The 56711-nt window shown below is 58.8% G+C and carries 50 protein-coding genes and 1 tRNA gene (2 of these 51 running past the window's edge); 25 read left to right on the top strand and 26 right to left on the bottom strand.

Annotated elements, in window-relative coordinates; translation table 11 throughout:
- Positions 1-1765, bottom strand: the 5' portion of a protein-coding gene (locus tag AC5S27_RS19465) for an MBG domain-containing protein (protein ID WP_493936223.1). 1244 nt of this gene lie to the left of the window's left edge; only the first 1765 of its 3009 coding nucleotides appear in the window; its start codon is at positions 1763-1765; its stop codon lies off the left edge, out of view.
- 131 nt (positions 1766-1896) lie between these two features.
- Positions 1897-4167 carry a hypothetical protein gene (locus AC5S27_RS19460; protein WP_493936222.1) on the bottom strand — a complete coding sequence of 757 codons (2271 nt, stop codon included), beginning with the start codon at positions 4165-4167 and terminating at the stop codon, positions 1897-1899.
- 272 nt (positions 4168-4439) lie between these two features.
- Here AC5S27_RS19460 and poxB point away from each other — a divergent pair, with 272 nt between their 5' ends.
- Positions 4440-6164 carry a ubiquinone-dependent pyruvate dehydrogenase gene (gene poxB, locus AC5S27_RS19455; RefSeq protein WP_493936221.1) on the top strand — a complete coding sequence of 575 codons (1725 nt, stop codon included), beginning with the start codon at positions 4440-4442 and terminating at the stop codon, positions 6162-6164.
- Positions 6165-6308: 144 nt separating this feature from the next.
- On the opposite strand, the gene AC5S27_RS19450 is transcribed toward poxB, so the two are convergent.
- From AC5S27_RS19450 to AC5S27_RS19435, 4 genes are all read right to left on the bottom strand, one after another.
- Entirely contained in the window at positions 6309-6797 is a 489-nt protein-coding gene (locus tag AC5S27_RS19450; RefSeq protein ID WP_493936220.1) for a DinB family protein, read from the bottom strand.
- A gap of 52 nt (positions 6798-6849) precedes the next feature.
- Positions 6850-7362, bottom strand: a complete 513-nt coding sequence (locus tag AC5S27_RS19445; RefSeq protein WP_493936219.1) for a DUF1697 domain-containing protein — start codon at positions 7360-7362, stop codon at positions 6850-6852.
- Between the two features lie 75 nt (positions 7363-7437).
- A complete protein-coding gene (locus AC5S27_RS19440; RefSeq protein WP_493936218.1) occupies positions 7438-10794 on the bottom strand; it encodes an outer membrane beta-barrel protein in 3357 nt (1118 codons plus the stop codon).
- A 243-nt stretch (positions 10795-11037) separates the two neighbouring features.
- On the bottom strand, positions 11038-11463 hold the full coding sequence (locus AC5S27_RS19435; protein WP_493936217.1) for a TOBE domain-containing protein: 426 nt from the start codon (positions 11461-11463) through the stop codon (positions 11038-11040).
- Positions 11464-11787: 324 nt separating this feature from the next.
- On the opposite strand from AC5S27_RS19435, the gene AC5S27_RS19430 reads away from it, so the two are divergent.
- Entirely contained in the window at positions 11788-13278 is a 1491-nt protein-coding gene (locus tag AC5S27_RS19430; protein ID WP_493936216.1) for a two-component system sensor histidine kinase NtrB, read from the top strand.
- A gap of 18 nt (positions 13279-13296) precedes the next feature.
- Here AC5S27_RS19430 and AC5S27_RS19425 read toward each other — a convergent pair whose 3' ends face one another.
- Entirely contained in the window at positions 13297-14007 is a 711-nt protein-coding gene (locus tag AC5S27_RS19425) for an esterase family protein (RefSeq protein ID WP_493936215.1), read from the bottom strand.
- 152 nt (positions 14008-14159) lie between these two features.
- Here AC5S27_RS19425 and AC5S27_RS19420 point away from each other — a divergent pair, with 152 nt between their 5' ends.
- Positions 14160-15065 carry an alpha/beta hydrolase gene (locus tag AC5S27_RS19420; RefSeq protein ID WP_493936214.1) on the top strand — a complete coding sequence of 302 codons (906 nt, stop codon included), beginning with the start codon at positions 14160-14162 and terminating at the stop codon, positions 15063-15065.
- Positions 15066-15256: 191 nt separating this feature from the next.
- Positions 15257-15781: an Imm42 family immunity protein gene (locus AC5S27_RS19415; RefSeq protein WP_493937337.1), complete on the top strand. Its 525-nt coding sequence runs from the start codon at positions 15257-15259 to the stop codon at positions 15779-15781.
- Between the two features lie 609 nt (positions 15782-16390).
- Here the strand turns inward: AC5S27_RS19415 and lepB are convergent.
- Both lepB and AC5S27_RS19405 read right to left on the bottom strand, forming a co-directional pair.
- Positions 16391-17218: a signal peptidase I gene (gene lepB / locus AC5S27_RS19410; protein WP_493936213.1), complete on the bottom strand. Its 828-nt coding sequence runs from the start codon at positions 17216-17218 to the stop codon at positions 16391-16393.
- Positions 17219-17383: 165 nt separating this feature from the next.
- Positions 17384-18457 (bottom strand): Rieske 2Fe-2S domain-containing protein, encoded by a 1074-nt coding sequence (locus AC5S27_RS19405; RefSeq protein WP_493936212.1) that lies wholly within the window; start codon positions 18455-18457, stop codon positions 17384-17386.
- Between the two features lie 114 nt (positions 18458-18571).
- Between AC5S27_RS19405 and AC5S27_RS19400 the strand changes: the two genes are divergently transcribed.
- From AC5S27_RS19400 to rimM, 6 genes are all read left to right on the top strand, one after another.
- On the top strand, positions 18572-19357 hold the full coding sequence (locus tag AC5S27_RS19400) for an ABC transporter ATP-binding protein (protein ID WP_493936211.1): 786 nt from the start codon (positions 18572-18574) through the stop codon (positions 19355-19357).
- Between the two features lie 31 nt (positions 19358-19388).
- Entirely contained in the window at positions 19389-20147 is a 759-nt protein-coding gene (locus tag AC5S27_RS19395) for an ABC transporter permease (RefSeq protein WP_493936210.1), read from the top strand.
- Between the two features lie 66 nt (positions 20148-20213).
- Positions 20214-20819 (top strand): TetR/AcrR family transcriptional regulator, encoded by a 606-nt coding sequence (locus tag AC5S27_RS19390; protein ID WP_493936209.1) that lies wholly within the window; start codon positions 20214-20216, stop codon positions 20817-20819.
- A gap of 175 nt (positions 20820-20994) precedes the next feature.
- On the top strand, positions 20995-21249 hold the full coding sequence (gene rpsP, locus AC5S27_RS19385; protein ID WP_493936208.1) for a 30S ribosomal protein S16: 255 nt from the start codon (positions 20995-20997) through the stop codon (positions 21247-21249).
- Positions 21250-21433: 184 nt separating this feature from the next.
- Complete coding sequence (locus AC5S27_RS19380) at positions 21434-21700, top strand: KH domain-containing protein (RefSeq protein ID WP_493936207.1); 267 nt, start codon at positions 21434-21436, stop codon at positions 21698-21700.
- Between the two features lie 59 nt (positions 21701-21759).
- A complete protein-coding gene (gene rimM, locus AC5S27_RS19375) occupies positions 21760-22344 on the top strand; it encodes a ribosome maturation factor RimM (protein WP_493936206.1) in 585 nt (194 codons plus the stop codon).
- Here the strand turns inward: rimM and AC5S27_RS19370 are convergent.
- The 3 genes from AC5S27_RS19370 to AC5S27_RS19360 form a co-directional block, all read right to left on the bottom strand.
- Positions 22331-22900, bottom strand: a complete 570-nt coding sequence (locus AC5S27_RS19370; RefSeq protein ID WP_493936205.1) for a hypothetical protein — start codon at positions 22898-22900, stop codon at positions 22331-22333. The genes rimM and AC5S27_RS19370 overlap by 14 nt on opposite strands.
- The gene (locus tag AC5S27_RS19365; RefSeq protein ID WP_493936204.1) at positions 22897-24072 is read right to left on the bottom strand and encodes a DUF2157 domain-containing protein; all 1176 of its coding nucleotides are present in this window, start codon (positions 24070-24072) and stop codon (positions 22897-22899) included. The genes AC5S27_RS19370 and AC5S27_RS19365 overlap by 4 nt, the downstream gene beginning before the upstream one ends.
- A 110-nt stretch (positions 24073-24182) precedes the next feature.
- Complete coding sequence (locus AC5S27_RS19360; protein ID WP_493936203.1) at positions 24183-24584, bottom strand: hypothetical protein; 402 nt, start codon at positions 24582-24584, stop codon at positions 24183-24185.
- A 98-nt stretch (positions 24585-24682) separates the two neighbouring features.
- On the opposite strand from AC5S27_RS19360, the gene trmD reads away from it, so the two are divergent.
- From trmD to AC5S27_RS19340, 4 genes are all read left to right on the top strand, one after another.
- The gene (trmD, locus tag AC5S27_RS19355; protein ID WP_493936202.1) at positions 24683-25504 is read left to right on the top strand and encodes a tRNA (guanosine(37)-N1)-methyltransferase TrmD; all 822 of its coding nucleotides are present in this window, start codon (positions 24683-24685) and stop codon (positions 25502-25504) included.
- 74 nt (positions 25505-25578) lie between these two features.
- Positions 25579-25938: a 50S ribosomal protein L19 gene (rplS, locus tag AC5S27_RS19350; protein ID WP_493936201.1), complete on the top strand. Its 360-nt coding sequence runs from the start codon at positions 25579-25581 to the stop codon at positions 25936-25938.
- Between the two features lie 146 nt (positions 25939-26084).
- The gene (rnhB, locus tag AC5S27_RS19345) at positions 26085-26945 is read left to right on the top strand and encodes a ribonuclease HII (RefSeq protein WP_493936200.1); all 861 of its coding nucleotides are present in this window, start codon (positions 26085-26087) and stop codon (positions 26943-26945) included.
- Positions 26945-28165, top strand: coding sequence for a hypothetical protein (locus AC5S27_RS19340; RefSeq protein WP_493936199.1), 1221 nt, complete (start codon positions 26945-26947; stop codon positions 28163-28165). The genes rnhB and AC5S27_RS19340 overlap by 1 nt, the downstream gene beginning before the upstream one ends.
- Positions 28166-28183: 18 nt before the next feature.
- On the opposite strand, the gene msrQ is transcribed toward AC5S27_RS19340, so the two are convergent.
- From msrQ to AC5S27_RS19320, 4 genes are all read right to left on the bottom strand, one after another.
- Positions 28184-28816, bottom strand: a complete 633-nt coding sequence (msrQ, locus tag AC5S27_RS19335; protein WP_493936198.1) for a protein-methionine-sulfoxide reductase heme-binding subunit MsrQ — start codon at positions 28814-28816, stop codon at positions 28184-28186.
- 102 nt (positions 28817-28918) lie between these two features.
- A complete protein-coding gene (msrP, locus tag AC5S27_RS19330; protein WP_493936197.1) occupies positions 28919-29917 on the bottom strand; it encodes a protein-methionine-sulfoxide reductase catalytic subunit MsrP in 999 nt (332 codons plus the stop codon).
- Between the two features lie 418 nt (positions 29918-30335).
- The gene (gene msrP / locus AC5S27_RS19325) at positions 30336-31319 is read right to left on the bottom strand and encodes a protein-methionine-sulfoxide reductase catalytic subunit MsrP (protein WP_493936196.1); all 984 of its coding nucleotides are present in this window, start codon (positions 31317-31319) and stop codon (positions 30336-30338) included.
- A 185-nt stretch (positions 31320-31504) separates the two neighbouring features.
- On the bottom strand, positions 31505-32575 hold the full coding sequence (locus AC5S27_RS19320; RefSeq protein ID WP_493936195.1) for an AAA-type ATPase lid domain-containing protein: 1071 nt from the start codon (positions 32573-32575) through the stop codon (positions 31505-31507).
- Between the two features lie 149 nt (positions 32576-32724).
- Between AC5S27_RS19320 and AC5S27_RS19315 the strand changes: the two genes are divergently transcribed.
- Both AC5S27_RS19315 and AC5S27_RS19310 read left to right on the top strand, forming a co-directional pair.
- On the top strand, positions 32725-33690 hold the full coding sequence (locus tag AC5S27_RS19315) for a GntR family transcriptional regulator (RefSeq protein ID WP_493936194.1): 966 nt from the start codon (positions 32725-32727) through the stop codon (positions 33688-33690).
- 80 nt (positions 33691-33770) lie between these two features.
- Positions 33771-34337, top strand: a complete 567-nt coding sequence (locus tag AC5S27_RS19310; RefSeq protein ID WP_493936193.1) for a hypothetical protein — start codon at positions 33771-33773, stop codon at positions 34335-34337.
- Positions 34338-34377: 40 nt separating this feature from the next.
- Here the strand turns inward: AC5S27_RS19310 and AC5S27_RS19305 are convergent, their stop codons facing one another.
- Together AC5S27_RS19305 and AC5S27_RS19300 are read right to left on the bottom strand one after the other, a co-directional pair.
- On the bottom strand, positions 34378-35127 hold the full coding sequence (locus AC5S27_RS19305) for an ABC transporter ATP-binding protein (protein ID WP_493936192.1): 750 nt from the start codon (positions 35125-35127) through the stop codon (positions 34378-34380).
- Between the two features lie 134 nt (positions 35128-35261).
- Complete coding sequence (locus tag AC5S27_RS19300) at positions 35262-36638, bottom strand: efflux RND transporter periplasmic adaptor subunit (RefSeq protein WP_493936191.1); 1377 nt, start codon at positions 36636-36638, stop codon at positions 35262-35264.
- Positions 36639-36837: 199 nt separating this feature from the next.
- On the opposite strand from AC5S27_RS19300, the gene AC5S27_RS19295 reads away from it, so the two are divergent.
- Together AC5S27_RS19295 and AC5S27_RS19290 are read left to right on the top strand one after the other, a co-directional pair.
- Positions 36838-38685, top strand: a complete 1848-nt coding sequence (locus AC5S27_RS19295; protein ID WP_493936190.1) for a GWxTD domain-containing protein — start codon at positions 36838-36840, stop codon at positions 38683-38685.
- A gap of 108 nt (positions 38686-38793) precedes the next feature.
- A complete protein-coding gene (locus AC5S27_RS19290) occupies positions 38794-40569 on the top strand; it encodes a carboxypeptidase-like regulatory domain-containing protein (protein ID WP_493936189.1) in 1776 nt (591 codons plus the stop codon).
- A gap of 21 nt (positions 40570-40590) precedes the next feature.
- Here the strand turns inward: AC5S27_RS19290 and AC5S27_RS19285 are convergent, their stop codons facing one another.
- Together AC5S27_RS19285 and AC5S27_RS19280 are read right to left on the bottom strand one after the other, a co-directional pair.
- A complete protein-coding gene (locus tag AC5S27_RS19285) occupies positions 40591-42108 on the bottom strand; it encodes a glycosyltransferase family 39 protein (protein ID WP_493936188.1) in 1518 nt (505 codons plus the stop codon).
- Positions 42109-42180: 72 nt separating this feature from the next.
- Positions 42181-42729, bottom strand: a complete 549-nt coding sequence (locus tag AC5S27_RS19280) for a hypothetical protein (RefSeq protein ID WP_493936187.1) — start codon at positions 42727-42729, stop codon at positions 42181-42183.
- A gap of 255 nt (positions 42730-42984) precedes the next feature.
- On the opposite strand from AC5S27_RS19280, the gene AC5S27_RS19275 reads away from it, so the two are divergent.
- Positions 42985-43060 (top strand) — tRNA-Lys (locus AC5S27_RS19275).
- A 102-nt stretch (positions 43061-43162) separates the two neighbouring features.
- On the opposite strand, the gene AC5S27_RS19270 is transcribed toward AC5S27_RS19275, so the two are convergent.
- Genes AC5S27_RS19270 through AC5S27_RS19255 form a run of 4 tightly spaced genes read right to left on the bottom strand, consistent with a single transcriptional unit; the run spans position 43163 to position 46337 of the window.
- Positions 43163-44374 carry a BT3233 family polysaccharide utilization protein gene (locus tag AC5S27_RS19270; protein WP_493936186.1) on the bottom strand — a complete coding sequence of 404 codons (1212 nt, stop codon included), beginning with the start codon at positions 44372-44374 and terminating at the stop codon, positions 43163-43165.
- Positions 44375-44431: 57 nt separating this feature from the next.
- Positions 44432-44911 carry a cupin domain-containing protein gene (locus AC5S27_RS19265; RefSeq protein WP_493936185.1) on the bottom strand — a complete coding sequence of 160 codons (480 nt, stop codon included), beginning with the start codon at positions 44909-44911 and terminating at the stop codon, positions 44432-44434.
- Positions 44912-44933: 22 nt separating this feature from the next.
- On the bottom strand, positions 44934-45764 hold the full coding sequence (kduI, locus tag AC5S27_RS19260; RefSeq protein WP_493936184.1) for a 5-dehydro-4-deoxy-D-glucuronate isomerase: 831 nt from the start codon (positions 45762-45764) through the stop codon (positions 44934-44936).
- 12 nt (positions 45765-45776) lie between these two features.
- A complete protein-coding gene (locus AC5S27_RS19255) occupies positions 45777-46337 on the bottom strand; it encodes a glutathione peroxidase (RefSeq protein ID WP_493936183.1) in 561 nt (186 codons plus the stop codon).
- A gap of 195 nt (positions 46338-46532) precedes the next feature.
- Here AC5S27_RS19255 and AC5S27_RS19250 point away from each other — a divergent pair, with 195 nt between their 5' ends.
- The 4 genes from AC5S27_RS19250 (at position 46533) to rfbD (ending at position 49634) form a co-directional block, all read left to right on the top strand.
- A complete protein-coding gene (locus AC5S27_RS19250) occupies positions 46533-47021 on the top strand; it encodes a MogA/MoaB family molybdenum cofactor biosynthesis protein (protein ID WP_493936182.1) in 489 nt (162 codons plus the stop codon).
- A gap of 293 nt (positions 47022-47314) precedes the next feature.
- Positions 47315-48208, top strand: a complete 894-nt coding sequence (gene rfbA, locus AC5S27_RS19245; RefSeq protein ID WP_493936181.1) for a glucose-1-phosphate thymidylyltransferase RfbA — start codon at positions 47315-47317, stop codon at positions 48206-48208.
- Positions 48205-48750, top strand: a complete 546-nt coding sequence (gene rfbC / locus AC5S27_RS19240) for a dTDP-4-dehydrorhamnose 3,5-epimerase (protein WP_493936180.1) — start codon at positions 48205-48207, stop codon at positions 48748-48750. Before rfbA ends, rfbC begins: the two co-directional genes overlap by 4 nt.
- Positions 48750-49634, top strand: coding sequence for a dTDP-4-dehydrorhamnose reductase (gene rfbD / locus AC5S27_RS19235; RefSeq protein ID WP_493936179.1), 885 nt, complete (start codon positions 48750-48752; stop codon positions 49632-49634). The genes rfbC and rfbD overlap by 1 nt, the downstream gene beginning before the upstream one ends.
- Positions 49635-49700: 66 nt before the next feature.
- Here rfbD and AC5S27_RS19230 read toward each other — a convergent pair whose 3' ends face one another.
- The gene (locus AC5S27_RS19230; protein WP_493936178.1) at positions 49701-51131 is read right to left on the bottom strand and encodes a hypothetical protein; all 1431 of its coding nucleotides are present in this window, start codon (positions 51129-51131) and stop codon (positions 49701-49703) included.
- 62 nt (positions 51132-51193) lie between these two features.
- Between AC5S27_RS19230 and AC5S27_RS19225 the strand changes: the two genes are divergently transcribed.
- Complete coding sequence (locus AC5S27_RS19225; protein ID WP_493936177.1) at positions 51194-51739, top strand: DUF8692 domain-containing protein; 546 nt, start codon at positions 51194-51196, stop codon at positions 51737-51739.
- Between the two features lie 71 nt (positions 51740-51810).
- On the opposite strand, the gene AC5S27_RS19220 is transcribed toward AC5S27_RS19225, so the two are convergent.
- Positions 51811-52818: a glycosyltransferase family 2 protein gene (locus AC5S27_RS19220; RefSeq protein WP_493936176.1), complete on the bottom strand. Its 1008-nt coding sequence runs from the start codon at positions 52816-52818 to the stop codon at positions 51811-51813.
- An 850-nt stretch (positions 52819-53668) separates the two neighbouring features.
- Here AC5S27_RS19220 and AC5S27_RS19215 point away from each other — a divergent pair.
- On the top strand, positions 53669-56711 hold the 5' portion of the coding sequence (locus AC5S27_RS19215; RefSeq protein ID WP_493936175.1) for a chitobiase/beta-hexosaminidase C-terminal domain-containing protein. The gene runs 1436 nt beyond the window's last position; only the first 3043 of its 4479 coding nucleotides appear in the window; the start codon lies at positions 53669-53671; its stop codon lies beyond the right edge, outside the window.

Here is a 56711-nt window from a genome sequence, read left to right as displayed (position 1 = left end):
TCACGTTGACCGACCCCGTCGGCACGGCGCTTTCATCCCCTGCAACATGAACACTCACCGTCAGCGTCTGCGCATCCGTCACGGTCGTAGCGGACACGCTCAGCGTGACTGTTGCAGCTCCGGAAGCCGCGCCCGTCAGAGAAATCGTCTGCGTTCCAGCGGCTGCCGTCTGGGCATTCAGATTGTTGTCCGTAACCAGCATCGAAGCCGTCGGCGGCGTGCTTTCTGTCGGCGTAAAACTGACAGCCCAGTAGCAATTCCATGCCGGTAACACTTGCCCAGCCGAGGAAGCAGTGGAATTCACCACGGGGCAACTGCCGGGATAGGAGGAATTGACCGTATAACCCTCCGGCACAGAGGGATTCGCACCGCTCGAAGGCACATTCAGCAGCAGCGGAGCATTGCCGACATTCTCAAGATTGACATCGCGAGGGCTGTCCGCGCTCGTGTGTCCTATCGCCGTCTTCTCGAAGTTGAGTGACGGCGTGCTCCAGTAGTTCTCCTTCAGCACCCGGTGATTGTATGTATCGGAGATATAGAGATTGCCCCTTGCATCCACCGCCAGCCCCCACGGCCAGTAGACGGAACTGGTAGTCACGACAGTCTGGTAGGTTCCATCCGGGCGAATCACCAACTGGTTGGCCTGATTGTTGAGCGTGTCGGCGATAAACAGGATCCCAGTGCTGCTCGACACAATATCCGAAGGCCAGACAAGACCTCCGCCAATCTGGCTCTGTTCGTAGCTGCCTCCGTTCGGCGTTAGTTTGAGGACCGTGTTGCTGTTATACGAAGTCACAAACAGATTCCCGCTGGGATCGGACGCAACTGACGATGGGCAGCTCTGCCCTCCCACGGTGCCGCAGTCGAGTATGTCTGTCTGCGTGTACGTCCCGTCCACATTTGGAGCTTCCTTGAGCACACGTCCGTTGTAAGCGTCCGCTATGAAGACATTCCCGGCCGGATCGATCGTAATCCCGTTGGGGTTGTACATCCCCGAACCAATCAACTGATCCGTATGGGACGAGCCGTAAAACGAGTATTTGTGAAGATAACCATCGCTTTCGGCAGCGAATAGATTCCCCGCTCCGTCGACAGCCAGTCCTCCGATGGCAACCGGCAGGCTGAGCAGGATGCTTTGCGTATATGAGTTGCCGGAGGGAGTTTCCTTAATGATGTTGTTGCTATCGACGACATAGACATTGCCGCTACCATCGACGGCAATGTTGGCCGGCGCCGACCAGCCGCTGCCGATCGAAGTCTCCGTGCCAGGCAGATAGTTGATCATCGGCCCGTTGCCGGTTCCAATCACCAGGGCACTGGCAAGCGGCGCGCCCGAGCCATCCTTGAGCACTGCTCCGCCATGCCGCAGCCCCGCCAGCGTGGGCTTGAAGTTCACCGCAACGGTGCAGCTATCCCCGGAATGGTACACATGGCCCGAGCCATTCGTGGTGCAGCTTCCCGTCCCCGCATCGGTAAAGTCGAGACTCGCCGCCCCATCCGTCAGCACCGCCACAGATCCGATCGAGCCAGTGCCGCTGAAGGTGAACGTGACTGTTTTCACCGCGGCAGCGGTTCCGATCCCTGTCGCGCCAAAGGCAGTCACCGTTCCCGGTCCTGAGACGATCTTGGCCTGGGCGTGTGCTCCGACGCAGGCTGCGAAGGCAAGCACAGCGATAACTGCACGACGGCTGATTCGGAGTTTGTAAGTTAAGGCTAGAGTAAGTTGGACGAAGCGTACAGCCGTGGACTCAGACAATTCAGGCATAGCGGTCACTCCTTCGCCTGCGCAATGAGTGGCAGGCTCGAGTTGACTTTACGCTACGCGCAGGCCACGGTTTACGCAATGGATAAGATCGTTTTGCGACAAGTATTCATGCTGGAGACGACTTACCGAAGTTACTTGCCCTGCGCAGCCCACTCGACCTGGAAAGTCATCAGTAACTGCCGAAGGGATTCAACGGCGGCTTTTCTCTTCTCCGTAAGTGTTGCGGTCTGCTGCCGGTTGGCCTCAAGCGCGTCCTCGGTTCGATTGAGCTGGTCGACGAAGCGTTTGGCGCCATCGTTGCCCTTGAGTGCAGTGAGGTTTTCGCGAGCACGTGCTTCGTCCGCGGTGAGCGTGTTGGCTTTTTGGGACAGCTCCTGTAGCTGCACGTTCATCTCGCTGATGGACTTCTGCGCCGCAATGACCGGCGTGAGCTTGTCGGCCACGGCCGGCGCATCGTCGACCAGACGCTGAAGAGCGAAAGTCTGGTCGGACTCGGGTTGAATGACCCAGGTTTCGTAGTCCGGACCCTCATCGGCTACGAGCACGCTGGCGGACTGGTGTGCCGGCACCGGCAGCTTGAAGCGATACAGGCCAGGAGTCGTTTCGGCAGCCTTGGTCTCAGGCGAAAGGTCGCGGTTGGCGCGGCGTGGAACTTCGATCACCACGGTGCGCGCTTCCTCCGCCGAGTTGCTGGCAATGTAGGAATCCTTGCTCGTTGTTCCGTACGTAAGGCTGAGAACACCGTTCGCAGCACCATGGATTTTTCGCAGTTCACGCTTTGACTCTTCGGGATGCTCACGGACATGAATCGCCTGATCGGCAGCGTAGGAGAGCAAGCGTTTTTCACCGGGATGGATGGGGTCGAGCAGGCCCTGTCCGGCGAACACTCCACCCTCGAAGATCGAAAAGCTGCCGCGATCGAAGGTAAGCTTCGAGGTGTTTTCGAGCCACACCGCACGGAAAGGCGTGGCCTCCGACTGCGACCAGATCGTAACGCGCTCCGCCGGCAGCCGCTCCTGCAGGATAGGCACCATTGCTGACTCGTTCTTGTGGATGGTCACTGGCTGAGCAATCGAGTATTGGAAGAAGTCGTCGAACTTGGCGGTGGTTACGTCGCCTTCCTGGATGGCTGGAGTTGGGGCATAGAGGCCGCCGACGACTCCACCCGGCACACCTACTCCGCCGCCCGAGCTAGCTCCATAACCGTTTCCTGAGCCTGAACCAACTCCTCCGCCCTGGCCGTGGAAAAGAGGCCCTGCACTGACAGTTACTGTCTCGCTGGCTGAGGCGGCGACCATTCCACTTGAAATCTTCCTCTTGGCCTGACCCATCGAGCTGAAGTCGCCTCCACCTCCGCCGGGTGGCGGAGGCGGTGGAGGTTCAGGCATATCGGCAGCTTCATGCGTCTGCGGCGTAGTCTGCGCGGTCGTCGAGATAGGCACCTCCGGCCGCCGCAGATACAGCGGCTGCGAGAGCGGCTGGATAAAGCTTTGCGGCGCCCCGGCGACCAGCGAGAGCTGCACATTGTCCCAGTCCGACCCGATGGTGTTATCGACCACTGCCCAGCCCTGCAGGATGGCATTCTCCTGCGAATCGCGCGGGAAGACCAGACGATAGGTGGACTTCCACACCGGCACTTCGCTGATGTAGCTCACGTGGAGCTGGCGCTGCCCCTGTCCGACGGCGTCCAGCGTGAGATGGCGCAGCCCGGTGGAGTGGTTGTTACTCAGCAGTTCGAGATAGCGGTCAAGCTGGCCCTGCAAACTGGCATCGAGAGGCCGGACGCTTAGCGTGGGGCTCAACTCAATCACCCGCACCGCGCCGGAATTCGCTACCACCGTCAGCCAGAAGCGCTGCAATGGCTGCTTCACCCCATCCGTCGCTTCGTCCGAGGTGGCTGGACCGGAACCGCGTCCTTCAATCGACATCAGCCGCCCAGTCACTGGGCCGCCGGGCGCGCCCGTGACTTCGACGCGCTGCCCGCGCAGCGCCTGAAACAGCTCCATCGACGTGGGATCGTCGCTCATCGCCAGCGAGAGCGACTGCAACTGCTGAGCCAGCGGCGTGGTCGAGTTATAGTTCACTCCTCCGATGCGTCCGCCGTTATCGTCCAGCACGGTGAGCGATTGCAGCACGTCATTCAGCTGCGACGACGTGAAGTCAATCGCCACATGCTGGTTGCCGTTCACCTGCCCGAGATGCTCGAAGTAGCCGACGCCGTTCTTATAGAGAATGACCTGGCGAACGGGTAACTGCTGGAGTGTCGCACCAGAAGCGGCTACCGCAGGAGCTTTTGCCTCTGCGACGGACTTCTTCCCAGCCGCGGGCTGGCCGGTCTGAGCGTGGAGAGAAACAAGGCAATAAGGCACTGCAAGGCACAAGAGTACAAGATGGGGGCGCATGGTGCCTCCGTTGTCGCTGTCTGCGACGGGTTCGGGTTTAAGTCTGATTCCTGCTATTTACTTGGACAATGGCCGATCAAAAATGGTTCCCAGGCAGAAAAGTTTTTGTGAAGTTATCGCGGACCAGATAACTCGTTCCAAAGAGGAAGTGAGAGGCGCTGAAGGGCAGCGGCGTCGAACTTAGGGACCGATGGGCGTGCAATCCCGGCATGCGGGAACTGACGCCACCGCCGCCCCGGTTTCAGCATCGAAGTACGGGAGGGAGTAAATCGATGGCGAAGAGTGCAGCTGAGGTGGTGGTGGAAACGCTGGTGGCTTCCGGCGTCAAGCGGGTGTATGGACTACCCGGAGACTCGTTGAACGGGTTTACGGACGCGATTCGGACGCACAGCGAAATCCAGTGGGTCCATGTACGGCATGAAGAAGTGGCAGCCTTTGCCGCCGGAGCGGAAGCGCATCTCACCGGCGATCTGGTTGTCTGCGCGGGCAGCTGCGGTCCGGGCAATCTGCACCTGATCAACGGGCTCTATGACTGCCATCGCAGCCGCGTTCCCGTGCTGGCCATCGCTGCCCAAATCCCGAGTTCCGAGCTGGGCACGGGATATTTCCAGGAGACCCATCCTGAGATTCTTTTCAAGGATTGCAGCCACTACTGCGAGCTGGTGAGTGAGCCCAATAACGTGCCGCGCATCCTCGGCATCGCCATGCGCACAGCCATCGCCAAGCGCGGCGTAGCGGTCGTGGTCGTTCCGGGCGATGTCTTGCTCGGTGAGTGCTCGGGCTCGGCGACGGCAATCAAGCTGGGAGATGCTGCTTCTGTCTTTCACGCCTCTCAGAGCGATCTCGGAACCGCTGCGGAGTTGTTGAATAAGGCTGGTAAGGTGACGATTCTTGCTGGCGCCGGCTGCGCTGTCGCACACTCCGAGTTGCTGGCGATTGCAGAGAAGCTGCAGGCGCCGATTGTGCATGCTCTGCGCGGCAAAGAGTACATTGAGTACGACAACCCGTATGACGTCGGTATGACAGGCCTGCTCGGCTTCAGCTCCGGGTATTACGCCATGGGAGCCTGCGACGTATTGCTCATGCTGGGCACAGACTTCCCATATACGCAGTTCTTTCCGGAGAAGGCGAAGATCATCCAGGTCGATATTCGCGGCGAGCAGATTGGCCGCAGAACGCATGTCGATCTCGGCCTGATCGGTACGGTCAAAGATACCGTTGCCGCGCTGCTGCCGCTGCTGAAAGGCAAGAAGGACAGCAAGCACCTGAAGACTTCGCGTGATCACTACCAGAAGGCGCGGAAGGATCTTGACGAGCTGGCCACGGGCGAGCCAGGGAAGACTCCGATTCACCCGCAGTACGTAGCGCGGCTGATCGATCAACTGGCGTCACCGGATGCAGTGTTCACCTGCGATGTGGGCACTCCGACCATATGGGCCGCGCGCTACCTCACGATGAATGGCCAGCGCAGCCTGATCGGCTCGTTCGTGCACGGCACCATGGCTTCCGCAGTGCCGCAGGCCATTGGAGCGCAGGCCGCTTATCCGGGGCGGCAGGTAGTGGCTCTTGCTGGAGACGGCGGCCTGGCCATGCTGCTGGGCGATCTGCTCACGCTCAAGCAGATGAAGCTGCCGGTCAAGATCGTCGTCTTCAACAACAGCGCACTGGGCTTTGTCGAGCTGGAGATGAAGGCCGCGGGATTTCTCGACTTCGGCACGAGTCTGGAAAATCCCTCGTTCGCTGGAATCGCCGAGGCGTGCGGATTCCTCGGCGTTCGCGTGGAAAAGCCGGAGGATTTGCAAGGGGCGCTAGCGCAGGCCCTCGCGTATGACGGACCGGCGCTGATCGATGTCATCGTGAACCCGCAGGAGCTGTCCATGCCGCCGTCGATTGAGTTCAAGCAGGCGACGGGCTTCGGGCTCTACATCATGAAGGCAGTGATGAATGGACGTGCTGACGAGGTGATCGATCTTGCCCGCACCAACTTGTTCCGATAGGGCGATTTTACGCGTGCCGACTACGCAATCCAGCACGCGGATTGCGCAATCATGTCACGATCATTGCGCAACGTGAGCCGGGGATTGCGCAATGGAGGCCAAACATTGCGCATCGTCCAACGCAATTGAACGCCGTTTTCCTCTTCAGTCGAGGACGGGCCGCAAACGCTCTAGCTGGTGCAGGTGGTTGATGTCGTGCCCGGCCATCGTTTCGAGCAGCGTGGCAAAGGTCATGCTGCCGCGCTCGGGATGCGTGACCGGTTTTCCGGCAGCCTCGGGAGGGAGGTTGCGCACCAGGATCAGGTTCCACTCGCGCATGGCAGAGAAAGCCGCAAGTGCCTGATCCGCCGTGACTTTGTCATACGTCTTGGCCCACAGATCCTGGTCGAACGGCTGCAGGACGTGATGATCCTCAGCCAGCGTCTGCCGCAGCCGGAAGCCGAAGGCCACTTCGCAGTCAGCCAGGTGGCAGATCACTTGTGCGGGCGTCCACTTACCCGGAGCTGGCGCTACGCTCAATCCGTTAGGCCCAATCGATTCAACAAGTTCCGTTAGCGTTGCAGCCGTAGTAGCGAGAATCTCCGGCACTGGCCGGCCATCCAGAAAGCGCGCGTAAGGATTCACTTCCGCCATAGAATCTCCCAAGTCGTAATCCCAGATTATTGCATTGAAAACGCAGTTTGAGTCAGAGCTTCGCAGCCATTTCAGCCAGCCTGGCGACCGTGTTCCTATTGCGCGCCGTGCCGGTCTTGGCAGCCTTGATCTTGAGTTTGGAAGTTCCCATCCCAGACCCGTAGTAGATATAAATTTCGCGCTTGCCGAGAGATATCAATTCTTCTCCCTGGCCGGTGACGTGATTGAGAGCATCGGCTGGTGGCGGGGAGTCGAGGAAGATAGCGACAGTGGCGTTGCCGGGCATTTCGGGGAAGGGATTTGCTGCAAGAACAGCGGCCATTTCCGCGGCTGTGCGCACGAGAACGCCGACCGGTTTCCCCGCGTATTTCGCCAGGCTGGCTTCCAGTGTTGCCTTGACTTCTTGCTCAGCCAGCTTGCTCTTGAAGACGACGTTGCCGCTGGCGATGTAGGTCTTAACGCTTGTGAATCCTGCCTGCTCGCACATCGTCGTCAACTCGGTCATGGGTAGCTTGCCGGTGCCACCAACGTTGACGGCGCGAAGCAACGCGATATAGGCGGTCATGCGAAAACCCTCCTGCGAGACAGAGCTATTGTCTCGCAGGAGGGTTCGTTTTGCAGGGTGATCCTGGCGCTGGATTTAACGGCTGAACCGCAGTGCGAATTGCGCTACTCGTTGCTCGGTAGCGGTGGCGGTGATGCTGCCGAAAGCTGCGGAGCCGAAGCTGCCGTTTGGCTGCGCGAAGGCTGGCGTGTTGGTGACGTTGAAGACCTCGCCACGGAACTCGACCTGCGACTCGCCAGGCAGGTGGAAGTGCTTCACCAGTGCCAGGTCGAGGTCGCGGTAGGCAGGGCCGCGTACGGGGTTGCGCGAGGCGTTGCCGATGACGAATTGCGGCGCGGTTTCAAAGGCTGCCGTATTGAAGAAGTGCGCCGGGGTGCGATCGCCGGGCGAGAGCGACGTCTTGCCGATGATGTTGGGCCGCTGGAGCGCGAAGCCGGCGAAGGCGTTATTGTTGGTGGCTTGGGTAACGGTGACGGGCATGCCGGACTGCAGGGAGAGGATGCCGTTGAGAGCCCATCCGCCGAGTGCCTGATTTAGGATGCCGGTTGAGGCGAAGCTGTGACCACGGCCGGCTGGCAACTCATAGGTGGCGGCGAGCGAGGTGACGTTGGGCATGTCGCCGCTCGATGAATCCCGCTCCAACTCGGGGTGGAAGGTGTCTGCCGCGACCAGGCTGCTGGTGTTTGGCGAGGAGAGCACGGTCGAGGAGAAGACCGACGATGCGTCGTCTATCAGCTTGGAGTGCGTGTAGGCGAAGAGGAGATAAAGACCGTGATTGAGACGCTCTTCCACCTTTGCCTCAAAGGCGTTGTAGTTGGTTTCGCCGGAGTTGTTGCGGTAGGTGGCGACATTGAGGAAGCGCGGGTAGGGCTTGAGCAGTTGCGCTTCGGTGATGGTCTTGCCGCCGATCGAGCTGGATTTCGGGAGTTCGCCATAGTAGGGGTTGGCGACTTTGGCCAGCAGCGGCGCGCCTTCGGCGAGCTGCTCCTGGGTGAGCTGATTCAGGTTGGAGTCGGGGATGCCGACGTGGACGATATGCGAGCCGACGTAGGCGATATCGACCGAGAGATTGTTGGTGATGGCGCGCTGAAAGGCGAGGTTCCACTGCTGGCTGTAGCCAGAGCCTGCGGTGCGCTTGGCGGTGTAGACGCTTTGGCCGAGGCCTGCGTCTGGTGTGAACGGGATCGGCGCAACTGTGGGTCCGCCCGAAAGCTGGAAGGCTTTGGTGAGGCTGTCGGTGGTTTTCTGCGAGACGTTCTGAATGAATGGAAATTGCGGTGTGGTGAAGGGCGTAGTGATGCCGGACTGGTCGATGAAGACGATGCCAAAACCGGAGCGCACGATGGTCTTCGGCGTGATCTGGTAGGCGAGGCCGATGCGCGGCGCGACATTCGTGTAGTGCAGTTCGCGGGCACTGCGGGAGTAGCCGTCCTTGCCGAGGTAGTCGAGCTGCTGCGTGGTGAGATTGAAGACGGCGCCCTGATCGGTCTTTTCCGTCGAGGGGAAGTGCAGCGTCCAGCGCGCGCCGAGGTTCAGCGTGAGCTTGTCGGAGGCGCGCCAGTCGTCCTGCACGAAGTACTCCTGGATGTGGTCGCGGGGACGGATCTTGCTCTCCTGCAGGTCGATGGTGAAGGTGTCGACCTGTCCGAGGAGGAAACTGGCGATGGAGTTGCCGCTGTCGGTCACGCCCTGCTGGTTCGTGCCGGTGGTTGTGAAGGCGAAGGACCCCTGCGGGTTCGGCGGTGCTACGGTGTTGAGCTGGTAGAAGCGGAAGTCGAGGCCTGCCTTCACTGAATGGCGGCCGCGCGTGTAGACCAGAGTATCCACGACCTGCCAGACGCCTGTCTGGTAGTTGGAGAAGGTGCCCGCCGATGGACCGAGCTGCTGGAAGCCAGTGAAGGTGAAGAGCGGTAATGCGTTGTTGAAGGCGGCGTTTGTCGGGATGCCGGGGATGCCGAGGGCTGCGGATGCCGACCCCGCCAGTGTGGGTCCGTCGATCACGTTGCTGCGGCGCGTGTAGCCGGCGCGGAGGTCGTTCAACAGGCGGGGTGAGAAGACGTGCGTCTCGTTGGCTACTGCCTGCTGTCCGACAACGTGCGAAAGGCCGGCAACAGCTCCTGTGCCGATGACTGAGCCAGTGATCGCGCCACTCCCGTCGGGGAGCGGCGTGACCGGCTGCTCGACGTCCTTGAAATACGAGTAGCGGCTGAATGCGCGGTCACGGCTCCGGTATGCTCCGTCAACGCGTGCGTCGAGCTGGTTCTGGTGGTCGGCGTCGTTGGCGGTGCGGCTGTAGTTGTTGGCGGCTTTGGAGTTGGTTGGCGTGGGGAAGCGGGCAAGCAAGGCGAGGGCGGCCGGGTCGAGCGGCGTGTCGATTACGTCGTTGGGGAATTCCTGACGGACGAGCTTGCCGTTGACGGTCTTGGATGTGCTTGGGTCGAAGATCGAAGACACGCCGGTGAAGATGCCCTGGCGCTCGGCGAGCGTGGGGATCGTCGAGATAACTGTGCGGCCGATCAGTGCCTTGATGCCCTGGTAGTCGGTGAAGAAGAAGAGCTTGTCATGGAGCACTGGACCGCCAAGAGTTGCGCCATAGAGATTGCGGCGGTACTCGGGTTTCTTGCCGGTGGTGGAGAAGTAGTTGCGGGCGTTCAGGTCTTCGTTGCGGAAGAACTCGAAGAGGCTGCCATGCAACGCGTTTGATCCGGCGCGGGTGGCGACGTTGACCACGCCGCCGTTGAAGCGGCCAAACTCGGCGGGGACGTTGTTGGCTTCGACAGTGAATTCCTGAATGTCGTCGAGGATGGGGAAGAAGGCGACCTGGCCAGGCTCGGGCTGCAGGGCGGAAATGCCATCGTAGAGGTACTCGTTGGTTCGGGGGCGGCCGCCGTTGATGCGCGGCAGCAGTGTGCCCGGGGGGAGTTCGACGCCGGGGGCAAGGGTGGCCAACTGAACAAAATTGCGCGAGTTCAGCGGTATCGCGACTACTGTGCTGCCGGGGATGTTGGTTTCGATGTTGCTTGTGGCTGCCTGCAGCAGCGGGGCGTCGGAAGTGACCGTGAGTATCTCTGCGGCGGCTCCGACGTGCAGGGAGAAATCGACTGCGGCTGTCTGACCGATGGAGACGGTGATGCCTTCGCGGACTTCGCGCTGGAAGCCTATCGCGTTGATCTCGATCTTGTACTTGCCGGGATTGAGATGGCTGAAGAAATAGTCGCCGGAGGTTGAAGTTGTGGTCTGCTGGTGCACGTTCGTCGATGACTCGGTCAACTCGACGCCGGCACCGGCTATAGCTGCGCCGGAGGGGTCGAGGACGCGGCCCTGGAGGTCGGCGGCGATCTGCGCGTAAGCGGGCGCGGCGACGAGCAGGGTGATCAGAGCAAGCGAGAGCGAGACAAACGAGCCAACAGGAAAGAGGCTACGAGCCTTCATTGGGAAAAACTCCTGGAATGCGCAGTGTGGGCCAATAAGAGTGGAGTGCTGGGATGAAGCCAGCAGAACCTGGGGAAAATGAAACAGGGTAGAGCTGAATATTAGTCTTACTGACAAAACGAAATTATACGACTCAAAACGTATAGTCAAGCGATCGCGCAGGTAGCTTGTGGATAGGTTTGATCTTGTAGATATGACGAACGTTGGAGCTGGGCAGCCCTGAGCAGCTGGTGTTAACTCTACTTATTCCATGTCTTCGAGCCGCTCGATCATCACGTCGGTGGACTTGATAAGAGCGGCGGCGGTGTCGCCTTTTTTCAATTGCAGTTCGCGGACGGCGTTAGCGGTAATGATCGCGGTGATGTGGCTATCGCCCACGGCGAGGACAACTTCGGCGAGCAGGCCCTCGACGCGGATACTGACGACCTTGCCGGCGAGCTGATTTCTGCCGCTGACACGCCGGTATCGCTCGCGCGACTCTTGCTGAGGTCTGGCGCTGTCTTTGGCCAGGAATGGCTTCAGGGTGGATTCAGCGATGCGGTGATGGCCGCCTGGGGTGGTGGTGGTGGTGAGCTTGCCGTTGAGAATCCACTGCTTGATCGTCGGGTAGCTGATGCCGAGAAACTGGGCAGCTTCGCGGGGCGTGAGCATGGGATCGAGTTTCGGCATGCTTATAGGTTTAGCACCTTTTGTGCCTGTTCGGCATCCCGTTCACGATTGGTCAATATGAACGGAAATGACGGTATTTTTCGCCCCTTACATGTCGTGATTTGAACGCTGCGGCAAGCAATTTTGGCCGAGTTCGCATCTTATTTATCTGAAATTTGTTGGTATTTGGGGCGTCACTTCTGCGGTCTTGGAGTCGAGGCCCAGGCGGTTGCGATATTCAGCGCAATTCGCTTGACAGGCCATTTTTGTCCTCGGATGAGGGTGGCCGGGAAATCAAGAGAATCGACCGTGCTCGCAGAAGTACAGGTTCGAACGAGGATAGAAATGAAAGCGCGACAATTGGCGATTTGTATCGCCGACCCGATCAGCCGCAGACTGATTGAAGGGGTTGGCGGTCAGTTAGAACTGGATCCGGTGGTCATTAAGATTGAAGACCTGGAACGGTTGGAAGTTCTTGAGCAAATTGAAATTCTGGTAGCGGACGAACAGGATGCCCGTGCCTACGCAGACTCTCATAGCTACGCCCGTTTGCGGCATGACGGCAACAATCTGGCGATCGTGGCCGTTGCTCCCGCGACGACGCCGGAAGGCACACCGCTACCGAGACGCGAGCCTGAGCAGCCTTTCGACGGCTGGCTGGCTCTACCGCAGCAGCCGGCGCAATTATTGGCACAGTTGAGCGTAATTCTGTACGCGCACCGTGCGCATATTCTGCGCTACGAGTCGGCGATGGAGGAACTGAATCTCAACCGACGCATCTTCCGGTCGGTGACGAGCGGCATCAGCGTGGCGGATGCGACACGGCCCGATTTCCCGCTGGTGTATGCCAATCCGGCTTTTGAGGTGATGACCGGCTATTGCCTGGAAGAGATCGTCGGCCATAATTGCAGATTTCTACAGAAAGGTCAGGGAGATCAGCCCGGGCTGGTTGCGATTCGAGAAGCGCTGCGTGAGGGGCGGGAGGTTGTGGCTGTAGTCCGCAATTTCCGCAAGGATGGCACGCCGTTCTGGAACGAGCTTTCGCTCTCGCCGATACGCGACCGCAGCGGCACGGTAACGCACTTTGTTGGGATTCAGAACGATGTTTCAGCGCGTATTGCATTCGAAGACGCGTTGCGTGAGAGCGAGAAGTTAGCTGCCGTGGGGCGTCTGGCTGCTTCGATTGCACATGAGATCAATAACCCGCTTGCAGCAGTGACCAACCTTGTCTATTTGGCGCGTATCGACAAGGTGGAGGCTTCGCGAGACAAGTATCTTAGGGATGCGGAACTGGAGCTGCATCGTGTATCGCAGTTAACGTCGCAATCGTTGCGCTTCTACAAGCAATCGACCAAGCCGCAGGCGATCCGTCCGTTGGATATGATTACGGCGGTGATTGATGTGTATGCGACCAAGCTCAAGAAGCTACGGATTTCGCTGGATCGCCGGGACAGTCCGGCTGCGCCGGTGGTGTGTCTGGAGAGCGAGATTCGCCAGGTGATCAGTAACCTCATTCGGAACTCAATGGACGCAATGGAGACTACTGGCGGCTGCCTCACCATTCGTTCGCGGGAGTCGGTGGACTGGAACAGCGAGCGCAAGGGTGTGCTGATTTCCGTGACGGATTCCGGGCCGGGAATCTCTGCGGAAACGATGGAGAAGCTCTACACGGCCTTCTTCACTACCAAGGGTCTGGGCGGTACCGGGCTGGGCCTGTGGGTGAGTAGCGGGATCGTGCAGCGCCACGGCGGCAAGCTGAAAGCACGCAGCCGCCAAGGCGAAGATAGCGGCACGATGTTCACGCTGTTTCTGCCGTATGACGGGCTGGCCGCTTAGCCGGCCTCGTCGGATCGCTTACAGGTAGAGGTTGACCATCTTTTCCCAGGTGGGCCAATCGTGGGAGTTGTACGTGTCCCAGATGAAGAGCTTGTGGGGAATGTCCTTGTGGGTCAGTACGCGGTCCAGGTGCTGGTTTGAGGCGAGGCATTGGTCGTCCCAGCCGGTGGCCAGGATGTAGGTGTTACGGCGATAGCGCTCGAAGAACCACGGGTCGGACATGTTGGCGAGGTACTGTGGCGGGGTGTTGAAGTAAAGGTCCTGGTCGTGGTAGCCGCGCAGGAAGTTGGACATGTCGAAGGCGCCGGACATGGACAGCATGCCGGTGAAGACGTCGGGGTGGCGGAAGGCGATGTTGGCGGCGTGGAATCCGCCGAAGCTGCAGCCGAGCGCGACCAAGTTGGGGTTCTGGTTCTTCTGGCGAACGAGGGGCACAACTTCGTGGGTGACGTAGTCGTCGTATTGGACGTGGCGGGCGATGCGCCAGCGGGGCGGCACGGCTTTGTTGTACCAGCTCTCCATGTCGACGGAATCGACGCAGTAGAGCTGGATTTCGCCGTTGTCGATTTTGCCGCTGAGCACGCCCACCATGCGGCGGTCTTCAAACTCAAAAAAACGGCCGCCGGACGTGGGGAACACAATGACCGGAACTCCGGCGTGACCGAAGACCAGCAGTTCCATGTCGCGGCCCAGCCTAGGGGAATGCCATTTGTGGTATTCGCGATTCATGCTGAGTTTTCCACCTTTGCCGGTCGATTTTGCCGCTTCGGGGCCATCTCCGGCAGGTTACAGCCGTATCAATGGGGGTCCTGTTTTTGATACTGTAACAGCCACGGGGTCTGAATCTGGCCTTTGGGTCATCGCGGGGCGGTAGCTGGCGAATGGCGAAGACCGGACGAAAGCGGAGGAAGACAGGGTTGGAACTGGAGCAGCGCGGGGAACTGGAAGTCCCATTTCACTGGCCGGGCTGGCACGCACCGGCGGACGAGGTTCCAGCGGAGAGTCCGCATGAGCGGCTGAAGGTGCATCGTGGCTTTCGCAGCCGCATTCTGCCGGACCGCCGCGATGTGATCGTTTACCTGCCGCCGGGGTATGAGGCGGACGCGGTACGGCGTTACCCGGTGCTCTACCTGCACGATGGGCAAAATCTCTTCGATCCTGAGACTTCTTTCATCAAGGGCCGTACCTGGCAGGTGCGCGAGGCAGCCGATGCGGCGATCGAGGCTGGCGAGGTGGAGCCGCTGATCATTGTCGGCGTCTACAACACCGGTGACCGGCGGCTGGCGGAGTACACGCACGAGCGCGACTGGCAGATGGGCGGCGGCGAGGCTGATTCTTACGGGCTGCTGCTCATCAACGAACTGATGCCGTGGATCGCCGAGCACTACCGGACCAAGCCGGGCCGGGAGCATACCGGGCTGGGCGGGTCGTCGCTGGGCGGGCTGGTTTCGCTGTACCTGGGTCTGCGGCATCCGGAGGCTTTTGGGCGGCTGGCGGTGCTTTCGCCGAGCGTCTGGTGGAACCACAAGAGCATTCTTGGCGTGCTGAACGAGGTTGGGCCGTTCCTGAAGAAGAAGCCGCGTATCTGGCTCGACGTGGGCGACCATGAGGGCCGCATGACTCTGCGTGATACGGAGTTGCTGGCAAAGCGGCTGGAAGCTTCCGGCTGGAAGGATGAGATCGACTTCCACTTCGAAAAAGTGCGCGGCGGCACGCACGATGAGGCTAGCTGGTCGGGGCGTGTTGGGCCGCTGTTGCGGTTTTTGTTTCCCGCGAATGGACAGTGATATCACATTGAGCGCGCTTGCGTCCGCCGTTTGGCTTTGAGGCCGGTTCCCAACCGTGTAGTTTCCCAAAACCCGACTTTGTGGGAAGTGGCCTTCCGAGGCTGGATGCACGATCAGCAAGGGCCGCATCGGCTTTAGAAAGGCAAAAAGTGATCGTCGGTAATCCTTCTACGTTCGCCATTTAATCTCAGATCACCCAGGCATTTGAACGATTGGGTTCCCGCGCTCTCGGCTCTTTCACGATCCTGATTGAGGGCTTCCGCTATGGAGTGTACGAACCAGACGCTACCCTACTAGCCGTCTCCTTTGATGAGGTCCAACGTCGAATCACTCGCCGAGGAAGCCACACAACGCCTTTTACGGATGCCGAGCCAGGAGTCATCGCAGATGCATATCGAGCTGCGGTCTATGGCGAAGAGTATGGACGCCCTTACCCGGGGATCGCTCTGGAAGATTTCGCCAGCAGTATTTTTTCAAGCCGTATCACTTGGGCACCTGACGGAGACGAAGCTTTTGATGACGGTAGTTACGTACTCCAGTTCGATGCTAATACTCGCGTGCGGCTGATTGGCTTCAAGACAACACCAGACGGGCTCTGTGATTCTTCAACGTTGAGGGATGTTTGGCTTGAGGGCGAGCAGTTCTATGGTGTTCTGCATAGTTGGCACGCAAGGTTCTTGGCTGATTGGGAGTCTCTGCCGAAGGTCAAGGAATAGCGAGATCGACGCCCCGAAAACGGTGTTTGCGGACGTTTCGAACCGTAATGTCCGCAAACAACGACGTTGAGGGATCAACTCTTTCTAAGCTTTGTTCAGGCTGACGCCTTTGAAGGTTTCCGCTTGTGGCCATGCGTCTCCGCCGAGTGGATATCCCTCTAAGCAGTCAATCCGACCGGCCTCGATCCAAAGGATGAACCCGCACAACTGATCATCTATAAGCGCTGATGCATGTAGAGTTCGGCCGAGAGCATGGCACCCTGGGACGTCTTCAGGAACAGCGATGTTGGTGAAAAAGCCGTAGCCATTGAAGTCGCGGGAGCGTAGTTGGCAGCGCCGAAGCTGTGCGCGAAGGCAGTCCTCGCAGTTCGGCTGCCCCCCCACAATCGCCTCGATCACGGCGTTTTCGAGCGGTGTCAGATGATCGATGTACACGCTCCCATAGTAGCCCGCCGGACACGGCCTCGTGCACGGGAACGAAAAACGGGGTTTGCGGAAACTACAAATCGAAACGTCCGAAAATGCGACTTTGCGGGCCTTGTCGCCCGATGTTGGGCGGCCTCAGTTGCAAAGACGCATTTTGTGACTCTGAACACGTCAGAGGGAGCATCATTTCACGTGCTTGAAGGTTCGACTCCAGCGTGTATCCGAGAAGAAATGAAGCGCGACGTGGGTCATCCAGGCGATGTTGTCGGACAGGGTGGTCTTATACATCTGGTCATCGGGCGTCTTGAAGGACCAGTAATTGAAGAGGGGACGGCCTACGATATTGGCGCGAGGGACGAAGCCCCAGTAGCGGCCATCATTGCTGGCGTGGCGATGGTCGCCCATCATCAAAAACATGCCTTCGGGGACGACCAGATCGTTGCCCTGGATGTGATTGGCGCGATCTAACTCCCACTCTGCGGTGACTCCGCCGCGGGCCATGGAGGTGGGCACGTTCGGGAAATCATCGATGTAGGGATCGTAGGAATCGTTCGGCCCGAGAGCCGCATAGGGCTCGTTCTGGGCGACTCCGTTGAGGATGACGACACCGTGACTGAGGTGGACGTGGTCACCGGGGCTGGCGATCAGGCGCTTGACCAGAAGCGTGTCCGGTTGGCCGGGGCCGAAGAAGACTACGATGTCGCCGTCCCTGGGCTCGCGGTAGTGGACGAGCGGCATCCACTTGGTGGAGGGGGCGAGGGTGATGCGGTCTACGACGAGATGATCGCCGACGAGGAGGGTCTTCTCCATGGACCCGGAGGGGATGAGCATGTTCTGGGCGAGGAAGGTGAGGATGAAGAGGCCGATGACCAGGACGGAGCAGATGCTGGCTAGGGCCTCGAAGGGCGTTTCACCGGCACGCTCTTGAGCGACAGCCTCGCTTTGGCCGGCGTTGACAGGTTCGATGAAGACGGAGGAGGGTGCCGTTGCGGAATGATCGAGTTTCGCCATATCGGTATGTCACGTTCCTGATTGCACCTAGTCATGCTCTCAGGCTTTCCGCAGGACAGCAAGTGTCCGTGCTCCACTCAAACGGCGTCTTCGGCAACTCCGGCGGACAGTTTCCGATTGCCTACTTTGTGGACTCTCAGTCTATGGGAAAAGGTGGTGATGATGTTAGGCCGTGTAGCTTCGCCCAAGCCCAAGTGCTGCCAATCCTTTTCTAAACGTGATGGAGCTGCGGTCGGCGGGGAAGTGGGCTTCTGTGTGTAGGTCGAGCGGCAGGTCCTCGGGCCATTGTTCTTCCACGATGGCCTGGTCTTCGGTGAATACCTGCAGGTTGAAGTCGATGGTGGGCTGGACTGGTGCGTCCGTGTCGAAGTTGCGGCAGATAGGCACGAAGAGGCGCAGTTTGCGTGCCGAGACCGGGCAGACGGCGTTGAGGATGTGCAGCCGCTGCTCGTTGGGATACAAGACGGTGAGCTTGGCGGTGAAGGGGTAGTAGACCTCGAAGCGGCGGTGCCAGAGGAAGCCGGGCGGGTTGAGGTGCTTCTGCCCGTGTCCGTAGTTGCTGACGGTGCTGATGTAGTCGGCGACAAAGCCGGTCGGCGAGGGCGTGACCGGATAGCTGGGGACTTCGGGGTTGTCCATCTCGCCGAAGCTGGTGGTGTGGACGAAGGAGAAGTGGCTCACGTCGAGGAAGCCTTCGATCTGGCGGCCGGCGGCGGCGTTCATGGGCACCGACGGCGGGAGGATCTGCAGGTAGCTGGGGTCGGACCATTCTGGAAGCATGTCCGGCAGTTCTTCTGCGCTCTCGACTAATTTGACCCAGATGAGGCCGAAGGCTTCCTGCACGGGAAAGGTATGCAGGCGGAGGCGCGGCGAGATGGCTCCCTTGGGGTGCGCGGGGATGCAGACGCAGCGGCCGGAGACGTCGTAGCGCAGGCCGTGGTAGGCGCAGACGATCTCGTCTCCCTCGACGCGGCCCAGGCTCATGGGCGCGCCGCGGTGGAAGCAGATGTCCTTGGCGGCGACGATCTGGCCGTTTGAGACGCGGTAGAGTACCAGGCGCTCGTCCAGCAGGCGCGCTGCGTGGGGCTTGGTGGTGACTTCGTGGGAAAAGGCGACGGGATACCAGAAGCGGGCGAGAACCTGCCAGTCCGACTCAGAGAAAGTGCACTCACGGGGCAGCGCCGCGGGCTTGAGGATCGGAAGCTCAGGGGATGAGTTTGCGCTGGAAGGGCTGGCCATAGTCCATTATGTCGATGGTCCTCCGTGGCGGCAATGAAAGATTCTTTTCCCCCAAAACTCTCTTGATAAAAACTAAACCGTTCAGTATTGTTATGTTCGGAGAGGTGACAAACCATGATCCGTGTGGAACATCTGACCAAGGTGTTTGGCAGCTTTGAGGCTGTGCACAATGTTTCCTTCGAGGTGGGCAAAGGGGAGATCTTCGCGTTCCTGGGACCGAACGGGGCAGGGAAGACGACGACGATCAAGATGCTGACCACACTGCTGCAGCCGACTTCCGGGCAGATCTGGCTGGACGGCAAGGATCCTGAGAAGGAAAAGGCGCATGCGCGGCGGAGCTTCGGCATTGTTTTTCAGGACCCGAGCCTGGACGGCGACATGACGGCCAAGGAGAACCTGGAACTGCATGCAGTGCTCTACGGCGTGCCGAAGAAGGATGCCAAGCCGCGCATCGAGAGCCTGTTGAAGCTCTTTGAGCTTTGGGACCGGCGCGATGTGCAGGCGAAGAAGTTTTCCGGTGGTATGAAGCGGCGGCTGGAGATTGCGCGTGGCTTTCTGCATACGCCCAAGATTCTCTTCCTGGATGAACCGACGCTGGGGCTCGATCCGCAGAGCCGCAACCAGCTCTGGAGCCATGTGAAGCAGGTGAACGAGACGGAGCAGGTTACGGTTTTCCTCACGACGCACTATATGGACGAGGCTGACCGCGTGGCGCATCGTGTCGCTATCATCGACCACGGCAAGATCGTGGCCATTGGCAGCCCGGAGGAGATCAAACTGAAGACCGGCACGGAGACGCTGGAAGCGGCGTTTCTGGCGCTGACTGGGTCGGCAGTGCGGGATGAGAGCGCAGATCCGGCGGCACAGATGCGGCAGTTTGCGCAGATGTGGAAAAGATAGGGAACAGGGAATAGGGAACAGGAGGGTAGATATGGGTGTGATCTATATTTTGTGGCTTCGGGAGATGAAGCGGTATTTCCGGTCGCGGGCGCAGATGATTGCTTCGCTGGGGCAGCCGGTGCTGTACCTGGTGGGGCTGGGCTTCGGCATGGGTCCGGTGTATGCGCAGGCCGGGCATGGAAACTATCTGCAGTTTCTGGCGCCGGGGGTGATCGGGATGACGGCGCTGTTTTCGTCGGTCTTCTCCGGCATGGGACTGCTCTGGGACCGTCAGTTCGGCTTTCTGAAGGAGACGCTGGTGGCCCCGCAGCCGCGCATCCTGATCATGGCTGGCCGCACGCTGGGCTCGGCTACGGTGGCCATCATGCAGGGGTTGCTGGTGACGATCGTCTGCGTGATTGCGGGCTTTCGTCCAGCCAGTATCCCGGCCATTCCGCTGGGATTTCTCTTCATGGTGCTGATTGCTGTGGTGTTTTCCGCGCTGGGGACGCTGATCGGGTCGGCGCTGAAGGACATGCAGGGCTTTCAGATGATCATGAATTTCCTCGTCCTCCCGATTTTCTTCATGTCTGGCGCGCTCTTTCCTCTGACGACGGTGGGGCCGGTGCTGCGGGTGATTACAGCCATCGATCCACTAGCCTATGGCATCGACGGCATGCGCTCGGCGTTGCTGGGGCTGGCGGTGGGGCAGGTGCGGTTCGGCCCGGCTGTTGATGCAACCGTGCTGGTCTGCGTCGCGCTTATGTTTCTGAGCCTGGGTGCATATTCCTTTTCGAAAATTGAGGTTTAGCGTTGTCTTTTAGGATGGGTAGGATGAGAGAGATGGGAAGCAGCTGACATGGGAATGAACTAGGGCATGGCGAGAACTCCTAGCGTGGATGCTCATAACCGCGTGCTTGATGCTGCGCTGGAGCTGTTTGTCGAGCGCGGCATCGAGCCGACCAGCATGGATGCGCTTGCCTCCGCTTCCGGTGTGAGCAAGGCGACGATCTACAAGCACTGGCCGGAGGGCAAAGAGCAGTTGCTGATGGAACTGCTCCTTACCGTCAGTGGTGCGGGGACTGACGTCGAAGAAGAGGATACGGGCGACCTGTACACCGATCTGGTGCGGGTGCTGACGGACAAGCCACGCTACGAGCGTCCTGAGGATAAGAACCGGCTCATGCCGCAGATGATTGCCTACTCCGCGGTCCATCAGGAATTCGGGAATGCCTGGCGCTCGCGGGTGATGGAGGTGCCCAAGCGGCGGGTCAAACGCATCGTTGAGCAGGCGATCAACGACGGCAGGCTGCAGGGTGCTCCGGAGCTGAACATCTGCTATGCGCTGTTGATCGGGCCGCTGATGTTTCTGCACATTTTCGGGTCGCAGGTGGAGCATTTGCCGCTGGGGAACGCCGCTGCGGAGACATTTTGCCGCGCTTACGAACGGAAAACAGGGAGTGCGAAGCCGGAGATGGCCTGATTTGGGGCGAATCCATTTGCCCTATAGCTGGATTTCAGAGATACTTAGATGTTGTGTCTTGTGCCGAGGCGACTTGAACTGCCTCTCTTGGATGGAATGCACTGAATCCTTGATGCGCGCAATTCCATCCACAATCGGTTTTGCTGGAAATTGAAAGGAATGTATCGCCGTGGTCATGATTCGTTTGGCGCGCGTTGGCGCCACCAAGAAGCCGTTCTACCGTGTTGTTGTGATTGAAAAGGATCGCGCCCGCAATGGCCGTTCGATCGAAGTCGTGGGTACCTATAATCCCCGCACCAACCCGGCGACGGTGAACCTCGTTCACGAGCGCATCCAGTATTGGATCAGCGTCGGAGCACAGATGTCGGACCGCGTGGCCAAGCTGGTGGCAAAGTTCCCGGCCAAGGCTGAAGAGCCGGTAGCCGCCTAGTCGTTCGTGCAAGCATTTCATCCGCTCGAGTGTCAGTGCGCAAAATCACTGACGGTTGAGCGGGTGTGCTGATACTATTGCGCACACAATCAAAGTTTCGGTAAAGCTCGATCGATTGGGCAACCGCTTTTTCGGAATGAAATCCGTTTAAAGTATCCAAGAGCTTTGGGGATGGAGTACGTGCATGACCCAACAGGATATGCTCGCAGTGGATGAATTGGTGCGCGAGATTGCACGCGCTCTGGTGGATGCACCGGATGCGGTGCAGGTGGAGTCCGACAGCCGCGAGGAGAATACTGTTCTCAGGCTGAAGGTGGCCCCGCAGGATGTGGGCAAGGTGATCGGCAAGCAGGGTCGTACGGCACGCTCAGTGCGGACGATTCTGGGTGCGGTGAGCATGAAGCTGCATCACCGGTATACGCTCGATATTCTGGAAGAAGAAGATAACTAGAGTAGCGTTGTGTGCTGGTCGAGTCACGGCCTGAGCCGGACGTAATGCGGAGACCCTCCATGAGTTCAGAGAGTCTGGATCAGGCTTGGACATGGCTGGCTCGGATTCGCCGTGTGCAGGGCCGCAAGGGCGAAGTTCTGGCTGATCTGTTGACCGATTTCCCGGAAAAATTCAAGGAGCGCAAGCGCGTCTGGCTGCTGAAAGCGGTTGGAGATGTGCTGGATGCGCAGGCCGCTCCGCGCGAGATTGGGCTGGCCAATTCATGGGCGCACAAGGGCGACATTGTCCTGCACTTTGCCGGGGTCGACTCGATCAACGAGGCTGAGTTGCTGCGAGGGTTGGTGGTCGCCGTGCCGCGGACAGAACGCGCCCCGCTGGGTGAGGACGAGGTCTACGTCGGCGACCTGATCGGCTGCCAGCTTGTGGACGTTGCGTCTGAGCCAGAGCAAATCGTTGGAACAATTGAAGATGTGGACCGCGATGCTGGGCCTGTGGCTCTTCTTGTGGTGAAAGCTGCGGCTAGTGGCGCGGAGGTTCTGGTGCCGTTTGCCAAAGCTTATCTGCGACGGATCGACGTGGAGACGAAGCGCGTCGAGATGGCGTTGCCGGATGGGCTGGTTGACGTGCAGCTCAGCGATAGTTGAGCGGTTGCCAGTGGCCTTCGCTGTCTTTTGTCGCCATGGCGATGGGGCGCGGCGGACCTTTGGGCGGGACGGTGACTTCGACCCACAGCTCCGACTCCTTAGCCAGCGGGAAAGGCGATTTGGCTGTGTCTGAGATGTAGAAGTCGATTCCTGGCATCAACATTGCCTTGTCACAGCGTTCCCCCTGCCTCATTTGAATTGCCATGGTGTTCTTGTCGTTACCAGATTCGTCGAGAGCCAGAACAGCCAAGGTGTTCTCCTTCACGCCAATATGAGCGTCGACGTATGGAGTGGCTATCCCTTGCCGATCAAACAGAATGTTGGAGCTGTCCTGCTTCACGTAGTCGGCAGGATGCGGAAATTCGATTCCGCAGGCGTTGACGTGAAGTTGAATGCTTAGGTAACGGCCGCGCATGACCAGCTCAGGGTCGTAGGCCACGGCGCGGGTCCAGACTCTGGGGCAGGTCCAGCGCTGGTAGAGGTACTTGGCGGCGATGGACGAGACGATTGCCAGTTGAATGAGCAGCAGGGCGATGGAGGCGCGGGAGAGTCTCATGCGGCCTCCTTTTGCGGCATGGCTGAAATCAATTTGCGCCGCGTCTTTTCGAGTGCCCAGCCTCCGCCGACGAAGAGGATGCCGAGAGCGATGAGGCTGACGGAACGGCCGAGCTTGCTGAACAGATCGTCGAAGAAGAACCACATGATCGACGCTGCGAAGGCGACGATGCCATAGTTGACCAATGCCTTCGATGCGTGGCGGACTCCCCACCACGCGAGAAATCCCGCAAAGGCGGAGATGAGCGCATGAGCGGCCAGGCTGGAGAAGCTGCCCATCAAGCCTTCGTTGTTCGCACCTCTCCAGCGGCCAATCGACCCGCAAAAAGGCAAAATGATCCCGACAACGAGAGCAACCGCGACCGGTATCACGCTCAAGTGGCGGCGCAGAAGTGCGACGGCCAGCGGCAGAACGGCGATCAGAGTCCATCCCCAGATGCGATCCGGCCAAGAGAGGAAGCTGGCGCTGCGGTAGTACCAGACCCAGCCGTCGAGCAGGATTACGTTGGCGACGATCAGCGCGATGGCTCCGGCGGTGAAGCAGAGCCCCCAGACGACGCGGCGGCCTGAAGTGATCCAGAGGGTGAGGTAGAGTGTGGCCCAGGTGGCGATCATGCGGGCGAGGTAGACTTCGCCGCCCTGGTGATTGCCCGTGTAGTAACTCCACTCGCTGAACAGCCATGCGGGAAAGAGCAGCAGCGTGAGGATTTGCTGCGCCTGGTCGCGCAGCAGCGCCCATCCCGCTGCTGCGGCGATGGCCCACAGGAGAATCGCGGCGGGCCAGTGCTCTTCGATGTTGAATATCTGGCCGACAAGGGCGATTGCTGCGCCGGTCGTCAGCGTTCCGACGGCATGGAGGCTAGTGGAGAGTGGCAGGGAGTGCTGGCGGGTGAGGCCTCCGCCGAGGTGGAAGGCCGCGACCATGCTTAGCACCACTGCGAAGCGGACGAGCGGGCTGACCTCGTCCCAATGCGCGTTCACGAAGAGGACAACGCCGGCGGCAAGCAGCATGGCTCCCAGGATGAGGGCAACGATGGCTTGCCATTGGAGTCCGGCTGGCTTCTTCTGAGCGGCTTCATGCTCGGCTTCGAATGTTCGAATCCGGGAGGCGGCTTCTGAGTCGATGACCCCCGCGGATTGCCAGCGGGCTAGTTGTGATTCGAGGTCTGGCATGGATGGCATTCAGTAGAGCATGACGGACGCTGAGAATGGCGGGAATTCTGTGTAATTCAAAAGTAGTAACTCCTCTGCTGGCGAGGGAAGCAGAGCAAACGGGACCGTCGTCACTGGTCTTCCGGCCATGGGCTCTTTTTGCGAGTGGCTTTGGCGCGTTTGCTGGCTTCGATTTCCAAGGTACGCTTGCGGATTGCTTCTCCGCGGATCCCCAGCCCCAGGGGCAGTATTCCGAGCAGGGTGAAAGCACCTGTGCGAAGGTAATCGCGTTCGGTGCGGGCGATCGATTCCGGCGAGGTTTTCGATTCCTCGTATTGCCCGCGGTAATAATAGTGGAATGCGGTTCCGAGCAGGGCACACCCACCTGCGAGCAGGCAGAGGTTGAACATCAGCCGATGCACCAGATGGCCTTGCTTCTTACGGCGGCGGCTACGGTGAGCTTGCGAATGACTGTGTTCGCGGCGGCCACGGTTCAAGTTGCTTTGCTGTAACTGGGCATCTTGGGCGGTCATGCACTGTAGCTTATGCTTCGAATGTCCTGCATGGAAGCGGTATTTATGAGTTATGCGCAAAAATGCTGAGTTAGTGGATTGTTGAGACAGGGTTTGTGATGCGATTTGAGATTCTTACGATTTTTCCGGAGTTCTTCCGTGGCTTTTTTGAGCATGGGGTAGTGAGCCGTGCGCAGAAGACCGGACTGATCGGGATTGGTGTGCAGGACCTGCGGGCCTTTACCCGTGACCGGCACCGGACGGTGGATGACCGGCCCTTTGGCGGTGGAGAGGGGATGGTGCTTAAGGCCGAGCCCTTGGCTGAGGCTCTGGACGGCTTGGGCATTAAGCCTGCGCTGGAGAGGGCGGCTGATGCCCGGGAGACTGTCGTGCTGCTTTCGGCGCAGGGTCGGCCATTTACGCAGGCGGTGGCGCGGGAGTTGGCGCAGCTTGACCGGGTGGTATTGATCTGCGGCCGGTACGAGGGTGTGGATGAGCGGGTAAACGAGCTTTATTGCGACCGCGAGATTTCGATCGGCGACTACGTGCTCAGCGGCGGCGAGCTGGCGGCGGCGGTGGTGCTGGATGCGGTGGCTCGGCTGGTGCCGGGGGTGCTGGGCAACGAGGCTTCGAGTGAGTTTGAGAGCTTTGGCGTGGGCGACGCGGCGGTTTCGGCGACAGTGGATGTGGATGGGGTGCCGCGTTCTCAGCACGGTGCCGGCGGATTGCTGGATTACCCGCATTACACGCGCCCGGCGGAGTTCCGCGGATTGGCAGTACCGGAAGTGCTGATGGGCGGGGATCACGCTGCGGTGCGGCGGTGGCGGCGGGAGCAGCAGTTGCGCAAGACGCTCCGGAACAGGCCGGACCTGCTGGAAAAGGCAGCGTTGAGTGCCGAAGATTTGCGCACTCTGGCACGATTGCGCGGTGCGAACCCATAGTCTTTCGATCAATTCTCTGGTAAACTTTAAGTTCTGAGTGTAAGTCAGGAAATTTACGCAGGAAAGTTGCAACCATGTCGATTCATCCCGTAATGCAGCGCTTGGCGGATAAGCTGAAGCGTACCGATTTGCCGGCGTTCAAGGCCGGTGACCAGATTCGTGTGCAGGTGAAGATCAAGGAAGGCGAAAAAGAGCGCCTGCAGGCGTTTGAGGGCCTGGTGATCGCGATCAAGAACGGCCCCGAGGGCTCGTTCACTGTACGCAAGATGAGCTTTGGCCAGGGCGTGGAGCGCATCTTCCCCTTCAACTCCAAGGTTGTGGACAAGGTCGAGAAGATTCGCAGCTACCGCGTGCGTCGCGCCAAGCTGTTTTACATCCGCGGACTGCGCGGCAAGGCTGCCCGCATGAAGGAAGTTGCTCGCGACAAGGCTTAATCGCCTCGTTTCGACATGATTTGGAAAAGCCCCGGCTAACCGCCGGGGCTTTTCTGTGTGTTCTCTCCATTGGGAACGCCTCCATTTCGCCTCGATTTCCACCTCTCCTTTTCTCGAGGCCATTCGTCTCTTCCTATACTGATTCCATGGCCACGCGCGGAAAGAAGAAAGTCGAGCTCAAGGTCCCGGCAGGCAAAGCGCGGGTACCCGCGAAGCATGCAGCTTCTGGTGCCAATCGCAAGAAGGAGACGAAGTCTCAGCGGCTTGCCCGCGAGGCCGCAGAACAGGAGACGTTCTGCGAGTGGGTCTGCTCCTGGGAGTTCGAACGCAACGCCCGTGCGGAGGGTTCACGCATTGTTGCAGGTGTTGACGAGGTGGGCCGCGGTCCTCTGTTTGGCCCAGTCGTGGCGGCTGCGGTGATCCTGCCCCATGATGAGGCGTTCGAAAATCATTTCGACGGTCTGAATGACTCGAAGAAGCTGACTGAGGAAGACCGGGAGCTCTTCGATGCTCGCGTGCGGGAGTCCGCAATTGCATGGTCGATAGCCGAAGTGGATGTACAGACAATCGACCGAATGAATATCCTGCAAGCATCGAAACTGGCGATGAAGATTGCTGTCGAAGGGCTGCGCGAACGCGGCTTCGAGCCCGATCACCTGCTGATCGACGGCAACCAGAAGATCGATTATTGCCCGCCCGGAATTCTTTGCCGGCAAACGACGATTGTGCAAGGCGACGGGCGGAGTCTTTCGATTGCCGCCGCGAGCGTGATTGCCAAGGTGCATCGTGACCGCTTGCTGCGTGAGTTGGATCAGCGGTTTCCAGGGTACGGGCTGGCGAGGAATAAGGGATACGCCACTGCGGAGCATCGAGCAGCACTAATCCGGCTAGGGACCACGGAGATGCATCGGCGGAGTTTCGCGCCGGTTGCAGAGTTGTTTGCCGTAGAGGTAGAAAGCGCGGAGATCGAGACCATTGAGCTAGACTTTGACCTCGTGGAGGATTGATGCCGAAGCTGTTCGGGCCCGGTATTGCCGTGATTCTGGTCGTATTGCCCCTCATGTTAGCCGGACAGGCGAAAAAGGCAGAACCGCCGACCGGTGTGGTGACCGGGCAGGTTTCCTGCGCGGATACGAATGCGCCGGCCCGGTTTGCTGTCGTGACGCTGGAGCGTGTGCCGGACGAAAAGGAACAGGCGAACCCCAAGACGAAATCCAACTGGCCTGAGGGCGAAGGCTCGATGAACGCAACGGCGACCACCGATCTCGAAGGCCGCTTCGTCATCGACAAGGTGCCAGTCGGGCGATATTTTGTGATCGGAATTCTGTCGGGCTACATGGGGCCGCTGTCGCGATTCGATCATGATGATCTGACGAAGATCACACCGGAGACGCGCAAGGAGATGCTGCGCCTGGTCCCGACGGTCAACGTGGAAGCTGGGCAGGCGGCGCAGGTCACGATCCGGCTTGATCACGCATCCGAGCTCAGCGGTACAGTTCTTTACGACGACGGCAGTCCGGCGATCCATCTCCAGGTCAGGCTGCTACGGAAGGCGAAGACTGGCGAAATCGTTTCGATGGATGGGATCGTCGTTCCCGGTTTTGGTGCTCAGGTCGAGACGGATGATCGCGGACGCTATCGGCTGATCGGTGTGCCGCCCGGCGAATATTCTGTCGCCGTGACGATTCGTTTGGAGAAGGTCGCGTTCGCCGGACTACTGGGTGACGGTGGCGTTTCGATCAATGTATGGGGAAGCCGAGGCGGGGAAGTCAGCATCTACAGTGGGAACAAGTTTCGCAAGAAAGATGCGAAGATCACCAAGGTGAGTGAAGGAGAACAGCTTGGCGGACTGGATATCACCATCCCGTTGGCCGGACTGCACAAAGTGCAGGGAACGGTGACGGCGAAGCGCGATGGGCACCCCCTGAACAAGGGTAAAGTTGCTCTGCTGTACGAGGACGATGGAGCGGAGGCGCAATACGCCGACGTGGATCGCGATGGGAACTTCGAACTGCCGTATGTTCCGGAAGATCGCTACCTTCTGCGCGTGACGGGCGGCGAAGATACCGAGCTGATCCAGAAGCATGAGTTCAACAGCAACTTCACCGAAGAGAAGACGCTGAAGAAATATGGGCAGGTCGATACTCCGCTGATTGTGCAAGCCGATATGACTTCTCTTGAGCTGGCTGCGCCGGAGTTGACCGAGGCGAAAGCGCCCAAGCCTTGACCGGCTTTCAAACCAAGTTCAAGCGGAGCGGAGCTTCTGCGTCTTGCGGGCTTTCCACCAGTTGAGGACGGGACGGGCGATGAAGAGTGCCGCCATGATCAGGGTGATGCCGAGCGGGGTGGTGACTCCGGACTTGACCTGCCACCAATAGTGCAGAATCCCCAGACAGACTGAGAGATACACCAGCTTATGCAGGCGCTGCCAGTTCTTCCCTCCCAGACGCTTGATGGCGCTAGTGGTCGAGGTCAGGGCCAACGGTACAAGCAGCAGCCAAGCGAGAACGCCAACGGTGATAAAGCGGCGTTTGAGCACGTCCTGCACCATGGTGTGCGGGTCGAAACTGGCATAGAGGCCGACGTAGGCCATGAGATGGATCGACGCGTAGAAGAATGCAAAGAGACCGAGCAGGCGGCGGAACTTGATGAGCCAGCTGAGGCGCGGAAAAAGCTGGCGCAACGGCGTGATAGCCAGCGAAATAACCAGCAGGCGAAGTGCGGCCAGCCCGGTGGCGAATTCGATCTTGCCGGTGGGATCCGGGCCGAGGTCGAATTGGCTGCCCGGCATGGTGGCGCCGATCATCAGCGTAACCAGCGGATAGAGGCAGGCGATCCAGACCAGGGTTTTGAGGATGATCAGAGTGGATTTCTTCATCGGCTGCTTTCATCCTCCCACACATTTTCACAATTACGAACGCGTACTGCAACCTGTCTGATGGTGAGACATGTTCAAAGGTGACAGGATTGGCGCTTGAAATTAGAAATTGCGGTTCAGGTCCATGCCCTTATACATGTGTGCTACGAAATCGCTATAGCCATTGAAGATCATGGAATGGCGTTTCTGCGACCAGAATGGCATCCCGATGCGGCGCTCCATCCTCTGGTTCCAGCGCGGGTGTTGGAGGGCTGGATACACATTGGAGTAGAAGCCGTAGATGTCCGGGTTGATCTTGTTCCAGGTGGTTTCGGGTTGCTTGTCCAGGAAATGGATGGCCACGACAGACTTGGGAGACTTGAAGCCGTATTTCCATGGAATCATGACGCGAACGGGGGCGCCGTTCTGCTTGGGTAGGATGTCGCCGTAGAGACCAACGGTGAGCAAGGTGAGCGGATTCATTGCCTCATCCATACGCAGGCCTTCGGAGTAGGGAAAGGGAAGGCTCGTTTCCGAGGCCCAGATGGCAACCTTGGGGTCATAGTAACTAAGGAACTGGATGTACTTGGCGGTGCTGAGCGGGTTGCACTGCCTGATGAGTTCGGAAAGTGAGTAGCCCACCCATGGGATGACCATGCTCCAGCCCTCGACGCAACGATGGCGATAGACGCGTTCTTCCAGTGGGTGCATTTTGAGCAGGGTTTCGATATCGAAGGTGCGCGGCTTGTGAACCAGGCCGGAGACGTGGATCGTCCATGGGCGCGTTGGCAGGGCGCCGGCGTTCTTGGCAGGCTGAAGCTTATCTGGGCCAAATTCATAGAAGTTGTTGAAGATGGTGATGTGCTCGAAGCTGGTGAGCTCTTCGCCGTGCGTAGTCAGCGATCCCTGCTTTGTATTGAGGTTCCCGGACGCGAGCACGGTCTGTACTGGATCGTCGAGGCTCAGGACCCCTTGAACTGCTAGCCCGGCCGCGGCAAGCGAGGCAACACCAGCTGTCGCGCCCTTCAGGAAGCGGCGCCGGTTGACGAATTTGTCTTTCGGAGTCAGTTCGGAGGACGGTATCGAGGAGCCGTCGAAGAGACTGGGCTTGCGGATCAGCATGGGGGAGGGACCTCGCTGGTCTGAATTTGGCCGGAGTTGGAGGTGGATATTCCTGTTGGTTTTCGGCCTTTGTTCTTCTCCTGATTTGTGAGTTGTGACAACGCCGCGTTGTCCTCCATCACCTTTGGTTACAGGCGTACAGTCTCGAAGGCAACGTGGTAACAGTCTCAGGGTAACCAGTAAGTAATCGAGTGGATAGCACAAAATAGCTCAGACGCCGCAGTGGGTGCTGATTTGGGAAGGGTTTTCCAGGTTGGGAAGAGGACGGAATGGCGAATTTTCGGATCGCTTTTGATTTAGAGGACTGCATTCAGAGGAGAGTGTTCGACAAAAGCCCGAATTCAGGCGCCAGAAGCTGCCTGAATCCGGGCTTTGGGGAGTCGACCTGCGATCTCGAAAAGGAGCTTAAGCTCTTGCCTCAGTAATACTTCCTGAGGTCCATGCCGTTATACATCGAGGCCACGAAGTCACCATACCCGTTGAACATCAGTGTCGGCTTGCGCTGCGCGTAGAACGGCTTGCCGATGACCCTTTCCGTTTTCTGGCTCCAGCGTGGGTGGTCGACATTGGGGTTGACATTGGAGTAGAAGCCGTATTCGTTCGAGGCCTGATCATTCCATGTTGTAGAGGGCTGCTTGTCGGTGAACTTGAGGCCGACGATGGATTTTGCCGATTTGAAGCCGTATTTCCAGGGGACGATGACGCGGACAGGTGCGCCGTTCTGGTTGGGCAGGGTGTCGCCGTAGAGGCCCAGCGTAAGGAGGGTGAGCGGATTCATCGCTTCGTCCATCCGCAGCCCCTCGGTATAGGGCCAGTTGTAGCCGAAGGGAGCCCACTTCTCCACCTTGCCGTTGAAGTAGCTGATGAACTGGACGTATTTGGCGTTAGCGAGCGGGTCGCATTGCTTGATGAGTTCCGAAAGCGAATAGCCGACCCAGGGAATGACCATGCTCCATCCTTCGACGCAGCGGAAGCGGTAGGTGCGGTCTTCGAGGGGGTGCATTTTGAGCAGGGTTTCGATATCGATCGTCTTCGGGGTTTTGACGAGACCGCTGATCTTGATCGACCACGGGCGGGTAGGCAGGCCCCCAGCGTTCTGAGCGGGTGAACTCTTGTCTGTGCCGAACTCATAAAAATTGTTGTAGCTGGTGATGTCCTTCAGCGTCGTGAGCTCTTCTCCCGTGGTGCTGATCGGGCTCTTAACGGTCTGCAGCTTCTCGGCAGCGTGTACAGAACGAGCCGGCGCGAGCACATCGGCGAGGCGCGAACCAGTGAGAGCGAGCGCGCCGGTAGCGGCGGCTCCGGCGAGAAGACTGCGGCGGTTCAGCCACTTTTCTTTCGGGGTAATTTCGGAGGACGGAATGTCGGAGCCGTCGATTGGGTTCGGTTTGCGGATAAGCATATGCACCTCAGGGAACAGGGAACAGGGACCAAGGAACAGGATTAGACGTGCCTGGTTCGCCGTTCTCTACAACTCTCTTAGAGTACTTGGAATGTCTTCCCGTTACAGAGAACGTTTGGAAGTGTGTGGAGGATTTCCTGCGGGATCAAGTTTAAGGACAGCGTGGTCTGGGGATGGGAAGGGAATCAGCAGGTTTTCGCGTCCGGGGTGTCCGCTCCGCCATTGGTTTCAGCGATGGAGCCGCCGGCGAGGATGCGATAGAGCGTGGAGCGGCTAATGCCTAGCTGGCGGGCAGCGCGTAGCTTATTGCCGCGATTCAGATTGAGGATGAGATGGATGTGGCGCTGAATGACTGCGTCGAGGGTCATGTCGGCAGTGTGATCCGGAACGGATTGACTGGATGTTGTGGAAGCGCTGACCGAGGGAGACTGCACAGCCGCTGGCGCCGGCGGCAAGCTGGCAGGACTGAGGACAAAGTCGGAGGGGCGGAGGACCCCCGTGGTGGAGTCGAGAATGGCGGTTTCGAGCACCGAGGCAAGTTCCCGGACGTTACCGGGCCAGGTGTGCTGGAGCAGCTTTGGAAGCGTGCCGGGAGAGAGGACTGCGGTGGGTTGCTGGTAACGGCGGCAGATGCGGTCAATGAGCGTCTGCGCGAGTGGGGCGATGTCTTCTCGGTGTTCGCGCAGCGGAGGCAGCGGGAAGCGGACGGCGCTCAGGCGAAAGGCAAGGTCGGGCAGGAATTGGCCCTGACCTGCAAGCTGGCGAAGCGAGGTGTGCGTGGAGACGAGGAGGAGAAAGCGCGAAAGACGGGCCGGGGATTTCTGTGAATCGGTGCGTTGGAGTTCCTGATTCTGCAGGACCTTTACCAGATCGAGCAGCAGGTTTTGCGCGGCAGACGAGAGCAGGTCGACGCGGTCGAGATAGAGTGTGCCGGCCAGCGAGGCAGCTTCCGCTTCGGAGGCGAGCCATTCCCGGGCGTCGCGACGTTGGAAGGGCATTGTGGCGAGGGCTGAGGTGCGGTGGATCGTCTGGGCAAAGAGGTGTTTGCCGGTGCCGGGTTCGCCTTCGAGAGTGGCATATTGCAGGCGCGGTCCGGCTACCTCCGCCTGAAGCAGCAATCGCCGCAGAGTCGAGCTGACAGCGATAAACGGCGGACAGGCGAAGGAGGCCTGATCGGTGTGCCCCGATGTTGCGGGGATCGAAGATTCCGGGGGAGGGATCTTCGATGGCGTGTGTGAGCCGTTGAGCATGAACATTACGTCTGCCGCCGTGTCTGGCCAGTCGGGGAAGTGGAGTGTCTCTTGTGGCTATATCGGCGGGTGCGCGTAGAACATGAGGGCAGGCAAGTGCTCAAAGTTACCGGTCTTCCGTCATGGTAAGCTCGTCAGGCAAGACAGGAGCCACTGTGCGTTTCTGGTTAGTACACTCCAGTGAGGTTTCGCTTCACGAGCAGATCGTGCGTCAGGTGACGCTGGGCGTGTTGAGCGGCGAGCTGGTTCCGGGCGAGCGGCTGCCCAGCATTCGAGAGCTGGCGCGGCGCTTCAAGGTTCACTCCAATACGGTCAGCGCCGCATACCAGCAGTTGAGCGCCGAACGATGGGTGGAGCACAAGCGCGGCAGCGGGGTCTACGTGCGCCCGCGCAGCGGCAAGTCTTTTGCAGCGGATCGCGTACGCCCACAGGGAAATTCACCTGCGGCGCCGCTCGACAGCCCCAAAGCACTGCTTCTGGACAGCCTGGTCCAGCGAACTGTGCAGACCTCGCGTGAGCTTGGAATTACCGACGAAGAATTGAAGAATCGAATCGCCATCGCGCTCGCTCGCCCATCGAAGTGCCTGCTGCTGGAGCCCGATCCGGAACTGGCACGTCTGGTGCAGCATGAAGCGGCGGCTGCGGGGTGCGCACCGCTCGAGGTCTGTGCGCTTGCCATTGCGGAATGGCCGGCGCAGCTTCGCTCGCATGTCTATGACGTGCGGCCGGTGGTATTGCCGAGCAAGGAGGACGCGGCGCGTCAGGCGCTTGGCTCCTCGATTACGCTGACCGTGCTGCGCATCAATCCAATTAGCCCATCCATATCGCAAAATCTGCCCGTATCCCGCGATCATCTGGTGGGCATTGCGTCGCACTGGCCGCAGTTTCTTGAAGTTGCCCGGGCGATGTTGATTGCTACCGGATTTTCGCCGGAGGTTCTGCTTCTTCGCGATGCACGGCAGAACGGCTGGCATGCGGGTCTGGAGCAGGCAGCTTCGGTGATCTGCGACAGCCTGACGGCGGCGAAATTGCCGCCAGGCGTAGCCAGTATCGTCTTCCCGCTCATCAGTGAGGAGTCGTTTCATTCCCTGCGGCCGGGGCTTCAACCCGCCACGTCCTGAAGGGTCTGAGCACTGTTGCACTTCAAAAGAGTGACACAGGACAACGTATATTCGAGCGCTGGAATTCCTAGAGTGGGCATATGAAAATCTCACATGCCTTCTGTCTGATCTGTCTTTGCTTCATGCTCTTCGCAGGCGATGCATTTTGCCAAAGTCCGGAAAGCCAAAGTCCGGAGATTGGTTTCGGCGTCTTTCTGTCGGTTGGAGGAGAGTCCGATCACACGCCTCATTACGGATCAGGCACAGCCATCCCTCTGGCTGGCGTTTACGCCGAGTGGGTCAAATATCGTATCCGGCCAGGTCTGGACCTGCGGATTGAGGGTGGAACAAACGGAGTTCATGGACCGCTGGTGGGTCCGACGATTTCGGTGACCACCGCTCAAGGCTACATGCGCCCGTATGCCGAAGTGTTGTTCGGACCAAACAGCGCGAATTTAGATACGCCGGGCGGGGTCATTATCGAGCCAGGCCAGCCCGTACCAGATACGAATCGCGATGGGGTGACTGTGCAGGGAGTGGCCGGTCTGGATTTTGCCGTGTCCCGCTTTTGCAGCTGGCGGCTTGAGTTTGCCCAGAGCAGATTCAGTGGGATTCCAGATTCGCACCCGCATGCAATAACGACGGGGATTGTGATTCATTTTCGGTGAGCCACGATCCCCGTCGTTGATTTCTGGTGAATGCCGGGAGCTAGCGAACGCGCTTCGATGGTTCGTCGGAAGCGATTTCTCCGTCACGAATGTGGACGACGCGGTGGGCGTACTCCGCGATATCCGGCTCGTGGGTGACGAGGACGATGGTGTTGCCTTTGGCCTGCAGTTCGTCGAAGAGCGCCATAATTTCGACGCCGGTCTTGGAGTCGAGGTTGCCGGTAGGTTCGTCGGCCAGGATGATGCTGGGACGGTTAATGAGCGCGCGGGCGATGGCAACGCGCTGTCGTTGACCGCCGGAGAGCTCGTTTGGCTTGTGATTCATGCGGCCATCGAGATTTACGGCGCTCAGAGCGTCTTTGGCGCGTTGAAGGCGCTCGGCGGCTGGGGTTCCGTTATAGATGAGGGGCAGCTCTACGTTGTGCAGGGCTGAGGCACGGGCCAGCAGGTTGAAGGTCTGGAAGACGAAACCGATCTCCTTGTTGCGGATCCGCGCCAGTTCGTCGTCGTCAAGCGCGCTGACGAGCTGGTTGTTCAGCCAGTAATTGCCTTTGCTGGGAGAGTCGAGGCAACCGATCAGGTTCATGAAGGTGGACTTGCCGGAGCCGGAGGGACCCATGATGGCTACGTATTCGTTGTCCTTGATGTTCAGGGAGATTCCCTTGAGCGCGCTGACCTGCTGCTCGGAGCCCATGTCGTAGGTCTTCCAGAGATTTTCGACAACGATCATGTCGCGCTTGACCTGCGCGGAGCCGGAGATCACGGGACTGGGAGCGGTGTTGGTGGCCATTCTGATTTCCTTCGGGGGCCAAAGCCCCGTCTTACCTATTGTGCTCCCGTCGCAATTCGTATCGCGACGGGAGCCGGTCTTCTCTTGCTATACGGCAAAACTTCCCTTGAGTTCCGTACCCATCCTGTTTGCGTTTAGGAGGCAGGAGTGGAGGGTGTGGGTTTCACTTCATCCCGTTTCAGTAAAGCGCCTCCCTTGAGGGAGCGAATGGTCTTGAACGGGCCGGTGACGATCTCCTGTCCTTCGACCAGACCGGAGACAACTTCGATATCCGTTGAGCCGGTAATTCCGGTGGTTACGGGAACAAATTGAGCGCGGAGCTTGCCGTTAATCGTTTTGACGATGAACACGCCCTGAACGGGAGCGGCAGGTTTGGTACCGGGAGCAGGAGTTGCCGGGGCAACGACTGCCTTACCGTTGGCGTCCAGAGTCTCGGGAACATGGTTGGTCAGGGCCTGAATGGGCAGCGTGAGCACATTGGGCTTGTGGGCCGTGGTGATCTTGGCTGTGGTCGAAAGACCTGGACGCAGCGCATCGTCGGGCTGATCGAGCGTGACGACGACCTTAAAGTCCTTAGCCTCTTCCGTGCCGGTGGTGGACTGAGAGGTGGCGATGCCGGTCGAACGCAGGATTGCCTGATCGCCGACGAGGGTGACGTGGCCCTTGAAGGTGCGGCCGGGCAGGGCGTCTACGGTGACGTCGGCGGACTGACCGATCTGGATATTGACGATGTCGGTCTCGTCGACCTTGACTTCGGCGGTGATGACGCTCATGTCGGCCAGGGTCATCAGCGTGGAGCCTTCGGCATTCTGGATGCCGACGACGACCGTTTCGCCTTCGCGAACGGGCAGGTTGGTGACGATGCCGTTGAAGGGCGCTACGGAGACGGTCTTGTCGAGGGCGTCCATGTTGTAGCGGAGAGTGGCCTGGTTGTTGGTGACCTTGGACTTGGCGGATTCGGTCTGGGCGCGAGACTGGATCAGCGCGGCATTAGACTGGGCGAGGGTTGCCACCGCCAGGTCATAGGCAGCCTTTTTCGCATCAAAGTCCTGCTTGGCGATCAGTTGCTGCTGGTAGAGGCTCTTGGCGCGATCCCAGTCGAGCTGCTTCTGCTCGAGATCGGCCTTGGAATGCTCGACGTTGGCTTCGGCGGTCTTCTCGGCAGCGAGATAGGAGTTCACATCCGTTTTGGACGACGAGATCATGGCCTCCTGGGCGGCGACGTTGGCCTCCGGCTGCACATTCTCTACTCGGGCCAGCACCTGACCCTTGGTAACATGGTCGCCTTCCTTCACTTCGAGGTGCGTGATGCGCCCGAAGGAGGTTGCGCCGACGTTGACGTAGGTCTTGGGCTTGATCTGCCCGGTGCCGCTGACGATGGTGGCCAGATCCTGCCGGACAACCTTGCCAGTGAGCACAGGGGTGTATCCGGACTGCGCCTGATACACCATGGCGAGGACGGCTCCGACGACGACAAGAACTGCCAGAACAATGAGAATGACTTTTTTCATATCGTGATTGCTGTGAGGAAGTCTCCGCTGACAGTGTACGCAACTGCTGGCCTCAGGGTTCCCGGAAAGGCGAGGGAATCGAAAAGGTGCGGAGGGGCGGGGATAACCTTTTTCGCGATTTCCTGTCCAACTGGCACCATATCCTTGCCCCGGCCTCTAGGTAACCGTAGAATAGGGGCTTGCAGGAGTAGGCCACGACATGATGCAGCAGAGCAACTTGACCGTCCCGACAGTTCAAAAAACGACACAGTCTTCCAACCTCTTACGCTTGGCATCTGGGGCGCTGGCATTTGCCACCCTCACTTTGCTGGCAAGCGCTCCGGCGCGGGCCTATGTGGGTCTTCCGGGCGGGGTGACTGGTTGGCAGGAACCTGCTGCGCCACAGGATCAGAGTGGTGCGGCTGACAAGTCCGGCGACAAGTCGAGGAAGAAGCTGGACAAGCCGGCAGAAGAAGCCGATCCTCTGAAGCGGCCGCTGACCGACAAGCAGCGATTTCAGCGGCAGAAGCTGCAAAGGCAGGAGCTTTCGACGGCCTACAAGACCTGGCTGAACCAGGATGTGGCCTGGATCATCTCCGACGAAGAGACCAAGGCCTTCAAGAATCTGAGCAATGACGAGGAGCGCGACGCGTTCATCGAGCAGTTCTGGCTGCGGCGCAATCCCAATCCGGACTCGCCGGATAATGAGTTCCGCGAGGAGCACTATCGTCGTATCGCCTATGCCAATGAGCACTTTGCGGCGGGCAAGCCGGGCTGGAAGACGGATCGCGGTCATATCTATATCTCATTCGGCAAGCCGGATTCGATTGACTCGCATCCCTCCGGCGGCAGCTACCAGCGGCCCTTTGACGAAGGCGGCGGCGAGACCTCGACCTTTCCGTTTGAGGTGTGGCATTACCGCTATCTCGAAGGCGTTGGCGACAATATTGACCTCGAATTCGTAGATACCTGCCAGTGCGGCGACTATCACTTCACCATCGACCGCTCCGAGAAGGACGCGTTGTTGCACGTCCCGGGCGCCGGCGAAACGATGTACGAGCAGATGGGACAGGCCAAGAAGGCAGACCGTTTCAAGGGTGGTTTGGAAAACCTGGGAACCGGTCCGATGGCGTCCGCGCAGCAGTCGAAGCAGTTTGACCGCATCGAACTCGCAGCCAAGGTATTCGCTCCCCCGCCAGTGAAGTTCAAGGACCTGGAGAGCTTCATCTCGGACCACAAGGTCCTGAGTGGAACCATCTTCCCGTTCGATGTGCGGACCGACTTCATCAAGGTCACCGAGGACACCGTTCTCGTGCCTGTCACGCTGCAAATCAAGAATAAGGACGTGACGTTCGCGACCAAAGACGGCGTCTCCAAGGGCGTGGTGAACATTCTGGGCAAGGTCTCAACCATCACCCATAAGACCGTCCAGACATTTGAAGACACGGTCGAGATCACCCAGCCGTCCGAGCTGCTGCAGAAGACGCTCGAAAAGCAGTCTGTCTATTGGAAAGCTCTGCCCCTGCGTCCGGGCAACTACCGGGTCGACATTGCGATCAAGGACGTCAACAATCCGGATCACATGGGCATCTATTCCCAGAGCATCAATGTGCCGAAGTACGACGATGAAAAGCTGGGTACTTCGTCGCTGATTCTGGCGGACACGATGTACACGGTACCGAGCCAGACCATCGGTACGGGCAACTTCATCATCGGCAACACCTATGTGCGGCCGCGGGTGAGCCAGAATCTGGCAACTCCGGTCAAATTTACCCGTGACCAGAAGCTGAACTGCTGGATGCAGGTCTATAACCTGGGCATGGACGACAAGACAAAAAGCAATTCCGCGACGGTGACTTACGAAATCCGCGATACAACGTCTGACAAGCTGTTGCTGGAAACGCACGAGGACTCGAGCAAACTCAGCGCACACAGCGACCAGTTGACGATGGAGCGCAGTGTGGCTCTGGCAGGATTGCAGCCGGGCAAGTACAAGATGACGATTCGGGTGCAGGACGCGATTTCAAAACAAGAGATTGCGCAATCGGCCCCTTTTGTCGTGGAATAGGACATACATCCCCCAGTGAACGGTACGACCGGGCAACGAACCTGGTTGACTGATGGTTTTGCGTACTTTGAGGAGTGCTTCAGGGCGTATTTTGACAAACGACAAACCGTGAAGCGTATCGTCTTCCAATTCGTTGTGGCGTGTATCGCGCTGGGATCCCTGGGGAGCCTTTCCTGTGGCGAAGCTGCTTATGCGGCGCCGATGAACGCTGCCACCGGCTCGGTCGCCGGTGTGGTGCGGGACTCCGGTGGCACGCCGCAGATTGGAATCCAGATTGAACTGCTGCGGTCCGATTCTACCGTCGTATCGAAGGTCTTTACCGATCACAAGGGCAGTTACTCTATCGTTTCCGTGCTTCCCGGACAATATGCCATCAAGGCGGTGGGAAGCAGTTTCATTCCCGCCCTGAAGCAGAACCTCAGGATTCGAACCAATACCATCGTCAACCTGACATTGAACAGCCTGTACGACCTGATGCAGTGGGTTCCGCAACCGCAGAAGGCGCGGGCACGCGCTGTGGATGACTGGGCATGGACAATGAGGTCGGCTGAGAGCCGCCCTCTTTTGCGTTGGCTCGATGATGGATCCCCGATCCTGGTATCCGACGGCTCAGAGGAAACTTCCGCAGTGGCCCAGGCTGAGCAGCGCCGTGGGGCGAAGAATCGTCGGGTCAGAGTGCAGAGTTCTGTCGGGGATGCTCGCTTTGGCGAGGCAGGAACACGGGTTTCAGCAGCGATGCAGCAGGACACGTCCGCCCGGCGGAGGATGGCGATGAGCGCTGTCGTCTCCCCGGAAGAAGCGGGCATGATGGATGCAATGCTTGGTTTTCGGCAGGAGATGCGGAGTTCCGGGTTGGGTTCGAGCTCCATGCAGACCCTGGCTGCGGTCATGATCGACCCGGAGGCCGGTGCGGGCGGCGCGCAGGGGCTTCAGATCGGGTCGCTGCGAACGTGGGAATCGCTGCAGTTGCTGGACGAATTGGAAGCTGAGGCAGGCTCGGAGCAGGTTCTGGCGCGGGTTGGCGATGGCTCCGGTGCTGGGTCGACGGCTTTTGCGGCGCTGCCGTTTGCGCGGGTGACTCTGCATCGCGGCCAGTCATCTTTGTCCTACCGGGTGGCGTCGGCCCGTTCGGTTGATGCCGGCGCGGATGAGGCAATGGCTGCACGCTGGCTGCCAATCGTGAGCGAGCGGGATGGCGAACTGGTCCTGGAGCATGGTCTGCACCAGGAACTCGGCTGGTCGACAAGCGCGGGACCTGCTGAGATGCAGCTGGTCATCTACGGCGACAACATCGTGAACCCAATGATCGAAGCATCCGGTCGTTTGACCGCAGGCGAATCTGCCGGTCAATGGATGCTGGTGGATCGGGCCAGTGGGCTGCTTCGCGCTGCAGGGCCCAATTACGCCACCACCGGAATGCTGGCGTCGGTCCAGAGCCGTTTACCGGGACACAACAGGGTTAAGCTGAGCTACGCGAGCGGTGACGCGCTGGTGCTGCAGGCCACCGGGCGGCCGGAAACGATCGCGTCGATCCTGCAGGGCGCAAAGTCGCATCGGGCGCAGATGTATTCGCTGGCGTTGTCGGGAACAGTCGATGGTGTGGGCACACGCTGGCGGGCGAGCTATCGCTGGCAACCGGCTGCCACGGTGACACAAGTGGCTCCGTTTGCAGTGGATGCGAGCGAGCCGTATTTGAATATCTATATCCGGCAGCCGATTCATCTCGGTGCAAGTCGGGAAGGCTCAGGGGGCCTCGAGGCTCAGCTTGATCTGCGCAACCTGCTGGCCGAGGGCTATCGGCCATTCATCACGGAAGATGGAACGCACCTCTATTTTGCGCAAGCTCAGCAGTGTGTGCGTGGCGGGCTGGCTTTTACTTTCTAGATTACTTTCTCGAACCGGAGATCATCCGAAGTCGAGTGCAATCTTCCACAACTCAGGCCAGGGCAGACGCGGCGGTCCGCAGACGTAGATCTCTGGGTGATCGTTGGACTCCTCGTTGTTCTGTCCGCTCGGATAGGGGATCGTCGCTGCCAGCTTGCAACCAGTGAATTGAGTTTCCCGGTCCCTGTCTCCCACGCCGAGAATGATCAACGTGGTCGGCTCGTTATGCGGATAGCTGTTGAGCCAGCCTGAATTGGTGCCGCTGATCGCTGCGGGCAAGTCGTACTGGGGGCCATAGAGGTCTACCGCGCCGCGTTCGCCATAGTTGCCCACGACGACTCCGAGGTTCCTGCGCTGTTCTTCGGGAAGCGAATCGCGGACCTGGGCAATGGCAGCCACCATCTGCTGCCAGCCGATTTCCTCGCGAAGATCTCCGCTGTGAGTCAGTGCAAAGTCGCGCAGCGGGCCGTCCGAAGCTAGCGGAACAAGCGCCGCGCAGATGTAAATGGCGCACGCGGAGAAGGCAACAAAGTACACGGCCTCGATGGTCCGGCGCCAGAGCGGGCGCAACGTCGCCAGCCAGCTTTCGGCGGCGACTGCACCCATCGCCAGCAACATCGGGTAAGCGGCAGCGAGGTAATAGCCTCGGCCCTTCGCGAAGAAGAACAGCGTCAGCGGAATCAGGTACATCCAGGCAAGCATCCGGTACCGCGGGCTGCGCAGAAAGGCTACGAGACCGGCAATCCAAAGCGGCGCGGCGACGACGTTGACGCAGATCCTGAACTGATCGCGGAGAAAGCCATCCGCACGACCCTGGCGGACGTCCCGGACGTGGATATGTTGCAGGAATCGGTACGAAATAAAGTCGTGGTGCACGAGCCACAGCAGGTTCGGTAGGAAGATGAGGAGTGCCAGACCCACCCCCGCCCAGAACCAGGGCGACAGAAAGTGGCGGCGGGCTCGGGTGAGCACCATTGCGCCAAGAATCCCGGCAATGAAAAACGTGATCGAGTACTTCGTCATCATGCCCATGCCGAGACTGGCTCCAATCGCCAGCCACCAGCGCGGGTTTTCAGATTTCAGCAGGCGGATTATGCCGTATGCGGCGAGGATCCACCAGACGTAGTCAAACGAGGAATACTGAAACTCAGTCCCTTCAAAGATCGGCAAGGGTGAGAAGGCCACGGCGAGCGCGGTAGTGATCTGCGCTAATCGGCCTCCACCGAGTTCGCGAGCCATGAGGCCGGCGATGGTAGTTGCTGCTGCCTGGAAGAGGACAGACGCAAGGCGCAAACCGACGAGCGAAGTGCCGAAGATCGCCAAACCGAGGTGCTGGATCGCCGCGGTAAAGGGCGGGTAGGGGACGAACCCCCAGTCCAACTGGCGTGCGTCCGAAAGGAACTGCAACTCATCGCGGTGAAAGCCGTACCGGCCATTCGTAGCAAGATGCAGCGCAGTCACTGCGGCAGCAATCAAGATGAGCGCGGGCCATGCAATGCGATTCGCTTCAGCCCAAGAAGCGTGGGGTTGCTTTGCCATGAAACCTCTGAATGCTGCCGAAGTACGCATTTCTTTGCTGTACGTCCCTCCCTCGGCAAAGGTTCCGTAAAATCAGTTCGTCTGAATGAAGCGGTGCTTGTCCGGGATCTCCTTGCCGGGAGCAAGATAGAGCAGGCGATTCGGCTGATCGTCCCCGATAAGCACAGCGCTGGCAGCGCCGAAGAAAAAGAGAGCTGCAAGCCCCGTGGCGACGGCGCAGGGTGGGCAAACCGCCGAGAGCACGACAGTACTGAAGATTGCCGCAGCTAACCCGCCGTTGAATCCGAGTAGCAATCGCACCCTGAGGTCATTGTCACCGGGAAGGATGAGCGCGGCGATTTGCTGCGGAAGGTAGGTGCGGGAGCCGCCGATTTGCCGAGCGCAGACAAGTTTGTCTACGGTGAAGGACTGAACGTGGCAGGGGTGCCAACGCTGGGGATGATCGACAGTAACGACAAGGAGATTTCGCTTGGAAGAGCCTGCCGATTGCGCAATTTGCCAGTTGACGGCAGCCACCGTGGGCGGTGTTTGCGGGGTCGAGGACTGGGCGAGAGCGATCGTTGTAGCGCCGAGCGTTATGGCAAAAGAGGTCGTGACGTTGCGGATGGTACGGTGGGACATGAAGGCCTCCTCAAGTAGCACTGCATAGATGAAACATGCAGCGACAGATCTCGATGGCCGTACTTGGGGCAGTTTGTGAGAGTGCCACAAACGACGAACGCATAGTCCGCTGTTGGCAGAGGATTGGTGGAACGATAACCCTCCGAATGTGCTGATTTGCCTCAAGCCGTGTTTATGGTAAACTCATTCGAGTGGACAGCGATTTGCCCTGTTCCTGCGTTGCAGTCGCCCGGCTGCAATAACGCTTATTTCAATGGACCTCTAGCTCAACTGGCAGAGCATTCGACTCTTAATCGACAGGTTCCGGGTTCGATTCCCGGGGGGTCCACCAAATTCTTCTTCAAAACTGCGCAATAAGTTAAGCCCTTTGGCTTGTACGGGACTTGCACGCTCGCATCGCGTCTGGTTTGCGCGATGCGAGCGGTATCCTGTCTCACTTGGCGATCCAGTCCACGACCAGCGGATGCTCGCGTGAGTCGAGGAACGAGGTCAGATAGGCGTTCCAGATGGTCTGGTCCGTCATGTCTGCCTTGGACCAGCCGGAACCCGCATAGTAGGTGAAGGGTTCGCCCGATTTCCTGTCGAAGAGCAGCAGTGCATGCTGGGCCGCGATAAGGGTCTTGGCATTTTCACTTTTCGTTGCAAGGAGACCGGTGGCAATGTGTCCTGCGGTGGGATCCTGCGGTGTGTCCCATACTGAGGCTATGCCGTTTTCTGCCGGAATATTCGAGTCTCCGCCGGGATGGATCGCTATTCCGGCAGCCAGCGTTAGAGGCGCACCTTTATACGTGAAGGTGGAAACGATCTTGTTGAGATGACTGCCAGCGTCAAGCGTGATTGTCTTTGTTTCCGTGACGAGCTGCCCGTTGGCGCTCCACGGCGCATACGTGACCTGGAAACGGAAGCGGATTGGGCCGTTATCGAGGATCTTCAGGCTGGTGTAATTCTTGGACGCGATGAGCTTGCCGCCAACCCACACGGCTGTGCCGCCGTCCCCGCGCGAGGGTCCAACCTCGTAAGAATCGAGACCCTTTCCGTCGTCCTTGTGATACGAGAGCTCAGGCTTGTGCTCGGCTTCGGCCTGCTGTTCGCGCTTGTAGAAGCTGTCAATGACGAAGTTGTTCGCGCGCTTGGACCAGACATCGATGCCAGAAGTGATCTCGCCAGTCTTTTCAAGAGCCGGACCGTAGATGCGGAAGGTGACAAACCGGTCCTCCCAGGCGAAGTCGTCCTTGCGCTCCGGGGCTTCGCGGCCTGCGACCTGCACTTTTTCCGGGGGAGCCTTGGGATCGACCTTGAACTCGATCGTCTCAGCATCCTTGGCTGTGAGTTGGACCAGCAGGAGCACCTTATTCAGAGGGCCGCCAGGAGTTGAGCTGGAGAGCTGAACAGGGATGTGATCCTGCGTCACTGCGTCGGTGGCGACGAGATACTTAGCCTGATCCGCAGTCGTGTGCAGCACCTGGAGAAGATGGTCCAGGTCGACTTCAATGATCTCTTCGCTACGGTCGATGGCGATGGGATTCGTAACGCGCAGTTGCTGAGCTTGCGTGCGCGCGGAGAATGCAGCAAGACCCCAAAGCACGAGCGCTGCGTTGATGGCTGGACGAGAAGGGCGACGAAAGAGTTTGGAGCTTGGAAGCATGTGTTGTTGTCCTGTGAGAGTGAGGAGTTAGGATTCTCTGACCTGTGTGCAACTGACCTACGTTTCTTTGACCTTGATAACGAAGTATACGAAGCTGCCGCCGTCCGGCAAAAGTAGCTGGTGCGGAACCCCGGCTGGAATATGGACGACGTCGCCGTCCTTCAGCTGCTCAGACGAGCCTCCCTGGACCGACGTGCCTTTGATTTCGCCCGGCGCGGTCGTCTTTGCATCGACCACCGAGCCACCCGTAACCAGGGTCGCGTGGCCCTCGACGACGACAAAGAAGTCAGCGAAATGCTCATGGATCTCAGCGCCGCCGTTCTTGTGGCGGAGGGCGACCATGGTGTAGTGATTGGGATACTCGGATAGCTTGGTACTTGCTGAGCCGTCCTGGATCCGCGCGAGATCCTCAAGCCCCTTTGCCTTTTCGCGAATCTGTTCCCTGGTCAGGTGGTCGACCTTCGGAGACTGTGCGCAGAGAAGCGCAGGAGTGAGAAGGCAAAGGACGAAGAAACGGGACAACGGCGCAATGTACATCGGCAGCCTCTCCAAAACTCCACTACAGCAGGTCCGCGATGGCAAGCGCATCCATGTCATCGTATGCCTGATTCTCTCCGCCCATGCCCCAGCAGAAGGCGTAGTTGCTGGTGCCGACTCCGGCATGAATCGACCATCCTGGCGAAATGACGATCTGGCGGTTGGCCACAACTAGATGGCGTGTCTGATCGACCGGGCCCATCATGTGAATCACGCGTTGCTGCTCGGGGATATCGAAGTACAGATAGACCTCGGAGCGGCGCATGTGCGTGTGCGGCGGCATGGTGTTCCAAACACTGCCCGAGGCAAGCTGCGTAAATCCCATCACGAGCTGGCAACTTCGCACGCCCTGTAGGTAGATCAGCTTGGTAATTTCGCGTTGGTTGGCAGTCTCCGGCGCACCGAGCTGAACCCGGGCCACTTCGGCGGACTTGATGAATTGCGTAGGATAGGCCGCATGAGCCGGGTAGCTAAGCAGATAGAAGTACGCCGGACTCGCTGGGTCGTCGCTGGTGAAGAGAATCTCTTCGTTGCCGCGGCCTATATAGAGAGCATCCCGGTTGCCCAGGGAGTATGTTTTGCCGTTGACTGTGACACTGCCTGAGCCGCCGATGTTCAAGATGCCCAGTTCTCGGCGCTCGGTGAAGTAGCTCGCTTTGAGGGCGTCGTCGGTTTCCAGGCTGAGGGCCGATCCCTGCGGCACGGCTGAGCCGAGAACGGTGCGGTCAAGATCGACATAGGTGAGGCTGACGACACCGGGCTGAAAGAGGTCCGTGATCAGGAACGTCTCTCGCAGCTCGGCCGTCGTCATGGTGCGGTAGCGGACCGCGTCCGCCATATGCAGCAGCTTCATGGTTGCCCCTGGTTACTTGGCGAGAGCTGCTTCAATGGCTGAGGTCACTTCCGGCGAGTCAGGGGTGACGTTGGGCTCGAAACGCGCAACCGGGTTGCCATTGCGGTCAAAGAGAAATTTGGTAAAGTTCCACTTGATTTCGCCGGCATACTTCGGGTTGGTCGTCGCGCCGGTCAGGAACTGGTAGAGCGGAGTCTTGCCTTCGCCAGCCACGGAGAGCTTGGACATCATGGGGAAGGTCACGCTGTATTTGCTGGTGCAGAAGGTCTTGATCTCTTCGTTCGAACCAGGCTCCTGGCCGCCGAAGTTATTGGCTGGAATGCCGACGATGACCAGCCCCTTGGACTTGTACTTCTCGTAGACGGACTCGAGCGCGGTGTACTGCGGGGTAAAGCCACACTTGCTCGCAACGTTGACCAGCAGCAGAACTTTGCCATGGTATTCAGAGAGCGGTACGGGCTTGTCATCGATCGACTTGAGTGTGAAGTCATAGACCGACTTCGGCGGCGCGGCGACTGCGGCGGTGAGACCGAGGGCGAGCAGAAGGGCAGCAAAAAGGCTGAGTTTGCGCATGGATGTCTCCTGAAAATGGAACGAACTTTGCTTTACATGAACGAACGGCAACACAGTGTTGACACGCGAATGATAGCTGATTTGGCCCGCATTCGGTTAGGAGAGTGCCGCGATGGGAACGCATAATATCGTCTGCTGCTGTAGCTGTATTGAAGGTGGCAGGAATTTCGGGTGTCGTCAGTTAGGATGGCGAGGATGGCTGGAATCGCGGTTGTGACAATTTCGGATCGATGTGCGGCGGGCAAGCAGGTGGATACCGCAGGGCCCGCGGTGGTGAAGCTGCTTTCGGAGCAATGGCCCGGAGAGACGATTGGACGAGGTCTGGTGCCGGACAACACCGATGCTATCGCCACGCTGCTCCATGAACTTTCGCACCAGGAGTATGCGCTCATCTTGACGACTGGCGGGACCGGCCTGGGGCCGAGGGATGTGACGCCCGAGGCGACGCGTCGTGTGATCGACCGCGAAGTACCAGGACTGGCCGAGGCGATGCGGGCCGGTACTGCGCCGTTCTATCGGTTCGCGTGGTTGAGCCGCGCTGTTGCCGGGCTTCGAGGCAAGACGTTGATTGTGAATCTGCCGGGTAGTGAGAAGGGAGCCGTCGAATGTCTCTCAGCGATTCTCTCCCTGCTGCCGCATGCGTTAGAGGTGATTGCCGGCGGAGCCGTGCATCCAACCGTATAGGGGGTGCACTCTAAGTTTCGTCGCGGGCAGGAAGCACCGCAGTGCAGTGGTCAAGTGCCGGAAGTGGTAGCCGTATGTGTAGTGATATGGCACAAAAGAAGAATGTCTTTTGATGCCGCCGGATCTTATGCTTGGTCCTGTGACCGGGTTAGTTTTCGGGGGAGGGCTGATCCGAGTCACGAATGGGGTGCCCTGCGATCTCCGTGGCCTAACGGTATCGGATATATGACAAGGGGCACCCACTTTTCTGCCCGGCTGTGGGATGCTTAATTGGAAATGAAACTGAGGGAATTATGAAGGGTATACTTCTGGCCGGTGGTTCGGCGACGCGCCTCTATCCGGTAACGCAAGTGGTATCGAAGCAGCTGCTCCCGGTGTATGACAAGCCGATGATCTACTACCCGCTCTCGGCGCTCATGCTTGCGGGTATTCAGGAAGTACTGATCATCTCGACCCCGCGAGACACGCCCAGCTTTCAGGCGCTTCTGGGTGATGGCAGCCAGTGGGGAATGAAGCTCAGCTATGCCGTGCAGCCGAAGCCTGAAGGCCTCGCGCAGGCTTTCATTATCGGCAAAGAATTTGTGGGCAATGACAGCTGCGCACTGGTACTCGGCGACAACATTTTCCATGGCCAGACGCTTAGCTCGCTGCTCTCACGAGCCGCCAAGCGTGCCTCAGGCGCCACGGTGTTTGCCTATCCAGTGCATGATCCTGAGCGGTACGGCGTAGTCGAGTTTGGTCCGGACGGTAAGGCCATCAGCATTGAAGAGAAGCCGAAGAAGCCAAAGTCGCGTTATGCAGTCACCGGCATCTACTTCTATGACGCTTCCGTTGTCGACATCGCTGTGAACCTGAAGCCTTCCCCTCGCGGCGAATTAGAAATCACCGATGTCAATCGTCATTATCTGGAAGCAGGAACGCTCCAGGTCGAAGTGATGGGCCGCGGCATGGCCTGGCTCGATACCGGTACGCACGATTCGCTCTTTGAAGCCGGACTATTCATCAAGACCATCGAGCAGCGCCAGGGTCTGAAAGTGGCTTGCCCGGAAGAGATTGCCTATCGTAAGGGTTGGATCGACGCGGAACATCTGCGGGAACTGGCCGGACGTGCAGCGAAGAGCGGTTACGGTGAGTACCTGCTGAATCTGCTGGACGATTCCTTTGTCGATTCGGAGGGTTTGCTTTGAACGTAGTTGAGACTTCTTTGCCCGGTGTGCTGATTTTCGAGCCGCGCATGTTTCGCGATGACCGGGGCTTTTTCTTTGAGACTTTTAATCTGGCTCGGATGGTTGAGCTGGGCCTGCCTTCGGATTGGAAGCAGGATAATTTTTCGCTCTCTCGCAAGTTCGTTGTCCGCGGCCTGCACTACCAGATTGGCCAGCCGCAGGGAAAGCTGGTGCGTGTTGTGACCGGAGCAGCGCTCGACGTGATTGTTGACCTGCGCAAGAGTTCGCCGACGTTTGGTCAGCACACGTCAGTCGAACTGAGCGGTGAGGGTTCGCGCATGGTCTGGATTCCGCCAGGATTCGGGCATGGATTTGCCGCGCTCACCGAGACCGTTGCGCTCAGCTACAAGGTGACCGACTATTATTCGCCGACAGCCGAGCGGTGTGTGCTCTGGAACGACCCGGCTCTGGGCATCGACTGGAAGGTCGCGCCGGAAGACGCGATCCTCTCAGGCAAGGATGCAGCGGGAACGCCGCTGGCCGACGCTGAGGTTTTCGACTAATGAGGCGTGTCCTATTGCTGGGAGCTGGCGGTCAGCTCGGGATGCTGCTCGCCAGGACCTTGCCACGTGAATTCGAAGTAACGGCAATGACGCGGGCTGAATTGGATTTTTCCAATCCTGATGCTGTCCGGGCAGCAGTTCGTGCTGCGAAGCCTGAGATCGTCGTCAATGCGGCCGCTTACACCGCCGTCGATAAGGCGGAGTCTGAACCGGAACTGGCACGGCTTGTGAATGCCGTGGCTCCAGGCGTGATCGCTGAGGAGCTGGCTGCAATGAATGGCTGGTTGATCCACTATTCGACCGACTACGTTTTCGATGGATCAGGGGACAAACCCTGGCTTGAGACGGACGCAACAGGTCCGCTCAGCGTCTATGGACAGACCAAGCTGGATGGCGAGCGGGCAATCGCTGCCACCGGCTGCCGGCACGTAATTCTGCGCACGAGCTGGGTTTACGCGGCCGAGGGGCGGAATTTTCTGCACACGATGCTGCGGCTTGGCCGGGAGCGCGAGCGACTGACGATTGTCGATGACCAGATCGGCGCTCCGACGACAGCTGAAGCGCTGACGGAGGCGACGGTTGCCATTGCCCTGCAGCTTGCAGCAAGCGGTGACGATGCTTCCGCAAGCGGGACCTATCACCTGACCTGCGGCGGCGAAACGAGTTGGTGCGGGTTTGCCAAAGCGATCTTTGCGGCCTTCGAAAACAAGCAGAAGGCTCCTGAAGTAGTTGGGATTCCTACCTCGGCATATCCGACCCCGGCAAAACGCCCGCACAACAGCAGGTTGAATTGCGAGAAATTTGCTGCCCAGTTTGGCTTCAGGATGCCAGAGTGGGAAGCCGCCTTGCAGGATGTTGCCGTTGAGATTCAGTCACGGGCCTAGAGTCTTCTTCATTTGGAGTCAGGAACAAATCACCCCGAATCTCGTGAGAGGCTCGGGGTGATTTGTTTAAACTGCAGGCTTTTTGCGAGGGTTCTGGCTACCGCGCCAGCCGGGCATTCCAGCTGAGGCCCTTGCCTTGCCATAATCCACGTCCACTTGCGTGTTGGTGGTGGACCATATGGTCATGCCGCCAATCACCAGGAGCAGTGGCAAAATGACCGCCGAGTTCAACAGGCTGTCGATGGCCGAAATCAAGACAGCGGCTGACAGCGTGTGGCGCATGTTGGTGTAGCCTATGTCCGATCTGGCAAGCGGGAACCACACCACGCGAAGTGCGGGAATCAGCAGGAGCGCTTCCAGCGAAACCAGTCCTACGCCTCCATACATGCCGAAGACCAGCAGCCAAAGACTCCAGGGCCGCTCGATGCCTTGCCGCCACCAATCCCACTGGCCGTAGCCGAGGATTGGCTCATACAGTGCGGTGTCGATGTGGCGTTCGTCCTGCTCAAGCCGCCAGCCTAGCGAGTCCTTGCCAACGCTCTTCAAATACTGGGCCACGGCATGCGCGGTTTTGTTTTCCTGGACGAGATCACGGATCGAAACAACATTGATGATCCGGAAGGCGGCAAAAGCCAGGATGCCGAATACGAGCACAACCGTCATCGTCCGCGAAAGATAGCGGGGATCCACAAAGACAAAGGGAGCGAGCGCCAGCAGCAGCAGGATTGCGCCAGCTGACTGGCAAAGAATGGTGATGACGAAAAGAGAAATGGCGACAAGCAGCATCGGAATTCCGAGAATCTCTTTGGAGGTCTTGCGTCGCCAGAGCCACAGAGCGATGAGCGTGGCGGTGGCCATCCAAATACCGAGCTGGTTGCCGTTCTCCAGGAGGCCAATGGGCCGGTAGCCGAAGAATCGCGTTGCGCCAGTCCAGCGGAAAGGCTCGTAGCCGTAGAGGAATGCGTAGACCTGAGGGCCCCGAAAGATCTCAAAGATGCAGATTGGGATATAGGCCAGGCCGCCGATGACGAAGGCTTTCGCCGCAAGGCGCAGAGACTGGGTATCCGTGAAGTAGAGACGTCCAATTAAGTACGGGCTTCCCCAGGCCAACAACTGGTACAACTCTCCCAGGCAACCTTCGGCAAAATTATCCGGATTGGCGATGGCCGAAAGCAGCGGCGAAATGAGCCACATGCCCATTGCCAGGTCCCAGACAGTCAGTTCAAACCGCTTGAATGCTGGCCGGTCAAAGAGGAAAACTGCAAGGATCCCGGTAAAGCCCAGAACGGTGGCCTTGGTGATGAAGTAGTCCGACTCAAGGCTGGTCCCGAGAATAGCGTAGGGGAAGGGAACATTCTTGTCGATGTAGTTTGCTGCCGGCAGCACCGCCCACCCACCCACGAAGTTGATGAGAAGGGCGATCCGGACAGGGACGCGGCGGAAGATCAACAAGATGATTGGCACCCAGGCAAACAGGGCAACCAGGGGATTAATCATGAGTTCTTCCTAGGCAGAAATGGAGCTCTCGACAGACTCCAGCATACCGTAGAGGATAAATCATGCTCTACGAGTGGTTTTCGATAACTCGAACAATCGGACTCATTGCTTACACGGTAGCTCTTGTGGCCTGCTTGTTTGGTCTTACCTGCTCGATCGGCCAGGTGAACGGACGCCGCGATAGTAAATCGAGGCGTATCTATGCAGGTCTGGCCTGTATACAACTGGCATTGCTCCTGGACAAAGTCTTCAACTGGCGATGGCAATTGCATGAACACTGGATGAGGACGGCTATGACCGACGGGGTCTATGACCACCGTCGGCCATTTCAGCTGGTGGTACTCGCTCTGCTGGGGGCGGCGCTTTTCTCTATGGCAACCTGGATTTTGCGCCGGTTTCGCCGCCGGCCCGGACTTCTGATGGCCATGCTTGGTACGACGTTGTCGATCGGACTGTGGGGTTGCGAGGCCGTTTCGTACCACTACTTCGACCGCGTCCTGTTTTTTCAAGTGGGCCATGCGATGGTGGTGAGCTTCCTTTGGGCTGGTTGCGCTCTGCTGACGACGATGGGTGCTCTCAAAGACAGTTGGAGTTATAGAGTCGGATAAGTTGAACGAGGAAATCAAGCACTTTTCCGTAGATTGCTCGTCAGGGTTCTCATTCGGCCTCTGGCTTGCCTCTAGTCGAACTTCCATGGGCGGGCAGGAGAAGTTCTGCCGCCGTTGGTATCCTCCCAGGCCTGATGCATGAGCGCAGCCAGGTTGCGATTGCGGCTGACTCGCTCTCTTCGGGCTGGGTCGCTGCTGAAGCTGTTGCGCAACGCAGTCAATTTATAGAGAGCAAGCTCGAGCATCTTGGCCATCCATGCACCCGATCCATGATGCTTGCGATAGTAGAGAAGGGTGCTTCGCATACGCCAGCGGACCAATTGGGCACCGGCTGAGGACATTTCGAGGGTTTTGATTTGCCGGGAGGACTCGCCGCCAATATGAATCACTACGATTTGCGGCCAGTACATGATCTTGTACCCGGCCATCTGGATGCGGCGGCAGAGATCCACTTCCTCGGAATAGAGGAAGAATTCGGGATCGAAGAAGCCGACCTTCTGAAGAGCCTGAGCCCGGATGATCGAATAAGCACCCGGCACCCAGTCAACCTCCGCAATCTGCATCGGGTCCGCCCATGTGCGGTCGAACTGGCCGAAGAAGCGGGACTTCGGGAATTTGTGGGCGAGACCGGTTAGAACCAGGAAGTCAGATAAGATGCTCGGGAACATGCGCGCCGAGGGCTGCAATGCGAAATCGCGCCCTACCAGCCGTCCGCCCGCCAGGCCCACGGTAGGGTCGGAGTCCATCATTTCGACCGAGAGACGGAGCGAGTCCGCGCAGAGAAAAGCGTCTGAGTTCAAAAGGACGAGGTAACGTCCCCGAGCCTGTTCGAGAGCAACGTTATTGGCGGCTCCGAACCCAAGATTGACCGCGCTGCGAATGACCTTAACCTGAGGAAATTCGCTCTCAACCATTTCCACTGAGCCGTCGTGGGAGTTGTTGTCCACGACAAAGATTTCGGTGCGCAGGCTGCCTTGCTCGCGCTCCACCGATTGCAACGATTCGCGCAGGACGTCCCGTGTATTGAAAGAGACGAGAATGACTGAAACGTCGAAATGGAAGAAGTCGTCTGCTGGCATGCGATCGGGGCTTTCTTCGCCGGGTAGGCCATGCTTGTGCGGAACAACCCGGGAGCTACAAATCTTGGCGGTTGGGACGCCCGGCTTCCACTGGCCGAGCGATGACGGCGTCGTTACTGATATTCCTTGGAGCAGGTTCGATATGCGGACATACGAAGGGACTCCAAACGCAGGGCACGAACGGATTCTTTGAGGCTTAGTGATGTGTCGCGTGACAACAACTTATTTTATCGAAGGATAATTCAGAAGCCTAGGGGCAAATCAATCGATGCCGAGAGGCGTCATGAAACAGCAAAATCCCTAAAACCGCGCGGAGATCAGGGTACGGACGGAGATCGCTTCTCAGCTGCTCAACCAATTACTTATGAAGAAAGAAAATGGCGCGAACGGGCTCGTAACCGTAAATTCACGAACGATATAAAGATGATCATCCGCAATTGGAATTTCCTGTTAGAATTCGGACAGCGACCAATAAAGCGTTGCACTCAAGTGCGGATCCCCGTCCGTACTGTGCCCGAGCGGCACACTTGTACCACTTATTCATAAAGCCTTGGCAACCCCAAACATATTAACCCGCGGAGCGAATATACTCGCTTTCCCTTGTAACCAATCCTGATTGGTACAGCTCGCGGACGAAGTGTAACCAAAGTCAACCTGACTCTCAGCTGCGCCCATACGCTATCGCAGACGTGTCTTCAAACTTAAGGTGTCCTAAGTAACCTACCGCTTTTGTATTTGGATGGCGATGAAACGGTTAGCGATCACTCATGCTTCTGGCTCGCTCCGTCGTAACTCGCATGAGTAACTTGCGCTTTGGCAATCCCCATCCCTGATTCCTTAGGAGTTTGTAATGAGTGTGCTGTTCTCCGGCTTGAAAATGAAGGTAACGCAATCTTTCACCTTTCTTACTATGCTTGCGTTGGCGTTTGGCTGTGCCTCGCGCTCCAATGCTCAGACGACCCCAACGAATGTTCAGATTACCGGCAACGTCATCCAAACCCAGGTACACCGCCTAGGCATCAACCTGGGGGACAATGGCTATTGGGATTCGGGTCAGATGTTGAAGAATCTGGTCTTTGAAAATCCCGGATTCGAAGGGCTTAAGTATCGCGTTATCTTTCGATGCACCTCGGTGACTGCCAATACCTGCACGGACGATAATCAGTACAACGCTCAGCCTGCCGGCTTTTGGAAAGGCGGAAGCTATCTGGTTATCTCCGGGGCGCAGGCTGGAACCACCGGCACGATTGTTACAAATACCGCTGCCGACGGCTGCAAGAGCTGCGGTCCTATCTTTACGTTTGACAAGAGTGTGAATCTGGCTGTTGGTGATTACTTCTCGGTCGTAAATTACTTCCCAGGGACCGGAGATGCGGGCTGGGCAGATGACCCAGGAGGTGGTGGAACTATCACCACGGAGACCAACGATATCTCCCCGAACAGCCCTGGCAAGCAGGCGATCCTGTTGAGCGCCAGTGGTGCAGGCCAGTCCGCCAAGGTGACACAGGGCTTTGATACTTGGTCTGGGCTCAGCTTTATTCAGTTGAATGGTAACTTCGCCATCACGTTCCGGGCCAAGAGCCTCGGCGGCAACAACATTTTGAACGTGAACGCGCTGCGCCTGCAGCCCGGTGTTCCCAACTGGCTGAATCAGAACGTCAAGCTCACCAACACGTGGCAGGACTACACTCTGACGTTTTCCGCGAACGAAACCGGCTCCGCCCTCGGCCCGGTCCAGCTGAATTTCCTCGCTCAGGGAGCAACGGTCGAACTTGACGATGTATCGTTTCAGCAGACCAACTCCGACCCGACCAACACCACTGTTTTCCGCGACGACGTGGTCAACGCGCTTAAGCAGCTGAATCCCGGCACCATCCGGATGATGGCGGCTGGCGCCGCGCTCGGCTCTGATCTGCCGAATCAATTACAGGTTCCATTCGCTCGCTATCGCATGGGCTTCAACGCCGACGGCACATCGTATCCCAACATCGCTTACGGCATTCACGAATTCCTGCAACTCTGCCAGGCGGTCGGTGCCGATCCTTGGATTACGATTCCGACGGCTACGACCCCCGCCGAAATGACAGAGTTCATTGAATATCTGACGGGCACAGGCTCCGATAACTGGAGCGCGCTGCGCATCAGCCGCGGCCAGGCTCAGCCCTGGACGTCGGTTTTCAACAAGATTCACCTTGAACTGGGCAACGAAACCTGGAATGGCGCCTTCAAGGGTGAGTCCATGAACTATCCGGCGTATCCGCAATGGGCCAACCAGGTCTTCGGTGCGGCGCGTCAGACCACTGGCTTCAAGTCCTCCAAGTTCGATCTTGTCCTCAGCGGTCTGGCAGCTACGCCCGGCTACAATGCGCCTATGCTGAGCTACAGCACTCAGCATGATTCGTTCGATGTAGCCCCGTACCTGCTCTTCAGTGCCAATGACGAATCGCAGGCTCTGCAGTTCGGAGCGCTCTTCGCCGAGCCGGAAATCTTCGAGTCACCAGGAGGCGAAATTTACCAGAACATGCTGGTGGGCGCAGCCGCTCCCTCAGCAACATCAGCTACAACTGCTGTCAGCGTGTATGAGACCAACCTCGGCACCATGATTGGGAGCATCACTAAGCCCGAGCTGGATAAGCTGACTCCCTCTGTGGGTGCCGGCGTTGCACATACCGTGCACATGTTAGAGATGATGCGCATCGGCATGCAGTACCAGAACGCCTTCTCCCTCCCCCAGTACGAATATCGCCGCAGCGATGGCAGCCTGGCCCGCCTCTGGGGTCTGGTGGTTGACATGGGCACGACCAATCGCCGCCGGCCTCAGTTCTGGACGCAGGCGATGGCCAACGCCGTCATCGGCGGCAACATGCTGGCGACCGTAAACGGCGGCGCAAACCCGACCTGGAACCAGCCCTTGAGCAGCGACGGAGTCGTTTTGAATGGCGCTCACCTCATCCAGTCCTTTGCCTTCCTAAACGGTACGACCGCTTCCACGGTTGTCTTCAATCTGAGCCAGACGACGGCGCTACCGGTGGTCTTCTCGGGTGAGAATGCACCCACCGGCAACGTGCAGATGACGCAGCTCACTTCGGCCAACATCACCGATAGCAACGAGTTCTCGAACATCGTGTTGCCGCAGTCGCAGACCCTTAACGGCTTCAATCCCGCGACGGGACTTTCGCTGCCTCCGTTCTCGATGACCGTACTCACCTGGACTTCAACCTTTACCCAGGCTCCTACTTTCTCGGTTGCGGCTGGGACCTACAGCACCACGCAGTCGGTGGCGCTTACCAGCTCGACCGCCAACGCAACCATCTACTACACCACGGACGGCAGCACGCCGACCAAGAGCTCCAACCTCTATACCGGGCCGATCAGCGTAAGCAAGTCACAGACCATCAACGCGATCGCTGTGTCTGCCAACCTGACCACCAGTCCAATCGCTTCTTCCGCCTACGTTATCCAGCCGGTTGCCGCTGCACCGACCTTCTCGCTCGCAGCCGGGATCTATAACGCAGGCCAGGTAGTCGCTATGCTCGATCTCGTACCCGGCGCGACCATCTACTACACCACGGACGGTTCCGCCCCGACAACCTCGTCGAAGGTGTACACACTTCCGATTACGGTCAGCACCAACGAGACGGTGAGCGCCATGGCTGCGGCTCCGAACTACACCGACAGCCTGGTCACGACGGCGGTCTACACCATCGCTCCTCCAACCACAGCTCCCGTGATCTCGGTTGCTCCGGGAACTTATCAGAAGACGCAGTACGTGCAGGTCACAGACACGCAAGCCGGTGCTACCGTCTACTGCACTTCCGATGGTTCGACACCGGTTGCCACGCTCTCTGAAATCTGCACCACCGGTGTGACCGTCTCCGCCAGCACCACAGTGA

This window comes from Acidicapsa borealis (assembly GCF_059115245.1).
The sequence above is the reverse complement of the archived record's forward strand: the minus strand, read 5'-3'. Positions and strand labels throughout refer to the sequence as shown.

Excerpts from the sequence above, each read along its gene's own strand:
- AC5S27_RS19460 (WP_493936222.1), bottom strand. The coding sequence starts at position 4,167 with ATGCGCCCCCATCTTGTACTCTTGTGCCTTGCAGTGCCTTATTGCCTT.
- poxB (WP_493936221.1), top strand. The coding sequence starts at position 4,440 with ATGGCGAAGAGTGCAGCTGAGGTGGTGGTGGAAACGCTGGTGGCTTCC.
- AC5S27_RS19450 (WP_493936220.1), bottom strand. The coding sequence starts at position 6,797 with ATGGCGGAAGTGAATCCTTACGCGCGCTTTCTGGATGGCCGGCCAGTG.
- AC5S27_RS19445 (WP_493936219.1), bottom strand. The coding sequence starts at position 7,362 with ATGACCGCCTATATCGCGTTGCTTCGCGCCGTCAACGTTGGTGGCACC.
- AC5S27_RS19440 (WP_493936218.1), bottom strand. The coding sequence starts at position 10,794 with ATGAAGGCTCGTAGCCTCTTTCCTGTTGGCTCGTTTGTCTCGCTCTCG.
- AC5S27_RS19435 (WP_493936217.1), bottom strand. The coding sequence starts at position 11,463 with ATGCCGAAACTCGATCCCATGCTCACGCCCCGCGAAGCTGCCCAGTTT.
- AC5S27_RS19430 (WP_493936216.1), top strand. The coding sequence starts at position 11,788 with ATGAAAGCGCGACAATTGGCGATTTGTATCGCCGACCCGATCAGCCGC.
- AC5S27_RS19425 (WP_493936215.1), bottom strand. The coding sequence starts at position 14,007 with ATGAATCGCGAATACCACAAATGGCATTCCCCTAGGCTGGGCCGCGAC.
- AC5S27_RS19420 (WP_493936214.1), top strand. The coding sequence starts at position 14,160 with ATGGCGAAGACCGGACGAAAGCGGAGGAAGACAGGGTTGGAACTGGAG.
- lepB (WP_493936213.1), bottom strand. The coding sequence starts at position 17,218 with ATGGCGAAACTCGATCATTCCGCAACGGCACCCTCCTCCGTCTTCATC.
- AC5S27_RS19405 (WP_493936212.1), bottom strand. The coding sequence starts at position 18,457 with ATGGCCAGCCCTTCCAGCGCAAACTCATCCCCTGAGCTTCCGATCCTC.
- AC5S27_RS19400 (WP_493936211.1), top strand. The coding sequence starts at position 18,572 with ATGATCCGTGTGGAACATCTGACCAAGGTGTTTGGCAGCTTTGAGGCT.
- AC5S27_RS19395 (WP_493936210.1), top strand. The coding sequence starts at position 19,389 with ATGGGTGTGATCTATATTTTGTGGCTTCGGGAGATGAAGCGGTATTTC.
- AC5S27_RS19390 (WP_493936209.1), top strand. The coding sequence starts at position 20,214 with ATGGCGAGAACTCCTAGCGTGGATGCTCATAACCGCGTGCTTGATGCT.
- rpsP (WP_493936208.1), top strand. The coding sequence starts at position 20,995 with ATGATTCGTTTGGCGCGCGTTGGCGCCACCAAGAAGCCGTTCTACCGT.
- AC5S27_RS19380 (WP_493936207.1), top strand. The coding sequence starts at position 21,434 with ATGACCCAACAGGATATGCTCGCAGTGGATGAATTGGTGCGCGAGATT.
- rimM (WP_493936206.1), top strand. The coding sequence starts at position 21,760 with ATGAGTTCAGAGAGTCTGGATCAGGCTTGGACATGGCTGGCTCGGATT.
- AC5S27_RS19370 (WP_493936205.1), bottom strand. The coding sequence starts at position 22,900 with ATGAGACTCTCCCGCGCCTCCATCGCCCTGCTGCTCATTCAACTGGCA.
- AC5S27_RS19365 (WP_493936204.1), bottom strand. The coding sequence starts at position 24,072 with ATGCCAGACCTCGAATCACAACTAGCCCGCTGGCAATCCGCGGGGGTC.
- AC5S27_RS19360 (WP_493936203.1), bottom strand. The coding sequence starts at position 24,584 with ATGACCGCCCAAGATGCCCAGTTACAGCAAAGCAACTTGAACCGTGGC.
- trmD (WP_493936202.1), top strand. The coding sequence starts at position 24,683 with ATGCGATTTGAGATTCTTACGATTTTTCCGGAGTTCTTCCGTGGCTTT.
- rplS (WP_493936201.1), top strand. The coding sequence starts at position 25,579 with ATGTCGATTCATCCCGTAATGCAGCGCTTGGCGGATAAGCTGAAGCGT.
- rnhB (WP_493936200.1), top strand. The coding sequence starts at position 26,085 with ATGGCCACGCGCGGAAAGAAGAAAGTCGAGCTCAAGGTCCCGGCAGGC.
- AC5S27_RS19340 (WP_493936199.1), top strand. The coding sequence starts at position 26,945 with ATGCCGAAGCTGTTCGGGCCCGGTATTGCCGTGATTCTGGTCGTATTG.
- msrQ (WP_493936198.1), bottom strand. The coding sequence starts at position 28,816 with ATGAAGAAATCCACTCTGATCATCCTCAAAACCCTGGTCTGGATCGCC.
- msrP (WP_493936197.1), bottom strand. The coding sequence starts at position 29,917 with ATGCTGATCCGCAAGCCCAGTCTCTTCGACGGCTCCTCGATACCGTCC.
- msrP (WP_493936196.1), bottom strand. The coding sequence starts at position 31,319 with ATGCTTATCCGCAAACCGAACCCAATCGACGGCTCCGACATTCCGTCC.
- AC5S27_RS19320 (WP_493936195.1), bottom strand. The coding sequence starts at position 32,575 with ATGTTCATGCTCAACGGCTCACACACGCCATCGAAGATCCCTCCCCCG.
- AC5S27_RS19310 (WP_493936193.1), top strand. The coding sequence starts at position 33,771 with ATGAAAATCTCACATGCCTTCTGTCTGATCTGTCTTTGCTTCATGCTC.
- AC5S27_RS19305 (WP_493936192.1), bottom strand. The coding sequence starts at position 35,127 with ATGGCCACCAACACCGCTCCCAGTCCCGTGATCTCCGGCTCCGCGCAG.
- AC5S27_RS19300 (WP_493936191.1), bottom strand. The coding sequence starts at position 36,638 with ATGAAAAAAGTCATTCTCATTGTTCTGGCAGTTCTTGTCGTCGTCGGA.
- AC5S27_RS19295 (WP_493936190.1), top strand. The coding sequence starts at position 36,838 with ATGATGCAGCAGAGCAACTTGACCGTCCCGACAGTTCAAAAAACGACA.
- AC5S27_RS19285 (WP_493936188.1), bottom strand. The coding sequence starts at position 42,108 with ATGGCAAAGCAACCCCACGCTTCTTGGGCTGAAGCGAATCGCATTGCA.
- AC5S27_RS19280 (WP_493936187.1), bottom strand. The coding sequence starts at position 42,729 with ATGTCCCACCGTACCATCCGCAACGTCACGACCTCTTTTGCCATAACG.
- AC5S27_RS19270 (WP_493936186.1), bottom strand. The coding sequence starts at position 44,374 with ATGCTTCCAAGCTCCAAACTCTTTCGTCGCCCTTCTCGTCCAGCCATC.
- AC5S27_RS19265 (WP_493936185.1), bottom strand. The coding sequence starts at position 44,911 with ATGTACATTGCGCCGTTGTCCCGTTTCTTCGTCCTTTGCCTTCTCACT.
- kduI (WP_493936184.1), bottom strand. The coding sequence starts at position 45,764 with ATGAAGCTGCTGCATATGGCGGACGCGGTCCGCTACCGCACCATGACG.
- AC5S27_RS19255 (WP_493936183.1), bottom strand. The coding sequence starts at position 46,337 with ATGCGCAAACTCAGCCTTTTTGCTGCCCTTCTGCTCGCCCTCGGTCTC.
- AC5S27_RS19250 (WP_493936182.1), top strand. The coding sequence starts at position 46,533 with ATGGCTGGAATCGCGGTTGTGACAATTTCGGATCGATGTGCGGCGGGC.
- rfbA (WP_493936181.1), top strand. The coding sequence starts at position 47,315 with ATGAAGGGTATACTTCTGGCCGGTGGTTCGGCGACGCGCCTCTATCCG.
- rfbD (WP_493936179.1), top strand. The coding sequence starts at position 48,750 with ATGAGGCGTGTCCTATTGCTGGGAGCTGGCGGTCAGCTCGGGATGCTG.
- AC5S27_RS19230 (WP_493936178.1), bottom strand. The coding sequence starts at position 51,131 with ATGATTAATCCCCTGGTTGCCCTGTTTGCCTGGGTGCCAATCATCTTG.
- AC5S27_RS19225 (WP_493936177.1), top strand. The coding sequence starts at position 51,194 with ATGCTCTACGAGTGGTTTTCGATAACTCGAACAATCGGACTCATTGCT.
- AC5S27_RS19220 (WP_493936176.1), bottom strand. The coding sequence starts at position 52,818 with ATGCCAGCAGACGACTTCTTCCATTTCGACGTTTCAGTCATTCTCGTC.